Origin of the sequence: Duganella alba (assembly GCF_009674495.1) — a bacterium.
Lineage (GTDB): Bacteria > Pseudomonadota > Gammaproteobacteria > Burkholderiales > Burkholderiaceae_D > Rugamonas > Rugamonas alba.
This window is the reverse complement of the sequence record NZ_WKJN01000005.1, coordinates 115,344-171,068: the sequence shown is the minus strand read 5'-3', so window position 1 is coordinate 171,068 and position 55,725 is coordinate 115,344. Positions and strand designations below refer to the sequence as shown.

54 protein-coding genes and 1 tRNA gene (2 of these 55 running past the window's edge) are annotated in these 55,725 nt (G+C 63.1%); 20 read left to right on the top strand and 35 right to left on the bottom strand.

The features are described 5' to 3' along the window. Positions 1 to 1,639, bottom strand: partial view of an acetolactate synthase 3 catalytic subunit gene (locus GJ695_RS06905; protein WP_154363217.1) — the 5' portion only. Its footprint begins 92 nt before the window's first position; only the first 1,639 of its 1,731 coding nucleotides appear in the window; it begins with the start codon at positions 1,637 to 1,639; its stop codon lies off the left edge, out of view. Between the two features lie 458 nt (positions 1,640 to 2,097). Between GJ695_RS06905 and GJ695_RS06900 the strand changes: the two genes are divergently transcribed. Genes GJ695_RS06900 through GJ695_RS06880 form a run of 5 tightly spaced genes read left to right on the top strand, consistent with a single transcriptional unit; the run spans position 2,098 to position 6,477 of the window. Beyond that, a complete protein-coding gene (locus tag GJ695_RS06900; protein ID WP_154363215.1) occupies positions 2,098 to 2,667 on the top strand; it encodes an RNA polymerase sigma factor in 570 nt (189 codons plus the stop codon). Further along, positions 2,664 to 3,068, top strand: a complete 405-nt coding sequence (locus tag GJ695_RS06895; RefSeq protein WP_154363213.1) for a DUF3619 family protein — start codon at positions 2,664 to 2,666, stop codon at positions 3,066 to 3,068. The genes GJ695_RS06900 and GJ695_RS06895 overlap by 4 nt, the downstream gene beginning before the upstream one ends. 4 nt (positions 3,069 to 3,072) lie before the next feature. After that, a complete protein-coding gene (locus tag GJ695_RS06890) occupies positions 3,073 to 3,774 on the top strand; it encodes a DUF3106 domain-containing protein (protein ID WP_154363211.1) in 702 nt (233 codons plus the stop codon). Next, the gene (locus GJ695_RS06885) at positions 3,764 to 4,291 is read left to right on the top strand and encodes an RDD family protein (RefSeq protein ID WP_154363209.1); all 528 of its coding nucleotides are present in this window, start codon (positions 3,764 to 3,766) and stop codon (positions 4,289 to 4,291) included. The genes GJ695_RS06890 and GJ695_RS06885 overlap by 11 nt, the downstream gene beginning before the upstream one ends. Before the next feature lie 53 nt (positions 4,292 to 4,344). Beyond that, positions 4,345 to 6,477: a prolyl oligopeptidase family serine peptidase gene (locus tag GJ695_RS06880; protein ID WP_154363207.1), complete on the top strand. Its 2,133-nt coding sequence runs from the start codon at positions 4,345 to 4,347 to the stop codon at positions 6,475 to 6,477. Here GJ695_RS06880 and GJ695_RS06875 read toward each other — a convergent pair whose 3' ends face one another. The 12 genes from GJ695_RS06875 to GJ695_RS06820 form a co-directional block, all read right to left on the bottom strand. After that, entirely contained in the window at positions 6,478 to 7,203 is a 726-nt protein-coding gene (locus GJ695_RS06875; RefSeq protein ID WP_154363204.1) for an RNA pseudouridine synthase, read from the bottom strand. Next, on the bottom strand, positions 7,157 to 8,167 hold the full coding sequence (ltaE, locus tag GJ695_RS06870) for a low-specificity L-threonine aldolase (protein ID WP_154363202.1): 1,011 nt from the start codon (positions 8,165 to 8,167) through the stop codon (positions 7,157 to 7,159). The genes GJ695_RS06875 and ltaE overlap by 47 nt, the downstream gene beginning before the upstream one ends. Next, a complete protein-coding gene (locus tag GJ695_RS06865) occupies positions 8,168 to 9,055 on the bottom strand; it encodes a class I SAM-dependent methyltransferase (RefSeq protein WP_154363200.1) in 888 nt (295 codons plus the stop codon). Continuing rightward, positions 9,042 to 9,236, bottom strand: coding sequence for a Fe-S cluster assembly protein IscX (gene iscX / locus GJ695_RS06860; RefSeq protein WP_154363198.1), 195 nt, complete (start codon positions 9,234 to 9,236; stop codon positions 9,042 to 9,044). The genes GJ695_RS06865 and iscX overlap by 14 nt, the downstream gene beginning before the upstream one ends. Before the next feature lies 1 nt (position 9,237). Further along, positions 9,238 to 9,579 (bottom strand): ISC system 2Fe-2S type ferredoxin, encoded by a 342-nt coding sequence (gene fdx / locus GJ695_RS06855; RefSeq protein ID WP_154358987.1) that lies wholly within the window; start codon positions 9,577 to 9,579, stop codon positions 9,238 to 9,240. Between the two features lie 21 nt (positions 9,580 to 9,600). Beyond that, complete coding sequence (gene hscA, locus GJ695_RS06850) at positions 9,601 to 11,481, bottom strand: Fe-S protein assembly chaperone HscA (protein ID WP_154363195.1); 1,881 nt, start codon at positions 11,479 to 11,481, stop codon at positions 9,601 to 9,603. Positions 11,482 to 11,538: 57 nt separating this feature from the next. Further along, complete coding sequence (gene hscB / locus GJ695_RS06845) at positions 11,539 to 12,054, bottom strand: Fe-S protein assembly co-chaperone HscB (protein WP_154358989.1); 516 nt, start codon at positions 12,052 to 12,054, stop codon at positions 11,539 to 11,541. A 6-nt stretch (positions 12,055 to 12,060) separates the two neighbouring features. Continuing rightward, on the bottom strand, positions 12,061 to 12,384 hold the full coding sequence (gene iscA / locus GJ695_RS06840) for an iron-sulfur cluster assembly protein IscA (protein ID WP_154358990.1): 324 nt from the start codon (positions 12,382 to 12,384) through the stop codon (positions 12,061 to 12,063). A gap of 43 nt (positions 12,385 to 12,427) precedes the next feature. Further along, complete coding sequence (gene iscU / locus GJ695_RS06835; protein WP_154358991.1) at positions 12,428 to 12,820, bottom strand: Fe-S cluster assembly scaffold IscU; 393 nt, start codon at positions 12,818 to 12,820, stop codon at positions 12,428 to 12,430. A gap of 24 nt (positions 12,821 to 12,844) precedes the next feature. Then, entirely contained in the window at positions 12,845 to 14,101 is a 1,257-nt protein-coding gene (locus GJ695_RS06830) for an IscS subfamily cysteine desulfurase (RefSeq protein ID WP_154358992.1), read from the bottom strand. Between the two features lie 36 nt (positions 14,102 to 14,137). Beyond that, entirely contained in the window at positions 14,138 to 14,617 is a 480-nt protein-coding gene (gene iscR, locus GJ695_RS06825) for a Fe-S cluster assembly transcriptional regulator IscR (protein ID WP_154358993.1), read from the bottom strand. 117 nt (positions 14,618 to 14,734) lie between these two features. Continuing rightward, complete coding sequence (locus GJ695_RS06820) at positions 14,735 to 15,511, bottom strand: uracil-DNA glycosylase family protein (RefSeq protein ID WP_154363193.1); 777 nt, start codon at positions 15,509 to 15,511, stop codon at positions 14,735 to 14,737. Between the two features lie 117 nt (positions 15,512 to 15,628). On the opposite strand from GJ695_RS06820, the gene GJ695_RS06815 reads away from it, so the two are divergent. Continuing rightward, entirely contained in the window at positions 15,629 to 16,639 is a 1,011-nt protein-coding gene (locus GJ695_RS06815; RefSeq protein ID WP_154363191.1) for a S41 family peptidase, read from the top strand. Here the strand turns inward: GJ695_RS06815 and GJ695_RS06810 are convergent. The 4 genes from GJ695_RS06810 to GJ695_RS06795 form a co-directional block, all read right to left on the bottom strand. After that, positions 16,636 to 17,928, bottom strand: coding sequence for a glucoamylase family protein (locus GJ695_RS06810; RefSeq protein ID WP_154363189.1), 1,293 nt, complete (start codon positions 17,926 to 17,928; stop codon positions 16,636 to 16,638). The two genes, GJ695_RS06815 and GJ695_RS06810, sit on opposite strands and share 4 nt — an antisense overlap. A gap of 114 nt (positions 17,929 to 18,042) precedes the next feature. Further along, the gene (gene maiA / locus GJ695_RS06805; RefSeq protein ID WP_154363187.1) at positions 18,043 to 18,687 is read right to left on the bottom strand and encodes a maleylacetoacetate isomerase; all 645 of its coding nucleotides are present in this window, start codon (positions 18,685 to 18,687) and stop codon (positions 18,043 to 18,045) included. Then, positions 18,687 to 19,709 carry a fumarylacetoacetate hydrolase family protein gene (locus GJ695_RS06800; RefSeq protein ID WP_154363185.1) on the bottom strand — a complete coding sequence of 341 codons (1,023 nt, stop codon included), beginning with the start codon at positions 19,707 to 19,709 and terminating at the stop codon, positions 18,687 to 18,689. Before GJ695_RS06800 ends, maiA begins: the two co-directional genes overlap by 1 nt. Next, on the bottom strand, positions 19,706 to 20,245 hold the full coding sequence (locus tag GJ695_RS06795; RefSeq protein WP_154358999.1) for a VOC family protein: 540 nt from the start codon (positions 20,243 to 20,245) through the stop codon (positions 19,706 to 19,708). The genes GJ695_RS06800 and GJ695_RS06795 overlap by 4 nt, the downstream gene beginning before the upstream one ends. A gap of 87 nt (positions 20,246 to 20,332) precedes the next feature. Here GJ695_RS06795 and GJ695_RS06790 point away from each other — a divergent pair, with 87 nt between their 5' ends. The 3 genes from GJ695_RS06790 to GJ695_RS06780 all read left to right on the top strand — a co-directional run bounded on the left by GJ695_RS06790 (position 20,333) and on the right by GJ695_RS06780 (position 22,508). After that, a complete protein-coding gene (locus GJ695_RS06790) occupies positions 20,333 to 21,238 on the top strand; it encodes a LysR family transcriptional regulator (RefSeq protein WP_154363183.1) in 906 nt (301 codons plus the stop codon). Between the two features lie 99 nt (positions 21,239 to 21,337). Next, positions 21,338 to 21,901: an NAD(P)H-dependent oxidoreductase gene (locus GJ695_RS06785; RefSeq protein ID WP_154363181.1), complete on the top strand. Its 564-nt coding sequence runs from the start codon at positions 21,338 to 21,340 to the stop codon at positions 21,899 to 21,901. 31 nt (positions 21,902 to 21,932) lie between these two features. Then, positions 21,933 to 22,508, top strand: a complete 576-nt coding sequence (locus tag GJ695_RS06780) for a gamma-glutamylcyclotransferase (protein ID WP_154363179.1) — start codon at positions 21,933 to 21,935, stop codon at positions 22,506 to 22,508. Here the strand turns inward: GJ695_RS06780 and GJ695_RS06775 are convergent. Then, positions 22,500 to 23,657 (bottom strand): PA0069 family radical SAM protein, encoded by a 1,158-nt coding sequence (locus GJ695_RS06775; protein WP_154363177.1) that lies wholly within the window; start codon positions 23,655 to 23,657, stop codon positions 22,500 to 22,502. The genes GJ695_RS06780 and GJ695_RS06775 overlap by 9 nt on opposite strands. A 181-nt stretch (positions 23,658 to 23,838) precedes the next feature. Here GJ695_RS06775 and GJ695_RS06770 point away from each other — a divergent pair, with 181 nt between their 5' ends. From GJ695_RS06770 to GJ695_RS06760, 3 genes are read left to right on the top strand one after another with little or no spacing between them, the layout of a single operon-like run. Then, positions 23,839 to 24,426, top strand: coding sequence for a DUF2760 domain-containing protein (locus GJ695_RS06770; RefSeq protein ID WP_154363175.1), 588 nt, complete (start codon positions 23,839 to 23,841; stop codon positions 24,424 to 24,426). Continuing rightward, complete coding sequence (locus GJ695_RS06765; protein ID WP_166455061.1) at positions 24,423 to 26,270, top strand: Hsp70 family protein; 1,848 nt, start codon at positions 24,423 to 24,425, stop codon at positions 26,268 to 26,270. Before GJ695_RS06770 ends, GJ695_RS06765 begins: the two co-directional genes overlap by 4 nt. Before the next feature lie 2 nt (positions 26,271 to 26,272). Then, positions 26,273 to 29,143: an Hsp70 family protein gene (locus GJ695_RS06760; protein ID WP_154363173.1), complete on the top strand. Its 2,871-nt coding sequence runs from the start codon at positions 26,273 to 26,275 to the stop codon at positions 29,141 to 29,143. Here GJ695_RS06760 and GJ695_RS06755 read toward each other — a convergent pair. The 9 genes from GJ695_RS06755 to GJ695_RS06715 form a co-directional block, all read right to left on the bottom strand. Continuing rightward, positions 29,127 to 29,753: a tRNA-uridine aminocarboxypropyltransferase gene (locus tag GJ695_RS06755; RefSeq protein ID WP_154363171.1), complete on the bottom strand. Its 627-nt coding sequence runs from the start codon at positions 29,751 to 29,753 to the stop codon at positions 29,127 to 29,129. The genes GJ695_RS06760 and GJ695_RS06755 overlap by 17 nt on opposite strands. Before the next feature lie 19 nt (positions 29,754 to 29,772). Beyond that, positions 29,773 to 31,473, bottom strand: coding sequence for a methyl-accepting chemotaxis protein (locus GJ695_RS06750; RefSeq protein ID WP_154363169.1), 1,701 nt, complete (start codon positions 31,471 to 31,473; stop codon positions 29,773 to 29,775). Between the two features lie 102 nt (positions 31,474 to 31,575). Next, positions 31,576 to 32,436: a type VI secretion system protein TssA gene (tssA, locus tag GJ695_RS06745; protein ID WP_154363167.1), complete on the bottom strand. Its 861-nt coding sequence runs from the start codon at positions 32,434 to 32,436 to the stop codon at positions 31,576 to 31,578. Positions 32,437 to 32,445: 9 nt separating this feature from the next. After that, a complete protein-coding gene (gene tssH, locus GJ695_RS06740; RefSeq protein ID WP_154363165.1) occupies positions 32,446 to 35,043 on the bottom strand; it encodes a type VI secretion system ATPase TssH in 2,598 nt (865 codons plus the stop codon). Next, positions 35,040 to 35,501, bottom strand: coding sequence for a type VI secretion system baseplate subunit TssE (gene tssE / locus GJ695_RS06735; RefSeq protein ID WP_154363163.1), 462 nt, complete (start codon positions 35,499 to 35,501; stop codon positions 35,040 to 35,042). Before tssE ends, tssH begins: the two co-directional genes overlap by 4 nt. A gap of 99 nt (positions 35,502 to 35,600) precedes the next feature. After that, positions 35,601 to 36,092: an Hcp family type VI secretion system effector gene (locus GJ695_RS06730; protein ID WP_154363161.1), complete on the bottom strand. Its 492-nt coding sequence runs from the start codon at positions 36,090 to 36,092 to the stop codon at positions 35,601 to 35,603. A 28-nt stretch (positions 36,093 to 36,120) separates the two neighbouring features. Continuing rightward, positions 36,121 to 37,608, bottom strand: a complete 1,488-nt coding sequence (tssC, locus tag GJ695_RS06725; protein ID WP_154363160.1) for a type VI secretion system contractile sheath large subunit — start codon at positions 37,606 to 37,608, stop codon at positions 36,121 to 36,123. 2 nt (positions 37,609 to 37,610) lie between these two features. Then, positions 37,611 to 38,111, bottom strand: a complete 501-nt coding sequence (tssB, locus tag GJ695_RS06720) for a type VI secretion system contractile sheath small subunit (protein ID WP_154363157.1) — start codon at positions 38,109 to 38,111, stop codon at positions 37,611 to 37,613. 9 nt (positions 38,112 to 38,120) lie between these two features. After that, positions 38,121 to 38,726 carry a tetratricopeptide repeat protein gene (locus GJ695_RS06715; protein ID WP_154363155.1) on the bottom strand — a complete coding sequence of 202 codons (606 nt, stop codon included), beginning with the start codon at positions 38,724 to 38,726 and terminating at the stop codon, positions 38,121 to 38,123. A 168-nt stretch (positions 38,727 to 38,894) separates the two neighbouring features. Here GJ695_RS06715 and tssJ point away from each other — a divergent pair, with 168 nt between their 5' ends. The 3 genes from tssJ to icmH are packed head-to-tail and all read left to right on the top strand — an operon-like array spanning position 38,895 to position 41,535. Continuing rightward, positions 38,895 to 39,395, top strand: coding sequence for a type VI secretion system lipoprotein TssJ (gene tssJ, locus GJ695_RS06710; RefSeq protein WP_229260353.1), 501 nt, complete (start codon positions 38,895 to 38,897; stop codon positions 39,393 to 39,395). Between the two features lie 14 nt (positions 39,396 to 39,409). After that, entirely contained in the window at positions 39,410 to 40,756 is a 1,347-nt protein-coding gene (gene tssK, locus GJ695_RS06705) for a type VI secretion system baseplate subunit TssK (protein WP_154363153.1), read from the top strand. Then, positions 40,753 to 41,535 (top strand): type IVB secretion system protein IcmH/DotU, encoded by a 783-nt coding sequence (gene icmH / locus GJ695_RS06700; protein ID WP_154363151.1) that lies wholly within the window; start codon positions 40,753 to 40,755, stop codon positions 41,533 to 41,535. The genes tssK and icmH overlap by 4 nt, the downstream gene beginning before the upstream one ends. Here icmH and GJ695_RS06695 read toward each other — a convergent pair whose 3' ends face one another. From GJ695_RS06695 to GJ695_RS06680, 4 genes are all read right to left on the bottom strand, one after another. Continuing rightward, positions 41,536 to 42,288, bottom strand: coding sequence for an OmpA family protein (locus GJ695_RS06695; protein ID WP_154363149.1), 753 nt, complete (start codon positions 42,286 to 42,288; stop codon positions 41,536 to 41,538). Positions 42,289 to 42,300: 12 nt separating this feature from the next. Further along, positions 42,301 to 43,266 carry a type VI secretion system-associated protein TagF gene (gene tagF, locus GJ695_RS06690; protein WP_154363147.1) on the bottom strand — a complete coding sequence of 322 codons (966 nt, stop codon included), beginning with the start codon at positions 43,264 to 43,266 and terminating at the stop codon, positions 42,301 to 42,303. After that, positions 43,263 to 46,982 (bottom strand): type VI secretion system membrane subunit TssM, encoded by a 3,720-nt coding sequence (gene tssM / locus GJ695_RS06685; protein WP_154363401.1) that lies wholly within the window; start codon positions 46,980 to 46,982, stop codon positions 43,263 to 43,265. Before tssM ends, tagF begins: the two co-directional genes overlap by 4 nt. Positions 46,983 to 47,084: 102 nt before the next feature. Then, positions 47,085 to 47,924 carry a M15 family metallopeptidase gene (locus tag GJ695_RS06680; protein ID WP_154363145.1) on the bottom strand — a complete coding sequence of 280 codons (840 nt, stop codon included), beginning with the start codon at positions 47,922 to 47,924 and terminating at the stop codon, positions 47,085 to 47,087. A gap of 102 nt (positions 47,925 to 48,026) precedes the next feature. Here GJ695_RS06680 and GJ695_RS06675 point away from each other — a divergent pair, with 102 nt between their 5' ends. Then, on the top strand, positions 48,027 to 48,806 hold the full coding sequence (locus GJ695_RS06675) for a hypothetical protein (protein WP_166455060.1): 780 nt from the start codon (positions 48,027 to 48,029) through the stop codon (positions 48,804 to 48,806). Here GJ695_RS06675 and GJ695_RS06670 read toward each other — a convergent pair whose 3' ends face one another. After that, complete coding sequence (locus tag GJ695_RS06670) at positions 48,807 to 49,511, bottom strand: glutathione S-transferase N-terminal domain-containing protein (protein WP_154363143.1); 705 nt, start codon at positions 49,509 to 49,511, stop codon at positions 48,807 to 48,809. Positions 49,512 to 49,657: 146 nt separating this feature from the next. Between GJ695_RS06670 and GJ695_RS06665 the strand changes: the two genes are divergently transcribed. The 3 genes from GJ695_RS06665 to GJ695_RS06655 all read left to right on the top strand — a co-directional run bounded on the left by GJ695_RS06665 (position 49,658) and on the right by GJ695_RS06655 (position 51,987). Next, on the top strand, positions 49,658 to 50,884 hold the full coding sequence (locus GJ695_RS06665) for a hypothetical protein (RefSeq protein ID WP_154363141.1): 1,227 nt from the start codon (positions 49,658 to 49,660) through the stop codon (positions 50,882 to 50,884). A gap of 113 nt (positions 50,885 to 50,997) precedes the next feature. Continuing rightward, positions 50,998 to 51,552 (top strand): flavodoxin family protein, encoded by a 555-nt coding sequence (locus tag GJ695_RS06660; RefSeq protein ID WP_154363139.1) that lies wholly within the window; start codon positions 50,998 to 51,000, stop codon positions 51,550 to 51,552. Between the two features lie 93 nt (positions 51,553 to 51,645). Beyond that, positions 51,646 to 51,987 (top strand): DUF2322 family protein, encoded by a 342-nt coding sequence (locus tag GJ695_RS06655; protein ID WP_229260346.1) that lies wholly within the window; start codon positions 51,646 to 51,648, stop codon positions 51,985 to 51,987. Positions 51,988 to 52,030: 43 nt separating this feature from the next. Here the strand turns inward: GJ695_RS06655 and GJ695_RS06650 are convergent. The 3 genes from GJ695_RS06650 to GJ695_RS06640 all read right to left on the bottom strand — a co-directional run bounded on the left by GJ695_RS06650 (position 52,031) and on the right by GJ695_RS06640 (position 55,438). Next, positions 52,031 to 52,106 (bottom strand) — tRNA-Asn (locus tag GJ695_RS06650). Between the two features lie 58 nt (positions 52,107 to 52,164). Then, complete coding sequence (locus tag GJ695_RS06645; RefSeq protein WP_154363137.1) at positions 52,165 to 54,360, bottom strand: TonB-dependent receptor; 2,196 nt, start codon at positions 54,358 to 54,360, stop codon at positions 52,165 to 52,167. A 385-nt stretch (positions 54,361 to 54,745) separates the two neighbouring features. Next, positions 54,746 to 55,438, bottom strand: coding sequence for a DUF3334 family protein (locus GJ695_RS06640; protein ID WP_154363395.1), 693 nt, complete (start codon positions 55,436 to 55,438; stop codon positions 54,746 to 54,748). 264 nt (positions 55,439 to 55,702) lie between these two features. Between GJ695_RS06640 and GJ695_RS06635 the strand changes: the two genes are divergently transcribed. Further along, a protein-coding gene (locus tag GJ695_RS06635) for a hypothetical protein (RefSeq protein WP_154363136.1) crosses the window boundary here: on the top strand, positions 55,703 to 55,725 show its start. The gene runs 2,578 nt beyond the window's last position; 23 of the gene's 2,601 nt are visible here — the first part of the coding sequence; the start codon lies at positions 55,703 to 55,705; the stop codon falls past the right edge of the window.

Genomic DNA, 55,725 nt, shown 5'->3' with positions numbered 1-55,725 from the left:
TCATGAAGACCAGCTTGTCTTTCATGGCAAACGCGTCGCGCAGCGCGCCGTCCACATCGTTCGGATTCTCGATGCGCATGCCGACGTGGCCATAGGCCTCGGCCAGCTTCTCGAAGTTCGGCAGCGAGTCCATGTAGGACTCGGAATAGCGCGAACCGTAGTCGATCTGCTGCCACTGGCGGACCATGCCGAGGAAGCGGTTGTTCAGCATGATGATCTTCGGCGTCAGGTGGTACTGCTTGCAGGTAGCCAGTTCCTGGATGCACATCTGGATCGAGCCCTCGCCGGTGATGCAGGCGACGGTGGCGTCCGGATTGGCCATCTGCACGCCCATGGCGTATGGCAGGCCGACCCCCATGGTGCCCAGGCCGCCCGAGTTGACCCAGCGCTTAGGCTTGTCGAACGGGTAGTACTGCGCGGCCCACATCTGGTGCTGACCGACGTCGGAGGTGATGAAGGCGTCGCCCTTGGTCACTTCCCACAGTTTTTCCACCACCGATTGCGGCTTGATCACCAGGTCCGAGGTTGGGTATTTGAGGCAGTCGCGGCCGCGCCATTCGTTGACCTGTTTCCACCAGTCCTTGAGCGCAGGCGCGTTCGGCTTGGCGTCCGCAGCGTCGAGCTGGGCCAGGAATTCGATCAGCACGTCCTTGACGTTGCCGACGATCGGAATGTCCACTTTCACGCGCTTGGAGATCGACGATGGATCGATGTCCACGTGGATGATCTTGCGCGGGTTGGAGGCGAAGTGCTTCGGGTTGCCGATCACGCGGTCGTCGAAGCGCGCGCCGATGGCGATCAGCACGTCGCAGTGCTGCATGGCCATATTGGCTTCGTAGGTGCCGTGCATGCCGGGCATGCCGACGAAGTTCTCGCTCGACGCTTTATACGCGCCCAGGCCCATCAGCGTGTTGGTGACCGGGAAGCCGAGCTTGTCGACCAGCTTGTTCAGTTCCGGCGCCGCATTGGCCAGGATCACGCCGCCGCCAGTGTAGATCATCGGACGTTCGGCTTGCAGCAGCAGCTGGACTGCCTTGCGGATCTGGCCCGAGTGACCCTTGTCGACCGGTTTGTACGACCGCATCTCGACCTCTTTCGGGTACGAGAAGGTCGTCTTGTGCATCGAGATATCCTTCGGAATATCGACCAGCACAGGGCCTGGACGGCCGGTGCGGGCGATGAAGAAGGCTTTCTTGACGGTTTCCGCCAAATCCTTGACGTCTTTGACGAGGAAATTGTGCTTGACCACCGGACGGGTGATACCGACCGTGTCGCATTCCTGGAACGCATCCTGGCCAATGGCGTGGCTCGGCACCTGGCCGGAGATCACCACCATCGGGATGGAATCCATGTACGCGGTGGACAGACCGGTGACGGCATTGGTGACGCCCGGACCGGACGTGACCAGCGCGACACCAACCTTGTTCGACGAGCGCGAGTAAGCATCGGCGGCGTGGACCGCAGCCTGCTCATGGCGTACCAGAACGTGTTGGAATTTGTCTTGCTTGAAGATGGCGTCGTAGATGTACAGGACGGCTCCACCCGGATAACCAAAGACGTGCTCGACGCCCTCTTCGGCCAGGCAGCGCACCAGTATTTCTGCGCCAGTAAGTTGTGATGACGATGCTTCGGTGTTCATGAAACATTCCTTTCAAGGTCCATTGGAGATTGATCGGATGCTCTGTCCTGACGAAGTATGCCTACCGCTACAGCTCTGCCCAGCTTCCCTTTATTTATGCGGTCGCACTGCCTCTTCCGTCAACCGTAGTGACGTGCAAAGCGGTGCTAGCGCAAACTCTCGTTTGGCCGGGTTTTCCGTAGTGGTTATGCGTACCTCTCGTACTTGTGGTACGGGCGAGAGCAAACTGCCTACATATGAAAGCGCGTCGTGTCGTTGCGGCGTTGTGTGCCTGCGGCGACCAGACCATAGAGCTTCGGGGTTGTTCAAAGCGTCCCATAAGTTACACCCGCCGCCCCCGTTTGGGCAAGGGATAATTCGGAAATTGATCAGTTTTGACGTAAAACCATGCAAAACACGACGTTTTTTGCTAGCATGCGCCTCAGTTCAAAAAACCCGGCAGCCCCCTTCCCCGACGCATGGCCACAGACAAAGAATTATCCGACTTCCTCGAAAACGTCGAACGCCGGGCCTTCAAGCAAGCCGTCTACGCAGTACGCAAGGACGAATCCGCCCTGGACATCGTGCAGGACGCGATGATCAAGCTCGCCGAAAAATACGGCGACAAGCCGGCCGCCGAGCTGCCGATGCTGTTCCAGCGCATCCTGCAGACCACCATCCTCGATTATTTCCGTCGCGAAAAGGTGCGCAACACCTGGGTCAGCCTGTTTTCCGGCATGGGCCCCTCGGGAGAGGACCACGAGGACTTTGATATACTCGAATCCTATGCCGCCGAGGCCGGTTCCGAGGCCGCCGAATCGGGCGCGGACAAGATCGAGCGCCAGCAGACGCTGGAAATCATCGATGCCGAAGTACAAAAGCTTCCGGCACGTCAACGAGAAGCCTTCCTTCTGCGTTATTGGCAGGATATGGATGTCGCCGAAACCGCCGAGGCCATGGGCTGCTCGGAAGGCAGCGTCAAAACGCATTGCTCTCGTGCAACACATGCGCTGGCCGAGGCGCTGGCAGCCAAGGGAATTAAATTATGAACACCGACGATCTGAACTTTGCTTACAAGGTGCGCCACGCGCTCAATGAAAGACTGGACGAGCTGCCCGCTTCGACCACGGACCGCCTGGCGCAGGCGCGCAAGATGGCGCTCGCCCGCAAGAAAGCCCATGTGGAAGTGCCGCTGGCCGTGCGCGTGCTGAAGACCGAGCTGGCCTCGGCCGGCGGCGGCTTCATGTCGCAGTTCAACTGGCTGGGCCGCTGGGGCATGCTGGTGCCGGCGCTGGCCCTGGTGGTCGGCATGGTCGGCATCTACCAGTACGAACAGCAGGAACGCATCGCCGACCTGGCCGAAATCGACGCCGCTGTGCTGTCCGATGAATTGCCGCTGGACGCCTATCTGGACCACGGCTTCAACGCCTATCTGACGCAAAGCGAGTAAGCCTATGGCATGGAGCGGTCGCGCCAAGTGGAGCGCAGGAGCAGCGGTGGCGGCGGTCGCATTGGGCGGCGCGGCGTGGCTGGGCAGCCAGCCGGACGCGCCGGCGCTGGTGAAGGCGCCGGTGGCGGCCGTCACGGGCGGCAAGAGCGCCGCCAACGCCCCTGAAAAAACACTCTGGAAGGATCTGTCGCCTGCACAGCAGCAGGCGCTGGAGCCGCTCGCCGGCGAGTGGGACAGGATGGAACCGGTCCGCAAGCAGAAATGGCTGGGCATCGCCAGGCGCTATGCGCACATGAAGGCCGACGAACAGGTGCGCGTGCAGGAGCGCATGCGCGAATGGGTGCGCATGACGCCGGAAGAACGCCGCCAGGTGCGCCAGAACTATGCCCGCGCGCAAAAGCTGAATCCGGCGCAGAAGTCGATTTCGTGGGAAGAGTACCAGCAGCTCTCGGACGAGCAGAAAAAACAACTGGCCGCCAAGGCCGCGACCAAGAAACAGGTGGTCAATCTGCCGACGCCGGCACAGGCCAAGATGGCCACGCCCGCCCCGATCAAGCCGGTGGCGCCGCCTGCCGCGCCGGTCGTGCCGCCGGTGGCAACGCCGCCAGCCGATCCGAACGCGCCGCTGCCGAACGCGTCCAACGTGACGCCGATTCCGCCGTCCTCCACACCGCCTACGCAAGGCACGCCTGCCGATGTCAAATAACCTGGTCACCACCTTCCCGACCGTCAAGCGCCGCCTGATTTCGATGGTGTACGAATCGCTGCTTGGCTTTGCCGTGCTGTTCCTGCCATTCCTGATCTTCGAGATCGCCACCCACGCCAGTCACGCGCCGCTGATCGAGCACATGCGCCAGGCGCTGGCCTTCCTGGTACTGGGCTTCTACTTCATCCACCAATGGACGCGCGATGGCCAGACGCTGGCTATGAAAACCTGGCGCATGAAGCTGGTGGGCGTGGACGGTGGCATGGTGTCGCCGCGCGCGGCCGCCGTGCGCTACCTGGCCAGCTGGATGTGGGTGCTGCCGGCGCTGCTGGTGGCGCTGGCGTTCGACCTGCACAAGTGGCAGGCGCTGGGCGCGGTCTTCGCCGGCATCCTGCTGTGGTCGCTGACCGCCTTCCTCGACAAGGATCGCCAGTTCCTGCACGACAAGCTGGCCGGCACGCGCCTGGTGCAGCTGCCCCCGCTGCCGAAGAAAAAGAAGGCCACCGCGCCAGTGTAATTTTTCTAACCTTTCGTGGCAGAATAGGATCTTTCCGCCACGAAGGACAGAAAATGAAACCAGCCCTCTACGCGACGGCGCTTGTACTCGCCGTTTCGTCCAGCTTTGCCGCCGACATCCCGCCGGCCCCGGTCGCCCGCATCGCCCCTGTCACCGACACCTATTTCGGCGAAACCATCACCGACCGCTATCGCTGGATGGAGAACGACAAGGATCCGGACTGGCTGCCCTTCCTCAAACAACAGAACGCCCACACCCGCGCCATCCTCGACACGCTGCCCAGGCGCGACGAGCTGCTGAAGCGCATCCAGCAACTGTCCGGCGACATCGCCGCGCCGGCGCGCGTGCAGAAGACCGGCGCCCGCCTGTTCTACCAGCAGCGCCCCGCCGGCTCCAATAACTTCAAACTGTTCGTGCGCGAAGGCGGCAAGGACCGCGTGCTGGTCGATCCGACCAAGCTCGATACCAAGACCAGCCACGTCTCGCTGGACTGGTGGCATCCATCGCCGGACGGCAGCAAGCTGGCCTACGGCCTGTCGAAAGACGGCAGCGAAGACTCGGTCCTCTACATCATGGACGTGCGCAACGGTACGGTGCTGAAAGAACGCATCGCCAACACCGAGAGCGCGGAACCCAGCTGGCTGGCCGACAGCTCCGGCTTCTTCTACAACCAGCTGACCGGCAAGGTGAACACGCCCGAACGTTATCTGGACGCGCAGGCGCGCTTCCACAAGGTGGGCACGGACGCCGCCAAAGATCCGGTGCTGATGAAGCGCGGTCTGGACGCCGGCGTGCAGTATGAAAAAATCCAGTCGCCGTACATCGAAGTGTTCCCGCACTCCGACACCGCCTTGCTGCTGCTATCCGACGTGCGCCAGGAAAAGCGCATCTACGCCGCGCCATTGAAGGACGCGCTGGCCGGCAAGGCCAAGTGGCAGCTGGTGGCCGACTTCGCCGATGAAGTCATCGCCGTCGACCTGCACGGCGACGATCTGTACCTGCTGTCGACGCGCGGCCATCCACGTGGACGCCTGCTGAAAACCTCGGCCAATGCGCCAGCACTGGCCAGCGCGCAGGAAGTGGCGCCGGAATCGGATCTGGTGCTGCAAGGCCTGGCGCGCGCCAAGGAGGGCTTGTACATCCGCGCCATGGACGGCGGCATCAGCAAGCTGCAGCGCCTCGGCACGGACGGCAAGGTCGCCAGCATCGCCCTGCCCTTCGACGGCACGCTGGGCGCTGTCGATGCGGACGCCGACGCGCCCGGCGCGCTGGTGATTCTGTCCGGCTGGTTGCAGCCGACCGGCATCTGGTCCGTCAGCGCGGACGGCAAGCTGGCCGATACCGGCATCACGCCCAAGCCGGCCATCGACACCAGCGCCTACACCACCGAGCGCCGCTTCGCCACCGCCAAGGACGGCACCAGGATTCCGTATAGCCTGATCTACAAAAAAGGCCTGAAGATGGACGGCAAAAATCCTGCCTTCATCTCTGCTTACGGCAGCTATGGCGCGGCGGCTTACTCGCCGGCGTTTGCCGGTCGCACGCTGGCATTGGTCGATCAAGGCGCGATTGTCGGTTATGCGAACGTGCGCGGCGGCGGCGAGTTTGGCCGCGAATGGCATCGCGCCGGCCAGCTGGAAAACAAGCCGAATACCTGGCGCGATTTGATCGCCGTGTGCGAAGAGATTCAGGCCAAGGGCTACACCTCGCCGGCGTATCAAACCATCGGCGGACGTTCGGCCGGCGGCATCACCATGGGCCGCGCGCTGGAAGAACGTCCGGACCTGTTTGCGGCCGTCATCTCCGGCGTGGGCTGGCACAATCCGCTGCGCTACGTGGCGGAGCAGAACGGCTACGGTGAGGAACCTGAATGGGGTGCGATTGCCGATCCGGCCGGCTTCAAGGCGCTGAAGAGCATCGACAGCTATCAGCAGGTGGTGGATGGCACCAAGTATCCGGCGGTGCTGCTGACCACCGGTGTGACCGATCCGCGCGTGGCGCCCTTCCATCCAGCAAAGATGGCGGCGCGCCTGCAGGCGGCAACCGCCAGCGGCAAGCCGGTGCTGCTGCGGGTGGATTTTGATGCGGGCCACGGCATGGGTTCAACCCGCGCGCAGCAGGATGCGGAAGCTGCGGATACCTATGCCTTCATTCTGTCGCAGACGGCTGGCGCCGCCGCGAAATAATCAAAAGCGCTCGTAGTTTTGCAGGTAGCGCCATTCGCCTGACGGCAGGCTGGCCATGGAGATGCGTCCGATGCGGATGCGCTTCATGGCCACCACTTTCAGGCCGACTTCCTTGCACAGCTTTTCGATCAGGCCAGGCTTGGCGTTCTTGATGGCGAAGCGCAGGCGCGTTTCGTTCTGCCAGCTCACTTTGCCGTTGATCTGGTTCAGCTGCTGCAAGCCGCCTTCGATGATCTGGCCGGTGACTTCAACGATGATTTCCTGCTCGATCTTCGCCGCTTCATCGGTCAGCTTGCGGTTGACGCGGAAGTCCTGCGTGAACACGGCCAGGCCGCTGACTTTGGCGTCCAGCGCCAGCAACTCCTGCTGGCCGGTGATGTGGCGCTTGAGGAAGCGCTGGCCTGGCACGGAGCGCGTCAGCGTGTCGCCGTTCAGCAGATGCAGCGGCTGCGTGGCGCCTGCTGGCTTGTGCAGCAGGATGGTGACCGGCACGATCTCCAGCAGCGTCGCATCTTCCGCGACGGTGACCTTCTGATGCGGCGCGACGCGCGCACCTACCTCTTCCACCAATTGGCCGTCAACGCTGACGAAGCCGCCCTCGATGTACAGCTCCGCCTCGCGGCGCGAGCATGGGCGTTCGTCCGCTACGCGCTTGGACAGGCGAACGGTGTTGTCGTCATTATCCAAAGAAGTCTCCAAAGACGGTGATGGCGCGGTCGATATCATCGCGCGAGGCGTCCATGTGGGTGACGATGCGCAGGCGCGACGACATGGAGACGCGGATGCGCGTCAGTTCCAGTACGTCGCTCAAACCTTGCTGAACAAATTGCGGGATGTCGACGTAGAAGATGTTGGTCTGCGGCGTGCTGACTTTCAGGCCCTTCATCTTCGCCAGCTCACCGGCGAAGTAGGCGGCGTTGTCATGATCTTCCGCCAGGCGCGGGATGTTGTGCTCCAGCGCGTACAGGCCGCCGGCCGCGATGACGCCAGCCTGGCGCATGCCGCCGCCCAGCATCTTACGCCAGCGCTTGGCTTCCTTGATCAACGGCTTGGTGCCCAGCAGGACCGAGCCGACCGGCGCGCCGAGGCCTTTGGACAGGCACACCGACACGGAATCAAAGCCCTTAACGATCTCGCGCGGGCTCACGCCCAGCTTGACGGCGGCATTGCAGACGCGCGCGCCGTCGAGGTGGGTCGCCAGGCCGCGTTGATGCGCCAGCGCCGTCGCCTGCTGCACGTAGTCCATCGGCAGCACGCGGCCGTTGATGGTGTTTTCCAGCGCCAGCAGTTTGGTGCGCGCGAAATGGAAATCGTCCGGCTTGATGTAGGACTCGATGTCGGCCAGCGCGATGCTGCCGTCGGTCTGATTGATGATCGGCTGCGGCTGGATACTGCCCAGCACCGCGGCGCCGCCGCCTTCGTAGCGGTAGGTGTGCGCCTCCTGGCCGACCAGGTATTCGTCGCCCCGGCCGCAATGCGCCAGCAGCGCAAGCAGATTACTCTGCGTGCCGGATGGCGCGAACACCGCGTCTTCAAAGCCGAACAAGTCGGCCGCGTATTCCTGCAGGCGGTTGACGGTCGGGTCGTCGCCATAGACGTCGTCGCCGACTTCGGCCGCGTTCATTGCAGCGCGCATGGCGGCGCTGGGGCGCGTGACGGTGTCACTGCGCAGGTCGAGCCATTGCTCCATTTACGCTACCTCTTCGCTAAAGAAACGGGTGTTCATCTCTTGCAGGCCGACGGTATCCAGCACTTCTTTCAGGCGTTCGGCTGGACGCTTGCGCGGCAGGTTCTTGTAGGTGGCGATGATCAGTTCATTCTTCATCGAATGTTCCCAGCCTACCAGTTCGGTCACGGTGACGTCGTAGCCATGCGCTTCCAGCTGCAGGCAGCGCAGCACGTTGGTGATCTGGCTGCCGAATTCGCGGGTGTGAATCGGATGACGCCAGATTTCGGTCAGCGCGGATTTGCCCAGCGACTGGCCTTTGTTTTTCTTCAGGACCGAAGCCACTTCGGCCTGGCAGCACGGCACCAGCACGATGTGCTTGGCCTTTTTCTTCAGCGCGAACTGGATGGCGTCATCGGTCGCCGTGTTGCAGGCGTGGAGCGCGGTGACGACGTCGATCTGCTCCGGCAGCAGCTTAGATTCGGTGGACTCGGCCACCGACAGCGGCAGGAAGGACATGCCGGGGAAGTTGAACTGCTTGGCCAGTTCCTGCGAGCGCGCGACCAGCTCTTCACGGGTCTCGATGCCGTAGATGTGCGAGTCGTTTTGCAGCGCCTTGAAGAACAGGTCGTAAATGATGAAGCCGAGGTAGGACTTGCCGGCGCCGTGGTCGACCAGCGACACATTGTCCTTCTCGCCCAGCACCTGCTTGAGCAGCGGTTCGATGAACTGGTACAGATGGTAGACCTGTTTCAGCTTGCGGCGGCTGTCCTGGTTCATCTTGCCGTCGCGCGTGAGGATGTGCAGTTCCTGCAGCAGGGCCACGGTCTGGCCTTCGCGGATTTCCGGCATGTTGTCGGCGCTGGTGACGGTGGCGCCGATCTTTGGTACGGGTTTCTTAGGCTGCTTCATCGATCCACGCCTGTTGAACTGCTTCGAGGACTTTCTCACCGCCGCGCGTGTGGTCGTCGTCAAACTCTTCGAGTTCGACGATCCAGTTGTGCAGATCGGTGAAGCGGATGGTAAGCGGATCGATGTCCGGATACTTGTCGTACAGCGCTTCCGCAATCGCGGTGATGTCAGTCCACTTCATATCAGTGTCCGCCTTCGCTGGCGTGGTTGATGGTGTACTTTGGAATTTCGATGACCAGGTCTTCTTCCGCCACCACGGCCTGGCACGACAGGCGCGACACGGCTTCCAGGCCCCAGGCTTTGTCCAGCAGGTCTTCTTCGGTTTCGCTGGCTTCGTTCAGCGAATTGAAGCCCTCGCGCACCAGCACGTGGCAGGTGGTGCAGGCGCAGGATTTCTCGCAGGCGTGCTCGATGTGGATGTCATTGTCGAGCATGACGTCGCACAGGGTTTTGCCGGCAGGCGCGTCAACGACGGCGCCGTCCGGGCACAGTTTCGGGTGAGGCAGGAATACGATTTGTGGCATGTGAAAGCTCTTTTCTAATAATCAGACTACTTGATCCAGCGCCTTGCCGGCCAGCGCGCTGCGCACGCTGCGGTCCATGCGGCGCGATGCGAATTCTTCGGTGCCGTGAGCCAGCGCTTCGACGGCTGCCTTCACCGCCTGGTGGTCCACCGCGCCGGTCTGCGACTGCGCCACGATGTCGCGCGTGCTCGCCATCAGCGCATCCACCGCCACGCGTTCTTCCGCCGACAGCAGGCCCGCATCCTCATCCAGCGCCGCTTGCGTCGCCAACAGGATGCGTTCCGCTTCCACCTGCTCTTCACGCAGCGCGCGCGCCTTCATGTCGACATCGGCCGACGTGTGCGACTCTTGCAGCATGCGCGCCACATCGTCATCGCCCAGACCATACGACGGCTTGACGGTGATCGAAGCTTCAACGCCCGAACGCAGCTCGCGCGCCGACACCGACAGCAAGCCGTCCGCATCCACCTGGTAGGTGATGCGGATGCGCGCCGCGCCAGCAGCCATCGGCGGAATGCCGCGCAGCTCGAAGCGCGCCAGCGAACGGCAGTCAGCGACCAGCTCACGCTCGCCTTGCAGCACGTGCACCGCCAGCGCGGTCTGGCCGTCTTTAAAGGTGGTGAACTCCTGCGCGCGGGCGCAAGGAATGGTCGAGTTGCGTGGAATGATCTTCTCCACCAGACCGCCCATGGTCTCGATACCCAGCGACAGCGGAATCACGTCCAGCAGCAGCCAGTCGTCGCCGGCGGCGCGGTTGCCGGCCAGCAGATTGGCCTGCACGGCCGCGCCGAGCGCCACCACCTTGTCCGGATCGATATTCGCGTGCGGCGTGGTGTGGAAGTATTCGCTCACCGCGCGGTGCACGTGCGGCATGCGCGTGGCGCCGCCGACCATGACCACGCCATCGACATCATCCGCATCGACATTGGCGTCGCGCAGAGCCTTCTTGATGGCCTTCATGGTCTTGTCGATCAGGTGCTTGGTAATCTCCTGGAAGGTATCGGCGGTGACGGTCAGGTGTACCTGCTCGCCCGACTTCAGCGCGGCGTCCACTGTCACTTCGTCCTTGGTGGACAGCAGCTCCTTGGCTTCGCGCGACTTCACCATCAGCACGGCGGTGTCTTCGTCCGACAGCGGCGCCAGCTTTTCCTGCTGGTGAATATGGCAGAACAGGCGGTGATCGAAATCGTCGCCACCCAGCGCGGAATCGCCGCCGGTGGCCAGCACTTCGAACACGCCCTTGCTCAGTTTCAGAATCGAGATATCGAAGGTGCCGCCGCCCAGATCGTAGACCGCGTAGATGCCTTCCGACGCGTTATCCAGGCCGTAGGCGATGGCGGCGGCGGTCGGCTCGCTCAGCAGGCGCAGCACGTTCAGGCCGGCCAGTTGGGCCGCGTCCTTGGTCGCCTGGCGCTGCGCGTCGTCGAAGTAGGCCGGCACGGTGATCACCGCGCCCACCAGATCGTCGCCCAGCGAATCCTCGGCGCGCTGGCGCAGCGTGGCCAGGATCTGCGCCGACACTTCCACCGGGCTTTTCACGCCGGCGACAGTCTTCAGCTGCACCATGCCGGGCGTGTCCTGGAAATCATAAGGCAGGTTTTCCGCGTAGGCGATATCGGCCAGACCGCGCCCCATGAAACGCTTCACGGAGACGATGGTGTTCTTCGGATCGGTGGTCTGCGCAGCCTGCGCCTTGAAGCCGATGTTGGCGTGACCGTTGGGCAGATAGCGCACCACGGACGGCAGCAGCGCGCGGCCGTCCTCATCGTTCAGCACTTCTGGAATGCTGTTGCGCACAGTCGCCACCAGCGAATTGGTGGTGCCCAGATCTATCCCCACCGCCAGTCGATGCTGGTGCGGTGCGGTGGACATGCCTGGTTCGGAAATTTGCAGAAGTGCCATGGGACGAGACCTGTATTTTTATATTGCCTGGAAGTGCGCGCGGTCGGCGCGCACGCATCAGGCTTCGATTGCTTCAAAGGCGAAGCGGACTTCTTCGCCGAATTTTTCGAGGAACATCAGCGCGCGCACGCCTTGTGCGGCGGCGGCGAAATCGGCGGCGTTGATCTGCTGTTCGATCTGCGCCAGCTGCTCCTTGCGCGCGGTGCGCAGCTGCTTGTCGAGCGATTCCAGCGCGTCGCTGTCCTTGCCGGCGCGGGCGTCGCCCAGCTCTTCGCGCCACTCCATCTGCTGCATCAGGAAGGCCATCGGCATCGAAGTGTTCGACTCGGTCTGCAAATCGACGCCAGCCAGCTCGCACATGTATTGCGCGCGCTTCTGCGGATTTTTCAGGGTCTGATAGGCTTCGTTGGCGCGGGTGGCCCACTGCATGGCGACGCGCTTTTCGGCGTCGGTGGCGTTGACGAATTTGTCGGGATGGACGCGGCTTTGCACGTCGCGGTAAGCGCTATCCAGCGCTCCCGCGTCTACGGCAAACTGCTGCGGCAGGTTGAATAGCTCAAAGTGGTTCTGCATGACGGCTTAGACGCGGAAGCTTTCACCGCAACCGCAAGCGTCTTTTTCGTTCGGGTTGTTGAACTTGAAGCCTTCGTTCAGGCCTTCGCGCGCGAAGTCCAGTTCCGTGCCGTCGATGTACGGCAGGCTTTTCGGGTCGACGAACACCTTCACGCCGTGCGATTCGAAGACGCTGTCTTCGTCGGTCACGTCGTCCACGTATTCCAGCTTGTAGGCCATGCCCGAGCAACCGGTGGTGCGCACGCCGAAGCGCAGACCGATGCCCTTGCCGCGGCGCTCGATGTAGCGGTTGATGTGTTTCGCTGCTTTTTCGGTCAGGGTGATTGCCATTTGATTCTCCCGCGCCCCGGCGTGCCGGGGCGTCGTGTCGTAATTACGCTGCTACGGTGGCGTGCTTGTTCTGGTAGTCCAGAACGGCAGCCTTGATGGCGTCTTCCGCCAGGATCGAGCAGTGGATCTTCACTGGCGGCAGCGCCAGTTCTTCCGCGATCTGGGTGTTCTTGATGGCCAGTGCCTGGTCCAGGGTCTTGCCCTTGACCCATTCGGTCACCAGCGAGCTCGAAGCGATCGCCGAGCCGCAGCCGTAGGTCTTGAACTTCGCATCTTCGATCAGGCCATCGGCGCCGACCTTGATTTGCAGTTTCATGACGTCGCCGCAGGCTGGTGCGCCGACCATGCCGGTACCGACCGAGTCATCGCCCTTTTCGAAGGCGCCGACGTTGCGTGGATTTTCGTAGTGGTCCAACACTTTTTCCGAGTAAGCCATTTTGATGCTCCTATTTCTACAATATTAGTGGGCTGCCCATTGGATCGAATTGATATCGACGCCATCTTTGAACATATCCCACAGCGGCGACAGTTCACGCAGTTTGTGTACCTTGGACTTCATCAGATCGATCGCGAAATCGATATCGGCTTCGGTGGTGAAGCGGCCGATGGTGAAACGGATCGAGCTGTGCGCCAGTTCGTCGCTACGACCCAGCGCGCGCAATACATAAGATGGTTCCAGCGAGGCCGAAGTACAAGCCGAACCCGACGACACGGCCAGGTCTTTCACGGCCATGATCAGCGATTCGCCCTCGACGTAGTTGAAGCTGACGTTCAGGTTGTGCGGCACGCGGTGTTCCATGTCGCCGTTGATGTACGTTTCTTCGATTTCCTGCAGGCCCTTGGCCAGACGGTCGCGCAGCGCCTTGATGCGGGCGATTTCGGTGTCCATTTCCACTTTCGCCAGGCGGAAGGCTTCGCCCATGCCGACGATCTGGTGGGTCGGCAGCGTGCCCGAACGCAGGCCGCGCTCGTGGCCACCGCCGTGCATTTGCGCTTCGATGCGCACGCGCGGCTTGCGGCAGACGTACAGCGCGCCCACGCCTTTCGGGCCGTAGGTTTTGTGTGCGGTGAAGGTCATCAGGTCGACCTTGGTTTTTTGCAGGTCGATGACCACCTTGCCGGTCGCTTGCGCGGCGTCGCAGTGGAAGATGATGCCTTTCGAGCGGCACAGTTCGCCGATCTGGTCGATCGGCTGGATCACGCCGATCTCGTTGTTGACCAGCATGACCGAGATCAGGATGGTGTCCGGGCGGATGGCGGCGGTCAGCTGCTCGATGGTGATCAGGCCGTTGTCCTGCGGTTCCAGATAGGTCGCTTCAAAGCCTTGGCGCTCCAGCTCACGCACGGTGTCCAGCACGGCTTTGTGCTCGGTTTTCACGGTGATGATGTGCTTGCCCTTGGTTTTGTAGAACTGCGCCGCGCCCTTGATGGCCAGGTTGTTCGATTCGGTGGCGCCGGAGGTCCAGATGATTTCGCGCGGGTCGGCGTTGACCAGGGCGGCGACGTTGGCGCGCGCCTCTTCCACCGCTTTTTCCGCGGTCCAGCCGTACATGTGGCTGCGCGATGCCGGATTGCCGAACTGCTCGCGCAGGTACGGAATCATCGCATCGGCGACGCGTGGATCGATCGGCGTGGTGGCCGAATAGTCCATGTAGATCGGGAAATGCGGCGCGGTCTGGAATTTCACGTCAGCGATGTTTTTTTCTGGGGCGTTCATCTGGTTACTCCGTTATCTATCCGTATGTGCAGGGGCTTACAGCGCGGCGTGGTTGCCGTTGCGGTGCATGTGCACCACGTTTTGCGCCGCATCCTTCTGCTTTTGTTGATCGACCAGATCCTGCAGCGATACGGAATCCAGATAATCAACCATCTTTTCGTTCAGCGTGGCCCACAGTTCGTGGGTCATGCAGCGCACGCCGCTGGCAGCGTCAGCGCCGTGACAGTTTTCCTTGCCGCCGCACTGGGTTGCGTCCAGCGGCTCATCGACAGCGATGATGATGTCGGCGACGGTGACCTTGTCGGCGCGGCGCGCCAGACTGTAGCCGCCGCCGGGACCGCGGATCGATTCAACGATCTCGTGGCGGCGCAGCTTGCCGAACAGCTGCTCCAGGTAAGACAGCGAAATCGCCTGACGCTGGCTGATGCCGGACAGCGTGACTGGGCCCTTGCCTTGGCGCAACGCCAAATCAATCATCGCAGTCACAGCAAAACGGCCTTTGGTGGTCAGACGCATCACTACCTCGGTTGGGTTAAAATATCGACCCTTGTCACTAATCACAAAGCCTGATTAGTTGATCGAATTAGTCAAGTATACCAAACTTTAATAAAGCTTGCTGGCCGTCCCTCGGTTTCAGCCCTTGAGCAGCTGCATCGGCCGGAACAGCTGATGCATGGCCGGATTGCCGATGAAACTCAGGTTGTAGGGATGCTCGGCAGCGATCTGCGGGAAATCTTTCATTACAGACAACTTACTCAGCAGTTCAGCGATTTTCCCCCATAGCACCATCGTCGGCACCTGTTCCGCCTGCCCGGCCAGGCCGGCCATCACCGTCTCGAAGAACGGCAGCCAGGCCTTGGCATCCTTGACCGGCGGCACATGGCTGCGGAACACCAGCGAGGCGTTCAGCAACAGAAAGCCCTGCTCGGTCAGCTTGTGCTGCATGTCGGCCAGGGTCAGGATATGGCTGCCGGCGCCGCTGCGCGCCTGAGCCGAGACCGCCGCCATGGCCTCGCCGGCGGTGTTGTCCAGTTGCAACTGACCGTCCGCCACCAGCAGCATCTTCATGAAGTTGCGCAGCGAGGTCGCCTTGTTGACCGGCTTGGACAAGCCGCCCCCTACGTCCGACGACCACAGGCTGCCAACCGCCCCATCCATGAAACAGACGCCGGTGGCGCTCTCTGCTCGCGGATATGGTCCTTCGCCCACCAGTACATACTTCACCTTTTTGAGCGGCAGTGCGAACGCGGCGAACAGACGCTGTTCGGTCGGCAGGTACTGGTCGGCCGCCAGTTGCGGCAGGTAGTCGGGCGTGGCCTTCATCATGGCTTCCAGCCCCTGGATCAGCAGTGGGCGCCAGGAAACATCGGCGCGTTGCAGCGCCTCCAGGATGGTGCTTGGAATCGTCATGAAGAAATAGCTTTCGGGGAAAGGTGAGATTGTAACGCGCCCCGCACCGCCAGAGGCATTTTCCGAGGGGAAAGTGTTGATATAATTTTCAAATAAATGATTCACTTTGAGGAATAAATGGGCCGTAAAAGCTGGATTGCCGCTGCTGTGCTGTTGCTGATGACCGGCGCCGGCGCGCAGACCGCCGCGCCGCCGGTGCTCGATGAAGCGCTGGACGCGCCGACACGCGCCCATATCGTCAACGAATACGCGCGGCGGCTCACCGAGCTGCACGTCGATCCGGCCCGCGCCAAGGCGGCGGCGGACGACCTGCGCCAGCGCCTGGCGCGCGGCGAGTACGACGACCAGCTGACGGCGCGTGGGCTGGCCGCGCGCGTCACGCGCGACGTGGCCGCCATCTCGCCGGACCGGCATACCTACCTGGAATGGGTGCCCTACGACCTGGGCAACGAGCGCCAGCGTCCCGCACCGCCAGTACAGTCGGCCGACAACTTCGGCCTGCGCCGTTTTGAAACCCTGGCCGACAACGTCGGCTACCTGAAGATCACCCGCTTTGCGCCGCTGGACCGCGCCGCTATCGAGGCAGCGGGCCGCTTCATGTCGCAGGCGGCCGACTGCCCTGCCCTGATCATCGACGTGCGCGATGCCGGCGGCGACGGCCAGGCCATGGCGGCGCTGCTGTCGAGCTATGTGCTGTCCGACCGCCGCAGCTACCTCATCCCCGACAAGCAGCTGCACCTGCACGACCAGATCGACCGCAACGGCAAGGTGGTGGCCGAGTTCTGGACCACGGCGGACGTGGCGGGCAGGCGTTTCGGCGGCCGCAAACCGCTGTACGTGCTGGTCAACGAGCGCACCAGCGACGCGGCAGAGGCCTTCGCCTACGATTTGCAGCAGTATGTGAAGCGTGCGGTGGTGGTCGGCGCACCGACGCTGGGCGATGCGCGGGTCGGCGCCAAGCAGCGCATTTCGCGCCAGCTGCAAACCTCGATCGCCATCACGCGCGCCAGCAACGTGATCACCCGCGCCAACTGGGAAGGCATGGGCGTGCAGCCGGATCGCATAACCACCTCGGCACTGGCGCAGGAAACCGCGCTGGCGATGGCGCGTCAGGCCATGCTGCGCTAAGTATCCAGCCAGCCGCCGGCAAAGCCCGCGCGGCGCAGGCCGTTTTGCAGCGCGGTGTTCTGGCGCATCAGCCGCCAGGGGAAATCGTGCAGATGATTCTCCACCATGATGACGGTCGGCCCTTCGTTGATACCGAAGTGGTAAGGCGACACCCAGCGCCGGCCTCCCCTGCCATGATGAAACACCGTTGAGAACGAAGCCTTGAAGCCATACTGGTTCTGCTCGCACAGATGCAGCCCCTGGTAGTGCTCGATGCTGGGCAACACGATCTCCGGCGCGAACGGCAGCGAGGCTGCCACCGCCCATGGCGCCAGCGTGCCGTCGTCCGGACCGTATGGTGCGCCGCGTCCCACGTAATCATAGAACTTGCGCTGCACGCCGTCGATCTTGCGATTGGCGGGGCCGGGACCGTCGCTGGCCGTGATGCCCCAGCACAGCTCGCCGTACTCGGGAAAGCCGAGCGGATTTTCAATCGCGTAGCGCTGCTGCACGTGCGTGGCGCGGCGGCTGTTCTCGAAATAATCGAGATCGTGCGCGCGCATGAAGTCGTCGCGGATGCCGCGCAGGTCCAGCCAGATATGCGACATCTGGTGAATGAACAGCGGCCCGGCGTACAGATAGTCGATGCCGTAGACCGATTTCCATTCATAGGTGCTGGCCCAGGCGTCGTAGCTGTCGCGCTCGATCGGGAAGGTGGGCGAACCGAGCGCCAGCACATACAGGATCAGGGCTTCGTCGTAGCCTTCCCAATACCAGCACAGGAAGCCTTTGCCTGGCTTCCAGCCGTGGCACATCAGGCGCTTGCGGCCGCGCATCCATTGCCAGTCGACGCGGCGGTACAGCATGTCGGCCAGTTCGCGGATCTCGGCTTCCTCGGGCGTGTCGGCGCTGAAATAGCCGGCGGCGGTGAGCATGCCGGCGATCAGCAAGGCGGTGTCGATGCTGGACAGTTCGCAGTCCATCGCGCGCTGGCCACGGTTCATGTCGAGGAAGTGGTAGTAGAAGCCCTTGTAGCCGGTGGCGGTCGGTGCGTCGCTCTGTTCGCTGGCGGCGAAGAAACGCAGCGTGGCCAGGGTGCGGGCGATGGCGTCTGCCCGCGCCATGCAGCCGCGTTCGACGCCGATGGGATAGACCGTCAGCGCCATGCCGACGGCGGCGATGCTGGCGGGCCAGTCATCGGCGGTCTTGTCGCGGATCAGGCCGTTGAGCGGATTGACCTCGTTGAGAAAGTAATCAAACGAGTCTTTTTGCAATTTATGCAGCAGAGCCTGCGAGTCGGCGGAAGTCATGGTGTGTTCTGCGTGGTGCGGAAGCTTGCATACTCGCACAGCACTCCACCCCGGTATGTGCCTCACCGCACCGACCACCCTCGTCATTCCCGCGCAGGCGGGAATGACGGCGGGCTATTCGGCGTCCGGCTGCTGCGCGGGATGTGCTTGCTGGAAAGCTGGCAGTTCGGCGCAGGCGGCGTGGATGCGCATGATGGTCGGATACGGCGCCATGTCGACGCCGAAGCGCTGGGCGCTGAACACTTGCGGCACCAGGCAGCAATCAGCCAGCGTCGGCGTGTCGCCATGGCTGTAGCGGCCGGTGCGCGGATCGCCGGCCAGCAACGCTTCCAGCGCGGACAGGCCGGTGCGCAGCCAGTGCTGCTGCCACGTCAGCTTGACGTCGTCGCTCACCTTCAATTCGCCGGTCAGGTATTTCAGCACGCGCAGATTGCCGAGCGGATGGGTATCCGCCGCCACCGTCAGCGCCAGCGCACGCACCCGGGCGCGGCTGGCAGGATCGGCCGGTAACAGCGGCGTTTGCGGCTGCGTCTCTTCCAGGTATTCGATGATGGCCAGCGATTGGCCGATCACATTGCCGTCATCCTCCAGCGCCGGCAGCAACATGGCTGGATTGACGGCGCGGTAGGCGTCGCTCAATTGCTCGCCGCCATTGCGCAGCAGGTGTACCGGCGCCGTGTCGTAACCAATGCCCTTCAGGTTGAGCGCGATACGCACGCGGTAGGCGGCGGAGCTGCGGAAATAAGTGTAGAGCTTCATCAGCCGCGCTCCTCGTAGTGCGTGACGGTCTGCTCGATGGCGCCGAAGATGCTGTTGCCGGCATCATCCTTCATCTCGATGCGCACGGTGTCGCCGAATTTCAGGAAGGCCGTTTGTGGCTTGCCGGTTTCGATGGTTTCGTACATGCGCACCTCCGCCAGGCAGCAATAGCCGACGCCGCCATTGGAGATGCTCGATCCGTGCAGATTGCCCTGCTTGTTCGACACCGTGCCGGACCCGATGATGGTGCCGGCCGCCAGCTCGCGCGTGCCGGCCGCATGCGCCACGAGCTGGGCGAAATTGAAGGTCATGTCCTCGCCGGCATTCGGCTTGCCGAACGGCTGGCGGTTCAGGTCGACCAGTAGCGGCAGATGCAGCTTGCTGTCGGCCCAGTGCGCGCCCAGCTCGTCCGGCGTGACCGCCACCGGCGAAAACGCGCTGGCCGGCTTGGACTGGAAGAAGCCGAAGCCTTTCGCCAACTCGTTCGGAATCAGGTTGCGCAGCGAGACGTCATTGACCAGCATGACCAGGCGGATCGCTCCCGCCGCATCGGCAGGCGTGGCGCCCATGCGCACGTCGCCGGTGATGACAGCCACTTCCGCTTCCAGGTCGATGCCCCACGCTTCCGACAGCGCGTAGATCGCATCGCGCGGGCCGACGAAACTATCCGAGCCGCCCTGGTACATCAGCGGATCGGTGTAGAACGAAGCCGGCACCTCGGCATTGCGCGCCTTGCGCACCAGCTCGACGTGGTTGATGTAGGCCGATCCGTCCGCCCATTGGTAGGCGCGCGGCAGCGGCGAGTGGCAGTATTGTTGGTCGAAGGGCTTGGCGTCGACGGCATCGCCGGCGTTCAGCGCGGCGTAGACCTGTTGCAGGCGCGGCGCCACCAGTTCCCAGTTGTCCAGCGCGTGCTGCATGGTGGCCGCGATTTTCGGCACATGCTGGTAGTGCGACAGGTCGCGGCTGACCACCACCAGGCGGCCGTCGCGGCTGCCGTCTTTCAGGGTGGCGAGCTTCATTCGTGGTCTCCGGCCGGCGCGTGCATCCAGGCCGCGTGCTTCGGCGCTTTCTTGGTCTGCGACCATTCCTCCAGCATGTCCCACTTGACCGCGTCCAGCTTCTGCATCATGTCCTGGGTGGCGGTGTTGCACGCCAGTTCCAGTCGATGGCCGTTCGGATCGAAGAAGTAGATCGACTTGAAGATGGTGTGGTTGACCGGGCCGATGACGTCGATGCCGGCGGCGACCAGGCGTTCCTTGGCGGCGATCAGCTCGTCCATGGTGTCGACCTCCATCGCCAGGTGCTGCACCCAGGCCGGCGTGTTCTGGTCGCGCCCCATCTCCGGCTGCGTCGGCAGTTCGAAGAAGGCCAGCACGTTGCCGTGGCCGGCGTCCAGGAACACGTGCATGTACGGGTCCGGCGCCTTGGTGGATGGCACTTCGTTTTCGGCGATCGCCAGCACGAAGTCCATGTTCAGGTGTTTGACGTACCACTCGACGGTTTCTTTGGCGTCTTTGCAGCGGTAGGCGACGTGGTGTATTTGTTTGATTTTCATGGTTGTCTCCATCTTGATGTCCGCATTAGATGCCAGATTCAGATATCATGCAAATCGAATTTATCCTGTCATTTATCAGAATTTCCCATGAATCCCAGCCTGCGGCAAATGCGCGCCCTGGTGGCGCTGGCCAAGACCGGCAGCTTCACTGCGGCCGCCGACCACCTGAGCGTGACGCAATCGGCGCTCAGCGGCCAGATCAAGGAGCTGGAACAGCTGCTGGGCATGCGCGTGGTCGAGCGTACCACGCGCAAGACCCAGCTTTCCGAGCTGGGCCGCGAACTGTATCCGCTGTTCGACAAGATGCTGCACGACCTCGACCGCGCCATGGCCGACATCGCCAGCCGCAAGGCGCTCAAACAGGGCTCGGTGCGGGTGGCCGCGCCGCAGATGCTCTCCTGCACCCTGCTGCCGGAGGTGATCGCCGCTTACCGCGAACGCCATCCCGAGGTGCAGGTGCGGCTGACCGACTGTCCATTGGAACAGGTCTCGGCCCGCGTGTTCAGCGGCGAGGTCGATTTCGGCATCGGCCCGGAACGCGACGCCACCGCCGAAATCGAAGCGCAGCCGCTGTTTGAAATGCCGTTCGTGGTGGTCTACCCGCCCGGCCACGAGCTGGACCAGCGCAAGCGCATCACCTGGAGCGACGTCAACCGCTATCCCTTCATCTCGCTGCAAGGCCAGTTCACCGAACGGCTGTTGCGCGATGTGCACGTTTCCTTCCGGGAGCTGTCGCTCCGGCCGCACAACGAGGTCACCTTCATGACCACGGCGCTGGCCATGGTCCACGCGCGCCAGGGCATTACCGTGTGCCTGCCGTATGCGGAAAAAATGGTGCAGCTGTATGGCCTGAAAATGCGCTCGCTGGAGGCGCCGGCGCTGACGCGGCGCTTCTTCGTCTACCGCCGCAGCGCCCGCGCGCCCTCGCCCGCCACCGCGAGCTTTACTGCTTTTTTGCACGAATTTGTTGCCGCAAATCAGTGGCAGGTTTGACAGCAATTCATCATCAATTTTGCAATTTATTACAATTTGGAAAGGCTAATTGCTAGAAATCCATTGTGGAAGCGGTTTCCCCCTGTGTATGCTTCATTGATGAACATTTTGCATATAGATTCGTGCGCCTTGGGCGACCATTCCACTTCACGACAGATCACAGCGGCGGCGATCACCGCGCTGACCGCCGCCAATGAGCAGGCCACCGTCCTCTACCGCGACCTCGCGGCCTCCCCTCTTTCCCACGCCAGCGGTCCGCTGTTGCAAGTCATCAGCCAGCGCTGGGACGCCGACATTCCCATGAATGCCGAAGTGCGCGCCGAAGCGCTGCAAAGCGCCTCGCTGCTGCAGGAATTCCAGGACGCGGACCTGGTGGTGCTGGGCGCGCCCATGCACAATTTCTCGATCCCGTCGACGCTCAAGGCGTGGCTGGACCGCCTGCTGGAAATGCAAACCGCCGCCGGCCAGCGCCGCGCCGACCTCGATCTGGTACTGGTCACCTCCGGCTGCGCCGTGATGGGCCCCGAGTCCGAACAGCAGTTAATGGAAAACCATGAAGTGATGCTCAAAGCCGCCTTCAGCTTCATGGGCGTGCGCCGCCTGCACGTGGTCCGCGACCAGGCTGATCTGCAACAAGCGCTGGCACTGAGCACCGCTGACTGATGTTAGCGCTACCGCTGTTTTATAATGCAGCATGACTGCGAATACCATCGCCATCAATCAACTGATGGACAAGTTTGACGGCCACCACAGCGTCTGGCTGTTTGGCTACGGCTCCTTGATCTACAAGGCGGACTTCCCCTACCTGCAACGCCGCCCGGCCAGCATCGCCGGCTGGACGCGGCGGTTCTGGCAAGGCTCGCACGACCACCGCGGCACGCCGGAAGCGCCGGGGCGCGTGGTGACACTGATCGAGGAAGCCGGCGCCATCTGCCACGGCATGGCCTACCTGATCACGCCGGAAGTGTTCACCCACCTGGACCACCGCGAAAAGAACGGCTACCTGCGGCTGGCCATTCCCATCACCTTTGAAGACGGCGAGGTCGAAGGCCTGGTGTACATCGCCACGCCGGACAACATCGCTTTCCTCGGCGCCGCCTCCGAACAGGACATCGCCGCCCACATCGCCCGCTCCGCCGGACCAAGCGGGCCGAACAGCGATTACCTCAACCACCTGGCCAGCGCCCTGCGCGAGCTGGGCCGCCACGACCAGCACGTGTTCGACATCGAGCGCCACCTGGCCGCGCTGCGCGCTGCGCCGTCAGAATAAATCCAGCTGCCCCGCGTCGGCCGCCGCCCTGGCGCGCGCGCCCAGTGGCGGCACCACCAGCGGACGGGTAAACTGCGATGCATCCATGCGGTGGAAGCGACTGCCCTGCCCGGTCAGCCCCAGCCGCTCGGTGGCGATTTTTACGCGCTGGCGTATCAGCTCGGCCCACACGCCTTCGCCCTTCATGCGCGTGTCGAAATTGCTGTCGTAATCTTTGCCGCCGCGCATTTCACGCACGCGGTTCATCACCCGCTGCGCGCGCTCTGGAAAATGCGCCTGCAGCCATTCCTTGAACAGCGGCGCCACTTCCCACGGCAGCCGCAACACGGTGTAGTGCGCGCTGACCGCGCCCGCTTCCTTGACCGCTTCCATGATGCGCTCGATATCCGGCTCGGTAATGAAGGGGATGATGGGCGCGATGCTGACCGCCACCGGAATGCCGGCGTCCGTCAGCGTGCGGATGGTGCGCAGGCGACGCGCGGGCGCGGCCGCGCGTGGCTCCAGCGTGCGGGCGATGGCCGGGTCCAGCGTGGTCAGCGTGATGGCGACAGCGGCCTGCTGCTTGGCCGCCATCGGCGCCAGGATATCGATGTCGCGCTCGATCAGCGCGGATTTGGTGATCAGGCCGACGGGATGCTGGCATTCCTGCAGCACTTCCAGGATGCGCCGGGTGAGCTTGTATTCGCGCTCGCAGGGCTGGTAGGCGTCCGTGTTGACTCCCAGCGCGATCGACTGCGGCTCGTAGCTGGGCTTGGCCAGTTCGCGCCGCAGCATTTCCGGCGCGTTGACCTTGGCGAAGATCTTGCTCTCGAACTCCATGCCGGGCGACAGTCCGAGATAGCTGTGCGTCGGCCGCGCGAAGCAATAAATGCAACCGTGCTCGCATCCCCGATAGGGATTGAGCGAGACGCTGAACGGCAAATCCGGCGAGGCATTGCGACTCAGGATGGATTTGCAGATTTCGTCGGTGACTTGCGTTTTCCATGGCCTGGCCTCTTCTTCCTCCCGCTCCCAGCCGTCGTCATAGGCTTCGCGGGCGTTGAGTTCGTAACGGCCTTGCATATTGGATACCGCGCCGCGCCCCTTCTGCGCCTTGAGCGAGGGCGGCGGCAGCATCACGTGCTCCTGGTTGTTTTCGTCGAAGGCCATTTCTGATCCAGATACTGTATGCATATACAGTATCTTAGTCGCTCGATGACGCCATATCAAGCGAAATATCAACGGTGCGGTCGCGCGGCCTTGGGGAGCGCCGGGGCAAGCTGGTATCATGCCGGGCTTCGCCCCAGCGCGCGTTCGCCGCAGCGCTCGGCACCAACACAGTGAGTACATAATGAACAATTCCAGCCAACCTTTGCCGTCTTTCTTCAGCCGGATTTCCATCGCCATCGGCGCTTTCTTCCGCGCCCTGTCCGACGCTGAATACGCCGCGCGCCTGAACCGCATGGATGACGCGCCACAAGCAGCCACCGCGCCGGTTGCGCCGCCTGCACCGGCTCCTGCGCCAGCACCAGCCCCTGCGCCGGTAACGCTGCGCGTCGCCACGCCGGACGCCGCGCTGCAACTGCTGTCGCTGTTCCAGCGCGAAGCGCGCCTGATCGACTTCACGCAGGAAAACCTGAGCGCCTATTCCGACGCCGACATCGGCGCCGCCGCGCGCGTGGTCCACGAGGGCTGCGCCAAGGTACTGAAAGAACACTTCACCATCGCACCGGTGCGCAGCGAAGCCGAAGGCAGCCGCATCGAGCTGCCGGAAGGCTTCGACGCCGCCGCCGTGCGCCTGACCGGCAACGTGGTCGGCAAGGCGCCGTTCCGCGGCACGCTGAGCCATCGCGGCTGGCGCTCGACCGACGTGCGCCTGCCGAAACTGGCGGAAGCCCATGACGCGTCCATCCTGGCGCCTGCGGAGGTGGAACTGTGAGCGATCCCCGTTACGCCATCGGCATCGACCTGGGCACCACGCACAGCGCGCTGTCGTATGTGAACCTGCAAGCCAGCGAAGGCGAAAAAACCCAGCACGGCGTGCTGGCGATTCCGCAACTGACCGCACCGGGCACCATCGAAGAACTGCCGCTGTTGCCGTCCTTCCTGTACCTGCCGCACGCCGACGAACTGGCGCCTGGCGAGAACAAGCTGCCGTGGCAGCAAAGCGCCGAGGAACAAACCGGCGTGGCCGGCGAAATGGCGCGCAGCCGTGGCGCCACCACGCCGATCCGCCTGGTGTCGAGCGCCAAGAGCTGGTTGAGCCATCCCGGCGTGGACCGCCGCTCGGCACTGCTGCCGAACGACGCGCCGGAAGAAGTCACGCGCGTCTCGCCGCTGGAAGCATCGACGCGCTACCTGAGCCACCTGCGCAAGGCGTGGGAACAGGCGCACCCGGACGCACCGTTCGGCGAGCAGGCGGTGACCGTGACGATTCCCGCATCCTTCGATCCGGGCGCGCGCGAACTGACCGCCGACGCGGCACGCGCCGCCGGCTACACCAACCTCACGCTGCTGGAAGAACCGCAGGCCGCGCTGTATAGCTGGATTCAAGGCAGCGAAGGCCGCTGGCGCAAGGAAGTCAAACCGGGCGACATCATCCTGGTGGTCGACGTCGGCGGCGGCACCAGCGACTTCTCGCTGATCGCCGTGCTGGAGCGCGACGGCGTGCTGGAACCGCACCGCATCGCGGTGGGCGACCACATTCTGCTCGGCGGCGACAATATGGACCTGGCGCTGGCCCATCTGGTGGCGCGCAAGCTGGCCGCCAACGGCACGCAGCTGGACGCGTGGCAGATGCGCGCGCTGACCTACGGCTGCCGCACCGCCAAGGAAAAGCTGCTGGCCGATGAAACCATCGCCACCTGGCCTATCGTCGTGCCGAGCCGTGGCTCGAAGCTGATCGGCGGTTCGGTACGCACCGAACTGACGCGCGATGAAGTGACGACGTTTATTCTCGACGGCTTCTTCCCGCAGGTGGATGCGGCGGCGCGTCCGGCCTTGCGCACCCGCGCGGGCCTGACGCAGCTTGGCTTGCCGTATGCGCAGGATCCCGGCATCACGCGCCATCTGGCGGCGTTCCTGGCGCGCCAGGTTGGCGCCACCTCCGAGCTGGAAGGCTACGCCGGCAAGCAAAGCGCCGACGCGACCTTCCTGCATCCGACCGCGGTGCTGTTCAACGGCGGCGTGTTCAAGTCGGAGCTGCTGGCGCAACGCATCATGGCCACGCTCAACGACTGGCTTTACATGGAAGGCGCGGAAGCTGCGCGCATGCTGGCCGGCGCCGATCTGGATCTGGCGGTGGCGCGCGGCGCGGCTTACTACAGCTACGTGCGTCGCGGCAGCGGCGTGCGCATTCGCGGCGGTACGGCGCGTTCCTATTACGTGGCCATCGAGTCGGCGATGCCGGCGATTCCCGGCATGGAGCCGCCGATTCAGGCGCTGTGCGTGGCGCCGTTCGGCATGGAGGAAGGCAGCGAGATCGAATTGCCGAATCAGGAGTTTGGCCTGGTGGTCGGAGAGCCGGTGCAGTTCCGTTTCTTCGGTTCGTCGGTGCGTCGTCAGGACCAGATCGGCGATCTGCTGGACTTCTGGGGGCCGGATGAACTGATCGAGATGAACGAGATCCAGGCCAACCTGTCGCCGGAAGGCCGTCAGGCCGGCGATGTGGTGCAGGTGCGTCTGCATGCGATGGCGACCGAATCGGGCACGCTGGAACTGGCCGCAGTGGCCAATGATGGCCAGCGTTGGAAGGTGGAGTTCGACGTTCGTTCTGCTGCCTGAATATGAGTCAGTACGTCGTCAGCATCGACCTGGGCACCACCAATACGGTGATGGCCTATGCGGAAGCCGGTAGCGCACAAATTCAGTTGTTCGATATCGAGCAACTGACGGCGCCCGGCGAGGTCGGTGCTGCGGCGTTGCTGCCGTCCTTGCGCTATCACCCCGCGCAGGGCGAGCTGGCGGAGGGCGATGTGCAGCTGCCGTGGCGAACGAACGATGTCGCCGGCGTGTCGCCGGTGGTGCTTGGCCAGCTGGCGCGCAAGTTGGGCGCGCAGGTGCCCGGACGATTGGTGGCCAGCGCCAAGAGCTGGCTGTCGCATCCGCAGGTTGATCGCACGGCGCCGATTCTGCCGTGGGGCGCGGAGGCCGATGTGGCCAAGGTGTCGCCGGTGGCGGCCAGCGCGTCGTATCTGGCGCATTTGCGCAGCGCGTGGAATGCGCGCTTTCCGGCGCATCCGCTGGAAGCGCAGCAAATTATTCTGACGATCCCCGCATCCTTTGATGAAGGTGCGCGCGCGTTGACGCTGGAGGCGGCGCGCATGGCGGGCTTGCCTTCGCTGCGTTTGCTGGAGGAGCCGCAGGCGGCCTTCTACGACTGGCTGTTCCGCCAGCGCGCGACGTTGGCCGAGGAACTGGCCGACACGCGCCTGGTGCTGGTGTGCGACGTCGGCGGCGGCACCACCGACTTCAGCCTGATGAAAGTGGACGGCGGCGGCGCGCAGCCGCAGATCAGCCGCATCGGCGTCGGCAACCACCTGATCCTCGGCGGCGACAATATGGACCTGGCGCTCGCCCACCTCGTCGAATCGCGCATGACGGCCACGCCGAGCGGCGCGAGCGCGGGGGCGCCAGCGCGCCTGTCCGCCAGCCGCCTGTCGCAGCTGGCCGAGCGCTGCCGGGCTGCCAAAGAGCTGCTGCTGGCGGCCGATGCGCCGGAACGCACCACGGTCACGCTGCTGGGCGCCGGCTCGCGCCTGATCGGCGGCTCGCGCTCCGCCGAACTGACGCGCAACGAGGTGGCCACGCTGGTGGTGGACGGCTTCTTCCCGCTCAACGCGGCGCAGGAACCGGCCAGGCGCGGACGCGGCGCCATCGTCGAATTCGGCCTGCCCTACGCCAGCGACGCCGCCATCACGCGTCACCTTGCAGACTTCCTGCGCCAGCATGCCGCCGCCGCGCGGGAAGCCCTCGGCCTGCCCGCAGACAGCAGCGCCATCCCGGTTCCCGACACGCTGCTGCTCAACGGCGGAGTGTTCCGCGCCGACGCGTTGGCGCGCCGCCTGGAAGCCGCATTGGCAGGCTGGCGCCAGCAGCCTTTGCGCGTTCTGCACAACGACAATCCCGACGTCGCCGTCGCACGCGGCGGCGTCGCCTACGCGCTAGGCCAGGCCGGTCAGGCGCCGGTCATCGGCGGCGGCTCCGCGCGCAGCTACTTCCTGCTGCTGGACGACGCCGCCCATGCCGATCAGCCGCGCCGCGCCGTCTGCATCCTGCCGCGCGGCGCCGCCGAGAACCGCGAACTCCTGCTGGCCGACCGCACCTTCGCGCTGCGCCTCGGAAGACCGGTACGCTTCCACCTCGCCTCCTCCACCTCGGACGCGCCGCAAGCCGGCGACCTGGTCGACCTTCAGCCCGACGAATACGTCCAGCTGCCGCCCATCGCCACCGTGCTGCGTGACAGCGGCGCAAGCGACACGCGCAAGGAAATCCCGGTGCTACTGGCTACCTCGTTGAGCGAAGTCGGCACGCTGGAAGTTCAGTGCGTCGCCAAGGACAGCGCGCAACGCTGGCTGCTGGAATTCCAGCTGCGTGGCGACACAACGGCCGAAGCCACGGCGCCGGACGAAGCGGCCATGCCGGCCGGCCTGACAGCCGCCATCGACAAGATCGACCGCATCTTCGGCAGCCGCGCGCAGCAAGTCGACCTGAAAGAAGTGAAACAGCTGCGCGCGCAACTCGAACACCTGCTGGGCAGCCGCGAAAGCTGGCACACTCCGCTGCTACGCCGCCTGTTCGACGCGCTGATGGAACGCGCCAAAGGCCGCCGCCGCTCATCCGAACACGAACGCGCGTGGCTCAACCTGAGCGGCTACTGCCTGCGTCCCGGCTTCGGCCACACGCTCGACGAATGGCGCATCGGCCAGCTGTGGGCGATGTTTGAAACCGGCGTCCAGCACCACAAGGACAGCCAGGTCTGCGCCGAATGGTGGACGCTGTGGCGCCGCGTTTCCGGCGGCTTGAGCGTGGAGATGCAACTGCGCGTGCTGGACGATTTCGCCTTCAACGTGCAGGCCGACGCTGCGGAGCGCGGCCGCCGTCCGGTCACGCTGGTCAACGGCAGCGAAGAAGACATGCTGCGTCTCGGCGCCTCGCTGGAGCGCATCCCCGGCAGCTACAAGGCCGAAATTGGCGCATGGATGCTGGGCCAGTTGCAGGTCTCCACCAAGGCAGCAAGCAAAGCCGCCGCCAACAAGACCCGCAGCGGCGCGGCCGATCTGGCCAAGGCCGAAGCGGCGCAGGGCCGCTTCCTGTGGGGCCTGAGCCGCGTCGGCGCGCGCCAACCCTTCCACGGCAGCGCGCACGATGTGGTGGAGACAGCCATCGTCGAACAATGGCTGGACGCCGTGCTGGCACTGGACTGGAAAAAAGTGGAACCGGCCGGTTTCGCCGCCGCCCATCTGGCGCGCATGACCGGCGACCGCTCGCGCGACATCAACGAAACACTGCGCGCCGAAGTGCTGCGCCGCCTGACCGGCATCGGCGCGCCAGCCAACTGGAGCACCATGGTGCGTGAAGTGACCGAGCTCGATCAAGCCGACGAAAAACGCATGCTGGGCGACGCCCTGCCGCCTGGCCTCAAGCTGATTTCGTAACGTAGCTGGCCTGCTGCGCGACGAAGCCGTCGAAGGCGTCGATCAGCGGATTGAATTTGTTGATATCGTTTTCCAGTTGCGCCAGCGCGTACACGGTGGCTTCCAGCGTCGACAGCTGGTCCGGCAGGTGCGCCTTGCGGATCAGGTAGTGGGATGGCGGCGTGTCGCGCAGCGGCAGGCGCGGCAAGGTTTGCAGCAGAGGATTCAGATACAGCATCTTGCGACTCTTGCGCCAGGTGCCATCCAATACCACGAGGCGCAGCGGCTGCTCCAGCCACGCGGGATCGAACGGCTGCGGCTTGGCCAGGCCGAGCGACGCGTCTTCGGTGTCTGGATACAGCAGCACGTTGCGGCGCTCGGGCGACAGCATCGCCTGTAATTGCGCCGGTTCGAATGTCTCTCCCACTTCCAGCCGGCTATTGGACAAGCTTAAATGCAGCAGCCGTGCGCTGCCCTTGGCGTTGTTCACTTCCATGGGGTGTTGAAGGATCAGCACCTGCACCTGGTTGGGCAGGGCCGTCACCCAGCGGCAGATGCAGGTCTGCTGCGGGCGCAGACACGCGGCGCATACGGCGCGCCGCGCGGATTGTTCGGGACTGGCGGTATTCATAGACCGCCATTGTACCGGCTTAGAACTCTTCCCAGTCCGTTTCACTGGCCGTAACAGCCTTGCGCGGCGCGGCAACCGGCGTCGCACGTTGAACCGGCGCCGTGACGGCAGGCGCGCGGCGCGGAGCCACCGCCACGCGTGCCGGCGCGCGCGGCAAGGTAGGCGCCGGACTGGCATAAGCCGCATCGAGCTTGAACACGCTCACCACATCCGCCAGCTTGGCCGACTGTTCCTGCATCGATTCCGCCGCCGCTGCGGCCTCCTCCACCAGCGCGGCATTCTGCTGCGTCACCTGGTCCATCTGCGTGATCGCATCGTTCACCTGCGCGATGCCCTGGCTCTGTTCTTCGCTGGCATTGCTAATCTGCGTCATGATCTGCGTGACGCGGCCGATGCTCTGGACGATTTCCTCCATCGTCTGGCCGGCCTTGTCCACCAGCTCGGAACCGATCTGCACCTTCTGCACCGAATCGTCGATCAGGCCCTTGATGTCCTTGGCGGCCGAGGCGGAGCGCTGCGCCAGATTGCGCACTTCCGACGCCACCACCGCGAAGCCGCGTCCCTGCTCGCCCGCGCGCGCCGCTTCCACCGCCGCATTCAAGGCCAGGATATTGGTCTGGAAAGCGATGCCGTCGATGACCGAAATAATGTCCACGATCTTGCGCGACGAATCGTTGATCGATCCCATGGTATTGACCACCTCCCCCACCACCGAGCCACCACGGCTGGCGATTTCCGAGGCGCTGATCGCCAGCTCATTGGCCTGCCGCGCATTCTCCGCGTTAAAGCGCACGGTGGAGGTCAGCTCCTCCATCGACGATGCGGTTTCCTCCAGCGAGCTAGCCTGTTCTTCGGTGCGCGAGGACAGGTCCTGGTTGCCGGCGGCGATCTGCGTGGAGGCGGTCGCAATCAGCTCGGTGCCGTTGCGCACCTGCCCGACGATGTTGACCAGATTGGTGTTCATGGTCTTCAGCGCGTGCATCAGCTGGCCGGTTTCGTCGCTGCTGTTGACCTGGATATCGCTGGTCAGATCGCCCGACGACACCGTCTCCGCCACCTTCACCGCCGCGTTGATCGGCTGCGTGATGGTACGCGTGATCCACCATGCGGCGAACACGCCCATCACAATCGCAGCCAGGCCAAGCATGATCAGCAGCGTGCGGCCGCTCTGGTATTGATGCTGAATCTCGACGGCGGAAGCGTCCAGCAGCGCGCCCTGTTTATCGGCGAAAGCCTTGAGCGCCGCCAGGTAGCGGATGCGGCTCTGGGTCATGTCGCCTTCGTAGATTTTGGCGGCGGCATCCAGGTCACCGGCATTCTTGGCGGTGAAAACGGACTTGCGGAAATCGGTGTAGCTCTTGCGCGTATCGAGCACTTCCTTGAACAGCGGCTTGAGCGCGTCGTCATCCAGGTTGGCGCCGATCTGGTCCTGGATCTGCGTGGCGCGGCCGGACGATGCGGCCATCAGCGCCTCCAGCTTTTTCTGATCGGCGGCGTCGCGCACCATGAAGGCGCCGGTGGTGCGCGCGGCGTTGACTTCGATGATCTTGCCCCATTCGGCAATCAGGCGCTCGTCGCGGATCTTCACGTTGATCATCTCGTCGGTCTTGGCGCTGGCGCTGCTCAGGCGCAGAATGCCGATCGAGGTCATCGCAACCAGCAGTAACAAAATCAGCGAGAAACCGAAGCCCAGGCGGGTACCGATCTTGAGGTTATGCATAGCTCACTCCCTGGCTAAAAGTCTGGATTGTCCAGGTCATGCTAGCACTAAACCTCCCGCGTTATGTAGCATAAAAGAAAGATTCGACATTGCGGCGCAGCATTACTCCGTGGCCGGCGACGCGCCCAGCAACTCCTCCACGCCAGCGATGGCGGCCGGGTCCTTGATCACCGCGCGCAGCCAGACATGCAACGGCATCTCGCCCCAATTCGCCGCCCGTTCGGCCAGGTAGGCGACCGGACTGTGCGGCTCGGTGCGGCGGAAGAAATCCGCTACGAGACGCAGTTGTTGCAGCGCCTGCGTTCGATTGTGCAAGCCGCCGGCGGACGCCATGACAACGTTACCATCAGTGGCCTGGGCACTTTCGGCAATCATGACGGAACCGCCATATGGCGCCAGGGCGCGCACCACCGACTGCACCGCTTCCCGGGCCGCACTGAAGCCGGGACCGTCTGCGCCCAGTTGCGTATCTACCACGCGCTCCAGGGCGATCAGCGACGCCAGGCAGTACTCGGCATCGGCCAATTCAGGCGCCGCAGCCGCGCACTCCTGCACCAGGAACGGCGTCCGCGCCAGCAGCCAGAACAGGTTGCCGATGCGCTGGTCATAGTCGCCGTCATCGACCAACGGATACAAATCTGTCCAGTACAGCTCGCATAAACCGGCCAGCACCGCGTAGCCGTCTCCAAGGCCGCGCAGGCCGCGCGTTTTGGCCAGGGCTTCGGCCAGCCAGACCGCCAGCCGCAGATCCTTGCTGCGCGTGGCGATCATGTCGGCGCAGCGGCTGGCGACCAGCGGCCAGTCGGCTTCCTTCAACGCGGTCTCCCATTCGCCCTGCTCCAGCGTGGGGTCGTCGTAGATGCGCGCCCGCGCGATGGCATCCACCTCCGGGCCGAAGGACAGGTCCTCGCCGCAGCGCTGCTCCGCGCTCACCGGTTGCAGCAGTTGCGCTACATTGAACATGGTTGCCTCCTATTTGACGATGTATTTGAACTGCCCCTCGCTGCTGGCGCCAACCTTGATGCGCGTGATGGGCTCTTCCTGCGCCATCTTCTCCAGCACCGCCTGTGCGATTTCCGGCAGCAGCGTGCCGTTGAGGATGTGGTCCACGTTGCGCGCGCCGGAATCGACCTCGGTGCAGCGCGCCAGCACGGCGTCCAGCAGCGAGGCCTCGTAACTGAACTCCGCGTGGTGCTGCTCGCGGATGCGTTGCGCGATGCGCGCCAGCTTGAGCGCGATAATCTCGGTCAGCACCGCATCGGGGATCGGATAGTACGGCACCACTTTCACGCGGCCGAGGAAGGCCGGCTTGAAGTGCTTGACCAGCTGCGGACGCAGCAACTCTTCCAGCGCTTCCGGCTGCGGCGGTGTCTCCTGGTTCAGGCACGCCTGCATGATCGTGGCCGAGCCGGCGTTCGCCGTGGCGATGATGATGGTGTTGCGGAAGTCGATCTCGCGGCCCTCCGCATCGTCCATCACGCCTTTGTCGAATACCTGGAAGAATAGTTCGAGTACATCCGGGTGGGCTTTTTCGATTTCGTCGAGCAGCACCACGCTGTAGGGATTGCGGCGCACGGCTTCGGTCAGCACGCCGCCCTGGCCGTAGCCGACGTAGCCGGGCGGCGAGCCTTTCAGGCCGGAGACACTGTGCGCTTCCTGGTACTCGCTCATGTTGATGGTGATGAGTTTCCGTTCGCCGCCGTACAGCAGGTCGGCCAGGGCCAGCGCGGTCTCGGTCTTGCCGACGCCGGACGGGCCGACAAACAGGAACACGCCTTTCGGTTTGTTGGGATCATCCAGATTGGCGCGCGCCGTGCGCACGCGTTGCGCGACGGCGGCAATCGCCTGCGGCTGACCGAGGATGCGGGCTTGCAGCGCGTCCTGCAGGTTGAGCACCATGCGGATTTCGTCCTTGACCATTTTCCCGAGCGGGATGCCGGTCCAGCCAGAAACGATGGCTGCCACGGTGGCGCCGTCCACATCCAGCGGCACCATCGGCGTTTCGCCTTGCAGGGCGGTGAGCTCTTCTTTCAGCGCGCGGACTTCGCTCACGCCGTTGCCCTCCGCGCGATGGCGCATGATGGCGGCGACGATGGATTGTTCGCGCTGCCAGCGCTCCGCGTGGCGGGCGTGTTCTTCCTTCAGCGCGTCGTGATCGGATTGCAGCTGCTCCATGCGCTGGCGTAGCGCCGTGCCGCCCTCTTCGCGCTGCAACGCGGCGCTTTCGGCGGCGATGCGGTCCATCTGTCTGGCCGCGTCCTCCAGCAAGGCCGGCGTGCCGCTTTGCGCCAGGGCGACACGGGCGCAGGCGGTATCGAGTACGCTCACCGCCTTGTCCGGCAACTGGCGGCCGCTGATGTAGCGGTGCGACAGGCGCACGGCTTCCGTCACCGCTTCGTCGCGAATGCGCACGCCGAAGTGACGCTCCATCAACGGCGCCATGGCGCGCAGCATGGCGCTGGCGATGTCCTCATCCGGCTCCTCCACCTTCACCACCTGGAAGCGCCGCGCCAGCGCGGCGTCCTTCTCGAAGTATTTTTTGTATTCGCTCCACGTAGTGGCGGCGATGGTGCGCAGTTCGCCGCGCGCCAGCGCAGGCTTGAGCAGATTGGCGGCGTCGTTCTGGCCGGCCGTGCCGCCGGCGCCGATCATCGTGTGCGCCTCGTCGATGAACAGGATGATGGCGTGCGGGCTTTGCTTCACTTCGTCGATGACGTTCTTCAGGCGGTTTTCAAACTCGCCCTTGACACTGGCGCCGGCCTGCAACAGGCCCATGTCCAGCGTGCGGATCTCCACGTCCTTCAAGGCCGACGGCACGTCGCCCGCAGCCACGCGCAGCGCCAGCCCTTCCACCACGGCGGTCTTGCCGACGCCCGCCTCGCCGGTCAGGATGGGATTGTTCTGGCGGCGGCGCAGCAGGATGTCCACCACCTGTCGCACTTCGGCTTCGCGGCCGATGACGGGATCGAGTTTGCCCTCGTGCGCCTGCCGCGTCAGGCTGGTCGTGTACTGGTCCAGCGCCGGCGTGCGCGCGCTCCCCGCCTGCGCCATGCCGGCAAGCGGCTCGGCGGCGGATTCGGAGGTTGCGGCCGTCTCTTCCTGCGAGCCATGCGTGTACTTCTCCAGTTTGTGTTTGACTTCGTCGATTGGAATCTTGGCGAACTGCGGCGAGGCGCGATGCGCCAGCTGCTCCAGTTCCGGCTCGGTGAGCAGGGCCACCAACAGGTGCGCGCTGCGGATCTGTGCCGGCGGTGTAGCCAGCGAGGCGATCAGCCACGCATGCTCCAGCAGCAGAGGCAAATGGTGCGAGAACACCGGCGTGCGCGTGCTGCCGGTCTTGAACTGGCTGATCTCTTTGTGCAGGTCCGCTTCCAACGCCGCCACGTTCACGCCGCAATGGCGCGCGATCAGCATCACGTCACAGTGTTCCTGCTCCAGCAAGGCCAGGAACAGGTGCTCGACTTCCACCTCGTACTGGCCCAACGCCACGCAGATGCTGGCGGCGCGGGTGACGGCCAGGCGGCTGGTGTCATTCAATTTGCCGATCAGCGTTTTCAGATTCAGGTTCATGTCCGGCCTCCCCGTGTGCTGCGGTTGATGGAATAATGCAGCGATGACGGTTGCAGCACCGCGTCAAAGCTGACGGCTTCGGTGTAAGGCAGTCCCGCCAGCGTGCCGAAGATGGCGAAGCTGACGCGGTTGATGGAGCCAGCCTCGCGTTCCAGGCGCGCCTGTACGTTGCGCAAACGCGGCTCGTGACGTTCAATGGTCGCTTTCAGCGCCGCGCAGACACCGGCGCGATCCTCGCTGCTGCTCAGGCACATGCCGGCGAAGTCGATCAGGCCGTAATTGGCGATGGAGCGCGTGCATTCGGGATAGGCGCGCATCAGCGCTTCCGGCACCGCGCAGCGAGTGTTGAGCAGGTCTTCCAGGTCGCGCGCCACGCTGTCCTTGTACTGCTCCAATGTCATGGGCCGGTCATGCTCGCCAAGCAAGCGGTCCAGCAGGCCGGGAGTCAAGCCGTTCATTGCATGCTTTCGAAAAGAAGCCAGGCCGGGCGGCCTGGCCGAAAAGCGCACCGCGATGATTCGCCGAGATATGCCCGTCGCGGGCGCGGGGGGGAGCGATCAAACAATGCGGTTGGCGGAAAGATCCCAGCCGCCGGAGGTGTTGCCGCCGGCGCCGCCGCTGATTTTCTGCTGCGTGTACTTCCACTTGATCTTCGAGAATTTGAGCGCCACGTCCTCGGTCAGGATGTCGCCCTCTTCCACCGCCGGCGCCACGGCGCCGATCAGCACATTCTCGATTTCGATCTCGTAGTACTTGACGCGTTCGCCCTGGGCGTCGGCGCGCATGAACTCGAACTTGGCCTTGGGGATGGTGCGGCCGGCGGCGCAGGTTTGCAGCAGGATCGGCGAGGACAAATCGGCCAGCTTGGAGATCACGATGTCGCGATGCTCGCAGCGTTCCGCCGTGTGGCCGCCGCCGGTGGAGGCGGTGGCGGACTTGGGCTGCTCCACGCCGAAGCTGACCGATTTGCACTCGATCCAGTCCTTGTGGCGGTCGTCGTTGGACTCGCCCTTGATGCCATCAATGTACAGATAAACGTCGATTGCCATTGCATGCTCCTCTAGGTTGTTGGGGGGATTAGTAGTTGGTCGACTGCGGCAGCTCCGCGACCAGACGGAGTGAAACGGACAATTCATCGAGCTGGAAGTGCGGCCGCAGGAACGACACGGCGCGGTACACACCGGGACGGCCCGCCACTTCATGCACCTGCACCGACGCTTCGCGCAGCGGAAACTGCGCCTTCTGTTCTTGGCTGGCGTTATCGTCCAGCAGAACGTATTTCATCAGCCAGCGGTTGAGGAAGTCTTCAACGTTGGAGGCGGCGGCAAAGCTGCCCACCTTGTCGCGCATCATGGCCTTCATGTAGTGGGCGATGCGCGAGACGGCAAAGATGTATTGCAGCTGCGACGACAGCACCGCATTGGCGTTGGCCGCCTCGCTGTTGTACTTCTTCGCTTTCTGCGCCGACTGCGCGCCGAAGAAGGCGGCGTAGGCGGTGTTCTTGCAGTGGACCAGCGAGATAAAGCCAAGGTCGCTCAGTTCCTTCTCGCGACGGTCGGTGATGGCGACTTCGGTCGGGCATTTAAGTGCAACCTCGCCTTCGCCGGTCTTGAAAGTGTGGGTCGGCAGGTCGTCCACCAGTCCGCCGCCTTCCACACCGCGTATCGCCGCGCACCAGCCGTAATCGCCGAAGGCCTTGGTCAGCTTGGCGCCGAAAGCGTAGGCGGCGTTACACCACAGGTATTTCTGGTGATCGGTGCCGTCCACTTCCTCGACAAAATTGAAGCCCTCGACCGTGGTGCCGTCCACCGGATTGAATGGCAAGCGGCCCAGGAAGCGCGGCAGCGTCAAGCCGACGTAGCGCGAGTCCTCGGACTCGCGGAAGGCCTTCCATTTGGCGTATTCCACGGTGTCGAACACTTTGGACAGGTCGCGCGGCTTGGCCAGGTCGCCGTAGGTTTCGAGACCAAACAGTTCGGGCGCGGCGGAGGCGATGAACGGCGCATGCGAGGCCGCCGCCACATGCGACATCTGCTCGATGAAATACATGTCTTCCGGCTGGCGCGAGATTTCAAAGTCGCCCAGCAGTGCGGCATATGGCGCGCCGCCGAAAGTACCGAATTCCTCTTCGTAGATCTTCTTGAACATCGTGCTCTGGTCGAATTCCAGCGCCGACTGAAAATCCTTCACCAGCTCGCGCTTGGTGGCGTTGAGCATGCGGATCTTCAGTCCCTGGCCGGTGGCGGAGTTCTTCACCAGGTAGTGCAGGCCGGTCCAGCTTTGCTCCAGCTTCTGAAAGGCCGGCGCATGCATGATGGCGCTCAGTTGCGTGGAGATCAGCCGGTCCAGCTCCGCCACGCGTGCGTCCAACGTCGCGGACAGGTTATTGGAGACGACCACCGTTCCTTCCAACACTTGATTGACCAACTCGGAGATGATGTCCTTCGCACGCTCATGCTCGACGCTGGACTTGGCCACCTTGCTTTGCTCGACAATCTGGTCCAGCAGATTGTCGCCACCCAGTACCGGAGCAGCTTCCTGCGCCTGATTCAGTTGTGCGGACATGATCAGTTCCCCTTGGCGGTTTTGAGGCTGGCCAGCTTGTCGGTATTGTTCAGCACATCGCTCAGGATATCTTCCAGCTTGTCGTTCCCGGCCAGCTTGTTGCGCAGGTCGGCCAGCTTGGTGCGTGCTTCCAGCAGCCTGGCCAGCGGCTCGACCTGGCGCACCACCGATTCGGGGCGAAAGTCGTCCATGGCCTTGAAGCGCAGTTCGACATTGAAGCTGCTGTCGTCGCCCTTGAGCTGATTGGGCACCTGGAAGCGCGCCACCGGCGCCACGCCGCCCAGCACCTCGTCGAAATTTCCGTTGTCGATGCTGACGAACTTGCGGTCCTTCAGGCGCTTTTTCTCCACGTCCAAATTGCCGCCAAAGTCGCCTACCACGCCGACCACGAAAGGCAACTCCTTGTTTTCCATCGCGTCGCCGATTTCCACGTCATAGGTCATCTGCACGCGTGGCGCACGCACCTTGTTCAAGCGCTTTTGAATGCTGTCACCGTTAGCCATACAAGCTCCTTATTTCAATCCACCGAAGGGATCATTGGTTTGACTGCCGTTTCTGGATGCCGCGCCGCTGGCGGGCGCCACGCCTTTCTTGCCGGCCGCCGGCGCCGGCGTGGCCGCCCTGCGCGCCGCGGTATTGGAGGTCGGCACCAGCACGTCTTCGCCAAGGCTGGTGCGCAGCAGCTTGGCCAGATCCTGCGCCTCGGAGCGCAGCGAGCCGCTCAGATTATTCTGCTGGCTCAGGTCCGCCAGCGCCTTGGTCGACAGACGCAGGCCACTGACAGCGATGATGCTGTTCCCCAGCTTGTCGTTGGGATCACGCTGCAACGCTTCCTGCGCGTTGAGAATCGCTTCGCCGTAGTTGGCGCGGTCGAATTTGATCTGCGCCATGTGCAGCCAGGGCGTCTTATCGGCGGGATAGCTGGCGGCGGCGCTTTTCAGAATGCCTTGCGCCTTGTCGCTCTGCCCTGCGGCCAATGCGGCGTCGGCATCAGCCAACGAACGATCCAGCGGCGGCGCCTGCGGTTTGTCGGCGCGGATGTTGACGCCGTCCGTGGCGCATGCCGTCAGCAACAGCAGGCTGGCGATGCAGGGCAGCCATGTTCTTGAAGTGCTCATCGGTTTCTCCTTTTGCGTAACCGGGCGAGAAGAAGGCCAGTATTCATGAAATGCCTGCGGCGCCGATTGCGCTTACTCAAGCGACGTCTTCTTTTCTCTTTGCTTGCGCCGTCGCAAACAGCGGCGGCGCGGCTTTCGTTCTAATGGACGGATCGCTTTGGAGAGACCATGAAAATGATCGTGATCGCAGGACTGCTTGCACTACAAGGCTGCGCGGGACTACGCGGCATGCCGGAACTGCCGGATGCGCAGAAGCCTGCACGCAGCGTAGCGATACGCCTGCATGCAAGCCCCAACCTGAATGCGGGCGCAGGCAGACAGCCGCTGGCACTGGCCACACGCATCTACAAGCTGCGCCAGCCAGGCGCGTTTCAGCGCATGTCCTTCGAAAGCTTCCTCAACCTGCATAGCGAACAGCAGATGCTGGGCGCAGACCTGCTGGAGGTGAAGGAAGTGATGCTGATTCCCGGCCAGCGCTATGAGGTCACCGAGAAAGTCACGCGCGAGGCTTATTACATCGGCGTCGTCGCCTTGTTCCGCACACCGGCGGCGGACCGCTGGCGCGTGGTGATTCCCGCCGCAGACGCGGAAAAGAACGGCATCACGATAGGCCTGCACGCCTGCGCCATCAGCACAGGCGAACCACTGGCGCCGGTGCGCTGCGAATAACTGAAAGGGACAAGATGAGCATTCCATCCAAGGTGCTGTGGGGCGAAGGCCTGTTCCTGCGGCCGCAGCACTTCCAGCAGCAGGACCGCTATCACGAAGCGCGATTGCACCAGACCGCGCAGGCGCTGCATCCCTATCTTTGGGGCGTGCGCGATATCCAATGGGACTTCGATGGGCTCAAGGCCGGCAAGCTGCGGCTCGATGCGTTGTCGCTGATCTTCCGCGACGGCGAAATCATCGACGCGCCGGCCAGCGCACCGCTGCCGCCAGCGGTGGACCTCACCCGCATTCCCGCCAGCGTGCTGGAAGTGACCTGGTACGCCGCCCTGCCCTCGCTGGCGCCAGGCGGCGGCAATGCAGCCGCTTACGGCGAGCAGCATATCGGACCGCGCTACAGTCAGGCCAGCCGCGAAATCGCGGACCTCTACACACAGGCGGTAGGCTCGGACGTCAGCTTCCTCAAAAGCGCGGTACGCCTGCTGTCGGACCTGGAGCCGCTGGGCGCCTTCGAATGCGTGCCGGTGATACGGCTGAGGCGCGTGGTCACCGGCGGCTTTGAAGTGGACACTTCATTCATTCCACCCGGCCTTTCGATCGACAGCGCACCAGCTCTCAAGGCCATGCTCGACCGCCTGCTGGACGCGCTTCAGGCCAAGGTGCAGTCGCTGCAAGGCCATATGCGCGAGCCTAGTCGCAATGTGATCGAATTCCGCTCCGGCGATGTCTCGTCCTTCTGGCTGCTGCACACCGTCAGCACCTCGGCCGCCGCGTTGATGCATTACGTGCGCAATCCGGAGCTGCATCCCGAGCGACTGTTCGAATCGCTGCTCGCGCTGGCCGGCGCCATGATGACCTACTCCAAGCAGTACGCGCTGATCGACCTGCCGAGCTATCAGCATCAGGACCCGGCGCAGTGCTTTTCCGCGCTGGACAACATCATCCGCGACCTGCTGGATACCGTCATCTCGACCAAATACTTCTCCATCGCGCTGACCGAGGAAAAACCCAGCTACCACCTGGGCAAACTCGATTCCGGAAAAATTGATCAGCGCACCACGCTGTACCTTGCCGTCAGTGCCGCGCTGCCGGCGCTGGAGCTGGTGGAAGTGGTGCCGCTGCGCGTCAAGGTCGGCGCGCCGGACGATGTCGAGAAATGCGTGCTGTCGGCCATGCCTGGCGTGAAGCTGACGCACGCGCCGCAAGTACCGGCGGCCATCCCGGTTCAACCAGACACCTATTACTTCGCACTGGAGGGCAAAGGCATGTTGTACGAACAAATGCTCAAAGCGCAGTCGATATCGATCTACGTGCCGTCCGGCATACGCGACTTGCGTCTCAACCTGATCGCGGTGACAGCATGACGTCCCCGGTCGAACGCCGCGCCAATCCCACGCAGCTGGGCGGCCAGCGCAAACAGATCCAGGCCGGTTACGGCCACGTCAAGACGCTGCTCGATCTGCTGCAGGAAGGCTTCTACCTGCTGTTCATGCTGAAGAACGGCAGTGTTCCGCCGGGCGAAGCGCCCTTTATCGACACCATCACCGCCTATCTCGCGGAGTTCGACAGCGAAGCCCGCAAGCTGCGCGCACAAGGCGAGGATATCGACGCTGCCAAATACGCCTACTGCGCGGCGCTGGATGAAATCATCCTGTCGTCGCAATTTCCGATGCGCCTTGCGTGGGAGCGACGCCCACTGCAACTGGTGATCTTCGGCGACCAGCTGGCCGGCGAACACTTCTTCGACCGGCTGGAAGCGCTGCGCAGCGCCGGCGGCGCACGGCTGCCGGCGCTACAGGTTTTCCATATGTGCCTGCTGATCGGCTTTCGCGGCAAGTACGCGCTGGACGCCAGCGACAAGCTGGCCTACCTGACCGCCCGCCTGGGCGACGAAATCGCGCACATGCAGGGCAAGAGCAAGGGCTTCGCGCCGCAAGCCGAGCGGCCGGACCAGATCGTGCACAAGCTGCGTTCGAATACCCCGCTGTGGGCGGTGTCCGCGGTGTTTGGCGTGATTGCGCTGGGCGCCTACATCGGGCTGGAATCGTCGCTGTCGCACGCCACACAGGAGTCGTTGGCCGGATATTCGGACCTGGTGAAGCTGGCGCCGCGGCCAGCCTACGTCACCATCACGCTGCCGTAGTTACTGCATCACGCGGAATTCGATGCGGCGGTTGCGCGCACGGCCTTCCGCCGTGGTGTTCTCTGCGACAGGACGGTCCGGTCCCTGGCCGGACACCATCACCATGTCCTGGCTGATACCCTTCCCCGCCAGATAAGTGCGCACCGCTTCCGCGCGCGCCTGGCTGAGCGCCAGGTTGCTGTCGCGCAGACCGACGTTGTCGGTATGGCCGATGACCTCCACCTTCTTGCCCTTGACCTTTTGCAGCGCCGCCGCCATTTCGTCCAGGATGCCTTGACCGGATGGCGTCAGCGTCGCCTTGCCGCTGTCGAATTCGATGATGCGCCTGGCCAGCGTTTCATCCAGCAGATTCTGCTCGGCGGCGCTGACACGCAGGCCGTTGTTGACGGTGAAGCTGGGATTGAGGCTGGTGGCGATATCGCTGGCGATCTGCTGCCGCTGTGCCTCGTTGGCCACTTCTCCGCGCACTGTGACATTGGTGCCGTCGATTTTCAGTTCGCCCTTGCTGATCAATTTGAGATTTGGGCTGATCAGCTTTTGCACGTAGCCGTTCCAGTTGGGCGGCAGCGAGACTTGCGAGATGGTGACCTGGTCGACCACCCGGTCCATGCCGTAAAGTGCGCGCACCTGCGTCAGCAGCGCGGCCTTGCTGGCTTCGTCCGGCACGGCGCCGGTGACAACGATCTGGCCCGGCGTTTGCGCACTGGCCCATGCGGCCGTCAGCAGCAAGAGCATTGTGATTTGCCTGCGCATGGTGAGTCTCCTTCAAACAAAGGTTTCGTGGAACAGCGCCTGGGCGGAGCGCAGCGAGAGCTGGCCTTGTTCCAGATAGGCCGAGAGCTTTTGCACGCGGGCGTCGCCGGTGATCAGTTCATCGACCCAGCCGGCGTAGTCAAAGCTGATCTGGTGTTCCGCGGCGCTGTCGGGATCGATGATGGCGGCCAGGGTTTCAGGCGCCGCGCCGCCAAAGCCGATGACCAATGACGGTCGCTCGCGCAGCTCGGTGAAGAACAGGCTTAGTTCAAAATCGGCCTTTTGCAGGAATGGCGTGATCAGGTCCAGCCAGAAGGCGGCAACCAGATAGCGCTGGCGCGATGCCGGCAACGGCAGCACCAGGCTTTTGTCCAGCCGCTGTGCGCCGGCGCGGCGCACCGGCTGCAGCAGCAGGCCAATCGCCAGGATGATGCGGCGTACCGAGGCGCCGGCCAGCATGGCTTCCAGCGCGCCGATGTGATGGCGGTCGAGGAAGTCGACAAACGTGTTTTCATGCCGCTCGGGCGCAAGGTCGACTTCCACGCGCGTAGCGGCGAGCGTCTGCAATGGGGCTTCGGGATCGGCGGAATCCATCACGTCTACGGTCAGCAGGCTTAGTTCATCCCAAAGCGGCGTCAGTATCAACGGGCTGCGCGGCACGAAAGCGGATGGATCGTCGACTTCGATCGCACTCATGCCGAGGAAGGGATAGCGGCGCTGCGAGAGGTCGCTGCTGGCGGCCAGGTGGCCGGCGATGGCGCGCCGGCTGCGCGTGCCGACGAAGGCGAAGTCCAGCGGCGGCATGGCGTCGTAGTTGAGTTTCCAGCGTGGCTCCGCACTCACCAGGTTCATCACTTCGGCCAACCAATCGTCGAGCAGGCTGGCCAGGGCCAGGTTGTCGGCGGCCTTGACGAAGTCCGCACGCGTGGGCAGCTTGCCGAAATAGCCGATGCGCGCCGATTGCGGCCCGCGCTTCATTGCGCCGCTCCCGCCGCTTGCGCCGATGCGACGGCCGGCGTGGCCGCGGCAGGCGGCGCGCCGACAATGGTCTCCGGCAGCCGCATGCCATGGAAGCCCTGATCCTGCGGCGCACTGGCCGCCGCGCTGCTATCCGGACTGCTGATAATCTTCAGGCCCATCGCCACCGTGATCGCGCCACTGGTCCAACGCAGCTCGAACACGCCGCCATCGCGCTTCTGCTTGGCCGCCGCGTCGATCATGCGCTTCAAGCCGAATTGACCCGGCTCGTTGAACACGTCCACGCTGCGTCCATCAAACGACACCGCCGTGATGCGTGCCCCCGGCGCACCCTGTGGACTGGGATGAACCATATTGGCCCATTGCGCCGGCGTGTTCCGGTAGCGCAGCTGCTGGCCATCGATCTCCACGGTGTATTCCAGCGTGCCCGGCGCCGGCATCGGCTGGATCTGGAACACGGTCTGCGCGGCGGTCGAGGTGGACGCCACGCCGCCGGCGCTGATCGGTGCGATCCAGCCGGGGAAACGCTGCACGGTTTGCGGCGACAGAGAAATGCCCATGTCGGCCCAGGTGCGTGGCGCCAGCACATCGCCACGCCGCAGCACCAGCGGACCAAGCGTGTTGGTGGCGAACTTGGCGACCAGGCCATCCGGCCCGAAGAACTGGCCAATCTCCGAACTGGCCGCCTCGATGCGCGCATTGGGCGAGAACGGATACTTGTTGGCCAGCGTTTGCTGGAACGGCTCGTACACCTGCGCCAGCCATGTCTTGTTGATTTCCGCCTCGGCCGGCCCAATCAGCACCGCGAAGGTCTGCATCAGCGGCCGCACGAGGATGGGACGGATGGCCTGCTTCTGCGTGTCGCTCATCCCGGTCAGCATCTGCTCATCGACGTAGCGCAGCGCGTCGGCCAGTTCGGAGCCGCTGCCCTCCAATGTCTGCTGCATGAACTGGCGCGCGCCGGGGCCGGGATCGCCCTGGTTCTTGAGCTGATTGAGACGGCTGCGCAGCTTGGACAGCGTGTCCATGTAGGCGCGCATCAGCGACGCATCCTTGTCCTTGGCCGCCACCAGCTTGCCGATGCCGGCAAACTCTCGGCCCACTGGTCCCATTGGCTTGTCGGCCGTGCTGGTGGGCAGGTTGACGTTGATCTGTGCCGGCGAGCGTCGCAGCACGCTGTATTTGATCCAGTTGATGAAGCCCGTCTGCGCCTCTTTTACCTCCGCGCTCATCGCGGTTGGATTGTCCCAGGAGGTTTGCTGGTGCAGCGCCGTCAGCAGCCTGGATAAGGGCGACGATTGCGGATCGCCCAACCGGTTCATCGCTGTCACCGCCGCGTCGAAACCATTCAGGTTGGCGATGCTGACGCCTTGCACAAACTTCTGCCACTCGCGCGCGTAATCGGCCTTGTACAGATCCGTCAGCCCCTTCTGGATTTGTTCCGGGCTGCCCTCCAGCGTCAGGTCGTCGCGAGCGGCGGTTTTCAGCACCCAGTCGGTGCTTTGCAGTTCTCGGTTGGCGGCGTCGCGGAAGGCGTCCTGCACGAACTTCTCCCACGCCTCGCGCGTGTAGGCGCCGGGAACGGCGTGGCTGCCGGTGACCAGCGCCTGATCCTGTTCGCCCACCATGCGCGCCACGGTCATCGCCGGGAAGCGCGTGTTGGCGCGGGCGCGGATGTCGGCGTACACGCGCTCGCGCGCCGGCATGCCGCGCACCACGCGGCGCAGGTTCTCGCGCGCCTGGTCGACCAGCGCCAGCTTCGGATCGATGCGTGGCCAGGCGGGATCGGGAATCTGCGCGAGATAGAACGTCATCAGCCGCTCCGCGCTGTGAATCATCTGTTCGCGCTGCATGGCGCCGCGATTATTCTCCAGCCATGCGCGCCAATAACGCGGCAGCTGGTCATTCAGGTGACTCGCTTCGGCATGGGATTTATCGGTCAGCATCAGGTAGCTTTTGAGCGCGTTGTAGGCGTCATCGACATTGGTGGGCGACGCTTCCTGGAACTGGCGACCGACAACCGGCGCGGCTGCGGCGCCTGGCGGCTGCAATTCCGCCGCGTGCGCATTCATTTCGGACAGCAGCGTTTCCAGATTGGCGACAACGGGCGTCAGCATCACATTCTTCACGCCGGCGAAGTATTCCTCGCGCAGTTTGCGTTCCAACAGTTCGCCCTGATAAAGCCCCATGCGCAACGACCATGGACGGGATTCCCGGTACTTCTCCAGTTGCTCGATACGGTCCTGGATGATTTCCAGCGCCTCCAGCCGCGATTGCAGGTCCAGCCGCCTGGCCTGAAGCTTGATCACCTTGTCCAGATCCGCCTGCACGTTGGCGACCAACTGACGGTTGCCCATGTACGACCAGCTCCATCCGCCCAGCGAAGCGCCCAACAGCAGCACCGCAGCGAAGAAGGCCGCGTACTTCAGGCGTACCTTGTTCCTGCTGGCGTACTGCGACACCAGATCCTTGTCCGCGAAGATCACATTGCGGAACAGGTTCAACAGGAAGAAGCCAGCGTGGCCGGCGCTGGCAGCCGCCGGCACATCGGGCGTCGCCAAAGCGAAGCGTCTGGTGATGCGCTGCGATTGCTCGCTGATCGGCATCCCCTCCTGCAACGCGCTGGTGAAGTAAAAGCCACGGAACACGGGCTTGAACTGGAACGGATTTTCCTCGAACAGCGTAACGAGGAAGGAGCGCAGCGGTGCGCGGATGGTCGAGAACTCCTGCGGAAAAGTGAAGACGCCCGGCTCCATGCGCTGCCGCCGCTGCTGGCCCATGGTGGCGAGGCTCATCGCCTTCAGGCCGTCGCACAGTTCATCGAAGGCGTGATCGAAGAAGGCCATCACCTGCTGGCTGGTGGTCTTGCGCTGATACGGCATGGTCGCGCCCCACACGCGTTCGCGCTCCGTGCGTTCTGCCTGCGCGAAGAATTCGCCAAAGCCTGCGATCAAATCCGCCTTGGTGAACACCACGTACACCGGCGCGAACACCTCCAGCCGCTCGATCAGATCCTGCACGCGCTTGCGCAGGCTGCGCGCCAGCTTGATGCCGGTTTCCGGATCGTCTCCGCGCAACTCCGCGATGCTGACCGCGATGATGATGCCGTTGACCGGCGCGCGACGGCGGTATTTTTTCAGCAGGTCCAGAAAGCCGAACCACTCGGCGCGGTGTTCCTCCTGCACCGAGTAGCGCCCGGCCGTGTCGAGCAGGATGCCTTCGGTGGTGAAGAACCAGTCGCAGTTGCGCGTGCCGCCCACACCCTGCAGCACCTTGCCGTCGGCGAAGGGGAATTGCAGGCCGGAGTTGGTGACGGCGGTGCTCTTTCCTGCCGCCGGATTCCCGATGATCATGTACCAGGGCAGCTCATACAGCGCGCGCGTGCCGGAGACGATGCCCAGCTTCGATCCCTTGATCGTGTCGATCGCCTTCAGCATGCTCTCGCGGATGGCCTTGACCTCGGCGGCCGAGGGATCGGCGGACGGCTCCTGGCGGCCGATCGCCTCCCCCAACTGTTCGGACTCACGCCTGGCGCGCCAACGGCGCCACCACCACACGGCGCCGGCCAGCGCCAGCATTACGGCGGTTGCCGCCAGCGCCCAGATCAGCGCCAGCTCCAGCACTTGCGCGCCGAGGTAGAACAGCGCCGCCACCGCCGTCAGGCCAATGATGGTGAGGTTGCGGCTGTCGGTCAGGAAGCTCCAGATTCTGCGCATCATAACGGGTGTCCGGCGAAGACGGCGACGCCCAGGCGACAGGCGGACCGATCAATGGTGCCACCAACAAAGCTGACATTTCTTGCGCAAGAACAATGGCGCTTACTTCTTCACCGTGCCGGGCATGCGCAGTTCGGTGTGGCCGAAGTCCATCATGGTCCAGCGGCCGCCCCAGGTCAGACCGGCGGCTTCGGCGGCGATGCCATAAAGTTGATAGCCGCGCATCGCCCACGGATCTTTCTCGGAGATGACCAGCTTGCCGTCGCGCAGGAAGGCGCAGTCGGCTGCCAGGCCGAACTGGTGATAGCTCTGGAAGGCCTTGGCGTTGGTGACGCTGGGGCCGATGGCGGCCAGCGCGTTCTGCCGCTCCGGACTGCGGTAACCCTCCAGGATCGCCATGTCGTAGCCGTAGCGCTCTTTCATGATGCGGAACACCAGCAGCAGCCGCTGGGCGAACGCAGGGTCCAGCAACTGCCAGTTGCGGTTGGCGCTGTCGAGCATGGGACGCACCAGCGTCACCTCGGCCGTGGTGAACACCAGCGGCGGTGGCGGCTCGGGCGCGGTCAGTTGCTCCCCTTGCAGCAGACCGGCGATCTGATCGTTGATGGCGTGCGTGTCGCTGTCGTAACCGGACAGCATGGAGCGGCCACTGAGCATCAGCGCCAACAGCGGCGGCACGGTCAGCAACACCGAGGCGGCCAACAGCAGCAGCCATTTCCTTTTGATGAATTGCACCGTGCGGCGGAATGCACCGCCAGTCCCGCGTCCCCATCCGGAGGCCTGCTGTACGCCCTGCCGCACGCCGCCGCGCAAATGCTGGCCGATACGGCGGCTGACGGCGTCGATCGAGTGCACCACCACCTCGCGTCCGGCGGGAAACAGCAACAGCCAGGCGCAAAAACACGTCACCACGAAGAACAACAGCATGGAAAAGAGAAACATGGTGCGCTCCATCAAAACGGGCCGATGCCACAGACCGGACACTGCATCGTAGGCCGTTCGCAACACAGCGATGCCGGCCAGATCAAATGCAAGGGGGATATTGTGGAAACACCGAAACTGAAACCCGACCTGCTGGCCGCCAGCTCCTGCGCACGCCGCCCGACGCAGGACAAACGCATCCTGGCGCAGCTGGAGCACGGCCTCAAAGCGCCAGCGCGGCCGGCCCGCGCGACAGGCTGGAGCATTGATGGCTGGACCATAGGATTGTTTGCGCTGCTGCTCGTGATGTGCAGCGTGGCCTGGTTGATGCATGACAAACGGATCACGCCGGAGACGTTCCGCAGCGACACAAGCTCCGCCGTCGAGCGAAGCGCCGCAACGCCGGCCCGTGCGACACGAGCGCCTGACGACACATCCGCCGCTGAACAGGCCGCCGCCATCGTCAATATGTCAGCTGCGGACCCGGCCAGTCCGCAGCCAGTGGCAATCTCGGCCGGCGCGACGACTCAGACGCCGACCGCCGCCACCGCGGCAATCGCCAATACCGCCGCCAGCCAGCCGGTGCGCGTGGCGGCCGCGCAGCACAAATCTGCAGCGCCAGCGCGACCCGCAGCATCGTCAGCAAGCGCAACGGCACAAGCCCAGCCAGCCGGCGACACCGACGTCACCCTGCTCACCGCCCTGGTCGCCCATGCCAACAAACCAAGCACCGTCACGCCCGAGCGCAGCCGCGACGTCATCGAACGCCAGGAAGGCGACACCACCGCCCAACTGCTGGCGCGCTGCAAGCAACTGGGCCTGATCGAAGGCATGCTGTGCCGCTCGCGCATCTGCTCCGGCCGCTGGGAAAGCGACGCCGCCTGCCGCGCGCCCAGCCACTAATCAACCGCGCTTGGGAATCTCCAGGCCCTTGGCCACGGCCGGACGCGCCACGAAGGCATCCAGCACACGCTGCACATTGGTAAACTTGCTGAACTCGACCAGATCGCCGGCGCCGTAGAAGCCGACCAGGTTGCGTATCCACGGGAAGATGGCGATATCGGCGATGGTGTAGGTATCGCCCATCAGCCACTGGCGGCCTTCCAGACGCTGCTCCAGCACGCCCAGCAGGCGCTTGGATTCGTTAATGTAGCGGTCGCGCGGGCGCTTGTCCTCATACTCCTTGCCGGCGAACTTGTGGAAGAAACCGACCTGGCCGAACATCGGGCCAACGCCGCCCATCTGGAACATCAGCCACTGGATGGTTTCATAGCGGCCAGCCGCGTCTCGCGGAATCAACTGACCGGTCTTGTCGGCGATGTACAGCAGAATCGCACCGGATTCAAACAGCGCCAGCGGCTTGCCGTCCGGACCGTTCGGGTCGAGGATGGCCGGGATCTTGTTGTTCGGATTCAGCGACAGGAATTCCGGCGACATCTGATCGTTGGTCTCGAAGCTGACCAGATGCGGCTCATACGCCAGGCCGGTTTCCTCCAGCGCGATCGACACCTTGACGCCATTCGGCGTCGGCAGCGAGTACAGCTGAATGCGCTCAGGATGCTGGGCCGGCCATTTGCCGGTGATGGGGAATGCGGACAGGTTTGCCATGAATACATGCTCTCAAAATAATTAGTCGGCCAATTATCCACGAAGCGCGCCAAACCTGCTGACGCCACGAAATTTGACTCATGACAAGCTGTCCTTCGTCGCTCAGGGCAACAATGGCCGCTCATCCTTTCAATGGAGCGACCGCGATGCTGGCTTCAATCACAAACTGGGGCAAAGGGAAATGGCGAATATTGACACGCGCCAACGGCAGCCGACGGCTATCCTGGTTCGCATTGCTACTGGCTTTCGCGCTTGACATCTACGTGCTGAACTTGCTCGTGGACGGCATGAAGAATGCGCAAGATACTGTTAACCAACCATTCAGCGGCGTGTCCCGAGAGTGCGCCTCGGCCTCCATGGAGCTGCTTGCAGCGAACACCACCGAGCGGGCCTCGAAAATCACCCAGGCCTGGTTCAACGCCAGAGAACATCGAGAGCAATTCAGCGACTACGGCCGTCGTCTGGTGCCTATATGCGTCAAGATCGGCGAAAGATGGGTGAGCGCCGTCAGCGACAGCAAGCTGCTCGCACTGGCGCAGCAACATCACCAGCAATTACAGCAAACAGACAAAATCAAGTCCGACATCGATAGGCTTAAATCGACCTACAGCGACGCATTGCTTGAGAAAATCGCGCGGCAAAAGCGCAGTGACTCCATCTTGCCAGTAGAGGCTAGCGAAATCAAAGCCACAGTCACCGAAATGCAAGCCGCACTAGCGGAGCTCCAGCGCCAAACCGCCGCAACGGAACAGGCCATCCTGCAATTGCCTTTGATTGCCGCTTATTTCAGGTATCTGCAAACACTGCCACTGGCGAACGAGTTTGACAAAGCTGACAAGCGCTTCGAACGGCAAGCGTTCTGGTATCCGTTCAAGATGCTGGGCGCACAGGCTGCCTTCATCCTCCCCTTACTGGCGATCGCAATCGCCTGGAACGCGCGCGTCATCAAAAAACAGCAGGACATCCGCATTCTTATCTCTTCGCACATAGTACTGGTGTGTGCGCTTCCTATTCTGATCCGACTGCTGGAATTTATTCGCGAACTGCTGCCCTACGGGCTGCTCGAATGGCTGTTGGACCAACTGAACCAATGGCAGTTGGGCTTCGTCTGGTATTACGTACTGATTGCAGCCTGCATCGCCGGTGGCCTGCTGCTGATCTTCATTGCGCAACACACCTTGTTCAGCACTGCCCGGCTGCGGCTGTTCCGCTTGCGCAAGGCGCAATGCCAAGCCTGCGGTGAAAAGCTGTTGAAGCGCGATCAGGGCTGGTGTGAAATCTGTGGCGCCAGCCAGGCCGCCCCCTGCCGACAGTGCGGCCAACCGCGCCGGCTACTGGCGTTTCACTGCGGCCACTGCGGCACGCCGGTCTAGCGCGATTCGATACCCCGATCGAGTAGTCGGCAGCCCTTACCTTTTGGTGCGTACTTATCAGCCCGCCGTCGCTTGCTTTACACTGTAAATTCCATTATTCAACAGAGGTGTATATGAGCAAGATTATTGTTGTCTACCATTCGGGCTACGGCCACACCAAGCGCGTTGCGGAACACGTGAGCGCAGGCGCTGGCGGCGAATTGCTGGCCATCGATGCAGAAGGCAACCTGCCGGAAGATGGCTGGGACAAACTGGCGGCGGCGGACGCCATCGTGTTCGGCGCACCGACCTACATGGGCAGCCCAAGCTGGCAGTTCAAGAAGTTTGCCGACGCCACCTCCAAGCCCTGGTTCGGCCGCGCCTGGCAAGACAAGGTCTTCGGCGGCTTCACCAACAGCGCCAGCCTGAACGGTGACAAACAGGTCTCGCTGATCGCCTTACAGACGCTGGCCTCGCAACACGGCGGCATCTGGGTCAGCCTGGGCCTGCCACCTGCCAACACCAAGGCTGCCCAGCGCACCGACGTGAACAACCTGGGCGGCTCGGTTGGCCTGCTGGTGCAATCGCCGTCGGACGCCAGCGTCGAAGAAATCCCGCAAGGCGACCTGGACACCGCCAAAGCCTACGGCAAGCGCATCGCCGACATCGCCGCCCGCCTGGCGAAGTAATCGGCGCCAATGCCCGCAAAGTAAAAGGCCCGTGAATGCTCACGGGCCTTTTACTTTCTATCCGTTGCATATGACAATACGGTTTTTAACCAGATGAGCGTCACCATGCAACTACCTAGCTTCACCGATAAATTTTCGGACAACCTGTCCCTGCTGCCAGCAATGGATGCCGTTGCGGCAATCGAACTGGTCGACCAGTCCGGCACGCCCGTGGCGAAAATCGAAAACAAGCCAGGCCAGGCCGGATCGCTGCGCGTGTACGGCTGGCTGGCCGATACCCTCGGCGCGATCACTCCCGAAGCCGCAGAACTTGGCCTGAAGATTTATGCCGAACACACGCAGGATGCGCGCGCCAATCCAGGCAAACATCCCAATATCGACCGTCTGTTCGACATTCAAACGCCAGCACAAACCCTGCAGGTGAAAGGTCTGTAAAAACAAAAAGCCCAACCTGTAAGGATTGGGCTTTTCTTTATTCTGGCTCCCCGACCTGGACTCGAACCAGGGACCTGCGGATTAACAGTCCGTCGCTCTACCGACTGAGCTATCAGGGAAAAGAGGCCGCATTATATACGGCCCTTTTTCAGCTGTCTAGGCTGATGCGGCGATTAATTAAAAGCCGCCGCGGAACTGCACGCCAAACTGACGTGGCTCGTTGACGAAGCCGGTCAGGTTGTTGAAGTCGATGGCGCCGATGACTTGCTGCTTGTCGGTGATGTTGCGCACGAAACCAGCCACTTCATACTTGCCGCCATCCCAGTTGTAACCCGCGCGCAGGCCGCCTTCGGTCAGCGCCTTGCCGGTGAACTCCTTCGCTTCATACAGGAAGAAGTTGACCTTGCTGCGGTACGACCAGTCGGTCAGCACGAACAGGTTGCCGTTCGCCAGTGGCCAGTTGTAACGCGCGGTGGCGTTGAAGATCCACTTGGCCGCTTGCGGCAGCGGGTTGCCGTTGATCGACACCAGGCCGTTCGCACCGATCGGATCGGTGATCGTGCACTGCGCGCATTTCGCCACGTACAGGTTCGGATCTTCGATCTTGGTGAAGTTGTACGAACCGCTCAGGCTGGCCTTGAAGTCCGGGGTGATGAAACCTTCGATCTCGCCTTCCAGACCACGGCCCTTGCTCTTGGCCGCGTTGATCAGCTTGGTGACGTTGGAGTTACCGCCGACCACGGTCAGCTGCTGGTTCTTGACTTCGAAGTCGAACACGCTCAGCGACGCGCGGGCGCGGCGGTTGAACAGGTCGGCCTTGATGCCGGCTTCATACGAAGTGATGGTTTCCGCATCGGCCACGGTGATCGGCACCGACGACGAGGCCGCAGCGATCGATGGCGCGCGGAAGCCGGTCGCCACGCGGGCGTAGGCGCTGACGTCCTGGTTCAGCTTGTAGGTGCCGCTCAGATCCCAGTTCGCCTTGTTCTTGCTCTCGTCCACCGAGGTGGCGCCAACCTGGACCACATTGACGGCCGACACGGTGCGGAAGTCTTTCTGGTCGTGGGTGTAACGCACGCCGCCGCGCACGGTGAAGTCGCTCGACACGTCATACGATACCGAACCGAAGGCCGCGTAGGCTTCATTGTTCTGGTGGCTGGCCAGGTGCGAGGTCTGCAGCTGGGTGGTGCTGTCGAAGTTGTCGCTGAAGCCGTCGCCGCTTTCCTTGAAGTAGTAGACGCCGGTCTGCCAGTTCAGCGGACCTGCGTTTTTCGACTCGACGCGGAATTCCTGGGTGTATTGCTTCAGGCCGCTCAGTCCGCCACCGGTCTGCACCTGGAACGGGATGAAGCCTGGACCGGTCGGCGTGCCGCCGTCGATGTCGCCGCGGCTGTAGTAATTGTCCACGCCTTCGTAACCGGTGATCGAGAACAGCTTGACCGCACCCAGGTCCCAGGTCAGGCGAACGTTGGCGCCGTTGGTGCGCAGGTTCTGCATGTTCAGGCCGTTGGTGTTGATCTTGGTGAAGTCGTAGTCGTCGACCAGATCGTTGGTGCCCTTCTTGATGATGTTGGCGCGGAACAGACGGGCGCTGCCGTCGGTGGTGCGCGAGTGCACGTTGAACAGGGCGTTGAAGGTGGTGCTTGGCTTGTACAGGAACTGCACGCGCTCGGCGTGTTCGTTGTAGCCTTCCAGCGAGTCGTTCTGCTTGGTGTAGGTGTTGTCGACGAAGTCGTCGCGGTGCTGGCGCAGGGTCGAGACGCGCATCGCCCATTCGCTCGACAGCGGAATGTTGGCGGCGGCTTCAACGCTGGAGGTCTTGTGGGTGGCCAGCGAAGCGCTGTAGTAGCCTTCGACCTTGTCCAGGTTCGGCTTGGCCGAATCAAACTTGACCACGCCGGCCGGGGTGTTGCGGCCGAACAGCGTGCCCTGCGGGCCGCGCAGCACCTCGACGCCAGCGACGTCGAACACCGGGAAGCCCTTCAGGATGCCGTTCTCTTGCACCACGTCGTCATAGATCAGCGACACGGGCTGCGAGGCGAAGGTCGAGAAGTCGGTGTTGCCGTAGCCGCGGATGTAGAAGCGCGGGAAGGTACGGCCGTTCGACGATTCCACGTTCAGCGAAGGCACTTTGCCTGCCAGGAAACGGATGTCCTGGCCGCCGGACAGCAGCACGTCCAGTTTTTCATCTTTCAGCAGGGTGACGGAGACCGGCACATCCTTGATGTTCTCGGCGCGGCGCTGGGCGGTCACGGTGACGGTTTCCAGCTGCGGCTGGGTTGCTGCGGCGTCGGTCTGCGCCATGGCGGAACCGATAGGCAATACGGCGCTCAGCGCCAGCAGGCGCTTGTGCATCTTCGACAGTTTGATCATTCAATTTCCCGATTTAAATGTAGTGCAAAGAGTTAGAAACAGTTGTCTCCTGCTTTCTCTTTTTTTGGTCACTACCCGGTCATCTGTCGTGATCGTGGTAGCGCTAAGGCCTCTACGCCGTCGCGGTAGCTAGCAATATTGCACTGACTTTTTTGAAAGGCGATATTTTCTTTGATTGATACCATGTATTGCAAGCTGAATATATCTGAATCTCAATTAACTGATAGAAATTCGGCTAAGCATATGCGAAGACTGAATATTCAGTGGTTTAGGCGTGTCGCATCGCCCACAGTGTGGTGAGGTTGATAAGCTAATGGAAGCGGCATCGCGCGCGGTTGTTGCGCAAAAGACGCACGGCCAGCGCAGGCTGGCCGTGGTGAAAATGTTACATGCCCAGCGATTTGAGCAGTTCGTCGGCGTCGGCGTCGGTGGCCGAGACGGCCGGCGCGCTGCTGGCCTGGTGGGCGTCGCGCTGCTGTTCCAGCAAGGCGTCGGGATCGGCGATTTCGCTGGAGTCGAAATCGTGCAGGCGGATGAACTCGGTGCGGTCGATCGCCAGCTCCAGGTAGAAGATGTTGCTCTTCTCCGTGTAGAAGCTGACGCGGCGCATTTCCGGGCGGTCCAGCGGCGTGTCGACGCTGAGCACGATCTGCTTGTTGAGCACCAGCATCTTCGGCTGGTTCTGGGTGATGTTGGTCTGCAGTTCGCGGCGGATCTTGCCGGTGAAGTCGCCGACGATCTGGTTCATCAGCTCGCCGAGGATGTTGGACACCTCGTCCGAGGTGTGGGAGCCGGCCAGCTCCGACTTCGGCATGCCCATGTGCAGCATGTAGCGCTCATAGATCTCCATCGCCGTGTCGGCCGCGAAGTTGAGCACCACCAGGCCGGTGAAGCCGCCGTCAAACAGCACGAAACAGCCGATGTCCGGCTTCAGGCCGACCTTGGTAATGCGCTGCACCATGCCGGAGTAGTTCACCTTGCTTTGCGTTGCCACGTTCAGCACCCGGGTCACCGAGTTGCACAGACTCGATAACAAGTCTTCCGTGCCGTAGACAATCGCTTCGTTTTCGCTGCTCATCATTTCTACCTCTGTTTACTTTTAAAAGATGCATGGATTGCTGCTTCAGAATACCGAGGTGCAAGATTCTCGTCCACTTGAATCGTGCGTTTTGTGAATTTTACGTGCAAAAATGCAAAATCCATGAGCAACGCGACATGGGCTTAAGGCAGATACCACACTTTACAATTCAAAAATGAATTCCGGTAGCATCTGGAGCGGGATACCGTTTAATTAACAGTATCTTTTTGGCATGTGATGCCCCACTCTTTTATCGGAACAGCCATGAATGAATTTCGACTCGACCG

Bases quoted from the DNA above. Each gene is read 5' to 3' on its own strand.
- GJ695_RS06780 (WP_154363179.1), top strand. From the start codon at position 21,933: ATGACTGCGAATACCATCGCCATCAATCAACTGATGGACAAGTTTGAC.
- tssK (WP_154363153.1), top strand. From the start codon at position 39,410: ATGAGCATTCCATCCAAGGTGCTGTGGGGCGAAGGCCTGTTCCTGCGG.
- GJ695_RS06820 (WP_154363193.1), bottom strand. From the start codon at position 15,511: ATGACGATTCCAAGCACCATCCTGGAGGCGCTGCAACGCGCCGATGTT.
- GJ695_RS06665 (WP_154363141.1), top strand. From the start codon at position 49,658: ATGCTGGCTTCAATCACAAACTGGGGCAAAGGGAAATGGCGAATATTG.
- GJ695_RS06755 (WP_154363171.1), bottom strand. From the start codon at position 29,753: ATGAATACCGCCAGTCCCGAACAATCCGCGCGGCGCGCCGTATGCGCC.
- GJ695_RS06695 (WP_154363149.1), bottom strand. From the start codon at position 42,288: ATGCGCAGGCAAATCACAATGCTCTTGCTGCTGACGGCCGCATGGGCC.
- iscX (WP_154363198.1), bottom strand. From the start codon at position 9,236: ATGAAGTGGACTGACATCACCGCGATTGCGGAAGCGCTGTACGACAAG.
- GJ695_RS06775 (WP_154363177.1), bottom strand. From the start codon at position 23,657: ATGGCCTTCGACGAAAACAACCAGGAGCACGTGATGCTGCCGCCGCCC.
- GJ695_RS06790 (WP_154363183.1), top strand. From the start codon at position 20,333: ATGAATCCCAGCCTGCGGCAAATGCGCGCCCTGGTGGCGCTGGCCAAG.
- fdx (WP_154358987.1), bottom strand. From the start codon at position 9,579: ATGCCACAAATCGTATTCCTGCCTCACCCGAAACTGTGCCCGGACGGC.
- tssM (WP_154363401.1), bottom strand. From the start codon at position 46,982: ATGCGCAGAATCTGGAGCTTCCTGACCGACAGCCGCAACCTCACCATC.
- tssJ (WP_229260353.1), top strand. From the start codon at position 38,895: ATGAAAATGATCGTGATCGCAGGACTGCTTGCACTACAAGGCTGCGCG.
- GJ695_RS06660 (WP_154363139.1), top strand. From the start codon at position 50,998: ATGAGCAAGATTATTGTTGTCTACCATTCGGGCTACGGCCACACCAAG.
- icmH (WP_154363151.1), top strand. From the start codon at position 40,753: ATGACGTCCCCGGTCGAACGCCGCGCCAATCCCACGCAGCTGGGCGGC.
- tssA (WP_154363167.1), bottom strand. From the start codon at position 32,436: ATGTTCAATGTAGCGCAACTGCTGCAACCGGTGAGCGCGGAGCAGCGC.
- GJ695_RS06785 (WP_154363181.1), top strand. From the start codon at position 21,338: ATGAACATTTTGCATATAGATTCGTGCGCCTTGGGCGACCATTCCACT.
- GJ695_RS06730 (WP_154363161.1), bottom strand. From the start codon at position 36,092: ATGGCAATCGACGTTTATCTGTACATTGATGGCATCAAGGGCGAGTCC.
- GJ695_RS06800 (WP_154363185.1), bottom strand. From the start codon at position 19,709: ATGAAGCTCGCCACCCTGAAAGACGGCAGCCGCGACGGCCGCCTGGTG.
- GJ695_RS06655 (WP_229260346.1), top strand. From the start codon at position 51,646: ATGAGCGTCACCATGCAACTACCTAGCTTCACCGATAAATTTTCGGAC.
- hscA (WP_154363195.1), bottom strand. From the start codon at position 11,481: ATGGCACTTCTGCAAATTTCCGAACCAGGCATGTCCACCGCACCGCAC.
- GJ695_RS06880 (WP_154363207.1), top strand. From the start codon at position 4,345: ATGAAACCAGCCCTCTACGCGACGGCGCTTGTACTCGCCGTTTCGTCC.
- GJ695_RS06670 (WP_154363143.1), bottom strand. From the start codon at position 49,511: ATGGCAAACCTGTCCGCATTCCCCATCACCGGCAAATGGCCGGCCCAG.
- GJ695_RS06875 (WP_154363204.1), bottom strand. From the start codon at position 7,203: ATGATATCGACCGCGCCATCACCGTCTTTGGAGACTTCTTTGGATAAT.
- tssC (WP_154363160.1), bottom strand. From the start codon at position 37,608: ATGTCCGCACAACTGAATCAGGCGCAGGAAGCTGCTCCGGTACTGGGT.
- GJ695_RS06810 (WP_154363189.1), bottom strand. From the start codon at position 17,928: ATGACTTCCGCCGACTCGCAGGCTCTGCTGCATAAATTGCAAAAAGAC.
- GJ695_RS06865 (WP_154363200.1), bottom strand. From the start codon at position 9,055: ATGAAGCAGCCTAAGAAACCCGTACCAAAGATCGGCGCCACCGTCACC.
- GJ695_RS06830 (WP_154358992.1), bottom strand. From the start codon at position 14,101: ATGAACGCCCCAGAAAAAAACATCGCTGACGTGAAATTCCAGACCGCG.
- tssE (WP_154363163.1), bottom strand. From the start codon at position 35,501: ATGAACGGCTTGACTCCCGGCCTGCTGGACCGCTTGCTTGGCGAGCAT.
- GJ695_RS06900 (WP_154363215.1), top strand. From the start codon at position 2,098: ATGGCCACAGACAAAGAATTATCCGACTTCCTCGAAAACGTCGAACGC.
- tssH (WP_154363165.1), bottom strand. From the start codon at position 35,043: ATGAACCTGAATCTGAAAACGCTGATCGGCAAATTGAATGACACCAGC.
- iscR (WP_154358993.1), bottom strand. From the start codon at position 14,617: ATGCGTCTGACCACCAAAGGCCGTTTTGCTGTGACTGCGATGATTGAT.
- GJ695_RS06895 (WP_154363213.1), top strand. From the start codon at position 2,664: ATGAACACCGACGATCTGAACTTTGCTTACAAGGTGCGCCACGCGCTC.
- GJ695_RS06795 (WP_154358999.1), bottom strand. From the start codon at position 20,245: ATGAAAATCAAACAAATACACCACGTCGCCTACCGCTGCAAAGACGCC.
- maiA (WP_154363187.1), bottom strand. From the start codon at position 18,687: ATGAAGCTCTACACTTATTTCCGCAGCTCCGCCGCCTACCGCGTGCGT.
- GJ695_RS06750 (WP_154363169.1), bottom strand. From the start codon at position 31,473: ATGCATAACCTCAAGATCGGTACCCGCCTGGGCTTCGGTTTCTCGCTG.
- GJ695_RS06890 (WP_154363211.1), top strand. From the start codon at position 3,073: ATGGCATGGAGCGGTCGCGCCAAGTGGAGCGCAGGAGCAGCGGTGGCG.
- GJ695_RS06645 (WP_154363137.1), bottom strand. From the start codon at position 54,360: ATGATCAAACTGTCGAAGATGCACAAGCGCCTGCTGGCGCTGAGCGCC.
- GJ695_RS06815 (WP_154363191.1), top strand. From the start codon at position 15,629: ATGGGCCGTAAAAGCTGGATTGCCGCTGCTGTGCTGTTGCTGATGACC.
- tagF (WP_154363147.1), bottom strand. From the start codon at position 43,266: ATGAAGCGCGGGCCGCAATCGGCGCGCATCGGCTATTTCGGCAAGCTG.
- tssB (WP_154363157.1), bottom strand. From the start codon at position 38,111: ATGGCTAACGGTGACAGCATTCAAAAGCGCTTGAACAAGGTGCGTGCG.
- ltaE (WP_154363202.1), bottom strand. From the start codon at position 8,167: ATGGAGCAATGGCTCGACCTGCGCAGTGACACCGTCACGCGCCCCAGC.
- GJ695_RS06770 (WP_154363175.1), top strand. From the start codon at position 23,839: ATGAACAATTCCAGCCAACCTTTGCCGTCTTTCTTCAGCCGGATTTCC.
- iscU (WP_154358991.1), bottom strand. From the start codon at position 12,820: ATGGCTTACTCGGAAAAAGTGTTGGACCACTACGAAAATCCACGCAAC.
- GJ695_RS06885 (WP_154363209.1), top strand. From the start codon at position 3,764: ATGTCAAATAACCTGGTCACCACCTTCCCGACCGTCAAGCGCCGCCTG.
- hscB (WP_154358989.1), bottom strand. From the start codon at position 12,054: ATGCAGAACCACTTTGAGCTATTCAACCTGCCGCAGCAGTTTGCCGTA.
- GJ695_RS06640 (WP_154363395.1), bottom strand. From the start codon at position 55,438: ATGAGCAGCGAAAACGAAGCGATTGTCTACGGCACGGAAGACTTGTTA.
- GJ695_RS06715 (WP_154363155.1), bottom strand. From the start codon at position 38,726: ATGAGCACTTCAAGAACATGGCTGCCCTGCATCGCCAGCCTGCTGTTG.
- GJ695_RS06760 (WP_154363173.1), top strand. From the start codon at position 26,273: ATGAGTCAGTACGTCGTCAGCATCGACCTGGGCACCACCAATACGGTG.
- iscA (WP_154358990.1), bottom strand. From the start codon at position 12,384: ATGGCAATCACCCTGACCGAAAAAGCAGCGAAACACATCAACCGCTAC.
- GJ695_RS06680 (WP_154363145.1), bottom strand. From the start codon at position 47,924: ATGTTTCTCTTTTCCATGCTGTTGTTCTTCGTGGTGACGTGTTTTTGC.